This is a genomic window from Leptolyngbya sp. AS-A5 (assembly GCF_039962495.1).
In the GTDB taxonomy this organism is placed as follows: domain Bacteria; phylum Cyanobacteriota; class Cyanobacteriia; order Leptolyngbyales; family Leptolyngbyaceae; genus Leptolyngbya.
Genome location: NZ_JAMPLL010000001.1, coordinates 229,106 through 285,025 on the forward strand (window position 1 = coordinate 229,106; position 55,920 = coordinate 285,025).

Below are 55,920 nucleotides of genomic sequence, written 5' to 3' on the forward strand. Positions count from 1 at the left end.
CATACGATCGCGGTAACTGAGATCGGCTATGAAATTTTGACACTGTCTGACACTGTCTTAGAGCGTCAGGCAACGTTTGGTAAAACTTCAACGTGAGCTTTCATTCCCACATTTGCCAGCACTGCAATCAGTGGCTCGATGCGAAATTGCTCGATGTCGCCTTGAAGCAATGCCTCAACTTGGTCTTCGGTTGCTCCTAATTGCTGGACTGCTTGTCTGATGTCCATTGTTGCGCTTCAATCAAATTTCTTAAAGTTAACATCAGGTCTGCTCGAATTCTGAAAGTTTCAGAACAGAAAAAGCCCAAATCAGTAAAAATATTTCTATTCGCCTGATCAGCCCTTTGGTGATTGCCGAGCATCGTTTCTGTCTGTTTCAAACATTTTTCTAGTTTAGTACGCTGGTACTAAAATCGTGTTATCCTCTTTGTCGTTAGAGAGTATCAGAGGTGGCATGAGTATAGACGACACGACCCAATTGATTCAACTCATTCTCAATTCGGTGCTGATGCTGCTTGCCTGTGCGTTTGTTCTGGGTGGGCTACTGCTGCGACGAAGCGTGATTGAAAATCGCCTGCAAATTACCAATGTTGAATATTTCCAAATTCTTGGTCAACTCGATCGAGCCAATCGCTTATCGATGCTACAGAAGCAAATTCGCTATCTGCAACAGCGCGTCAAGTCAGCAAACAACGGCATTTTAGTCATGTATTATGCGTTGGCTTTGTTTGTGTCGAGTACGTTTGCGTTAGCGATGCGGACAGTTCTAGAAGCGGAATGGCTGATCACCGGATCAATGGCGCTGTTTGTGGTGGGAACTGCGATTTTATTGTTTAGTGTGGCGATCGTTCTGGTTGATCTGCATCATTCCGATCGTCCCTTCTGGCAAGAAATGCGGGATATTCTCGCATCGGATCTGCCAAGAAAACGCCGGATCAAAAAGATCCGGAGTCGTCGAAAAGTGGTTCTGCGCTAGGGTTCGGGGGCAATGACTCTGGCTTGTTTCCCGGAGGCATCGACCACGATCCAACCCGTAGCAGCATCGCTCGGTTCGGATTGCGTGACGTGAAAGGCAACTTTTTCGCCTTTGGTGGTCACGGCAAAATCGGCATTTTGGGCAGATTGCACCATGAAGCCACGATCGCGTAAACAAAACATCGCCCAACCTTTAAGCGTTTGATTTGCCGGATTAAAGGGCACAGGAGGACGATCGAATATACTTTGCATCACTTGAATTAACTGCGACATATTCCCCAATTGCAAATCGCTATTTTCAGCGTAAACGGTAATGGGCGCAGCGCCTGATCGTCGCTGAATTTGGTACATTGGTATTGGAATGTGAATCGGGGTGCGAATTTTCTTGACTCTATATCTGGGGACAATTGGGAATTTATTTCAAAAAATTTGTAGATATAGCGCTCAAGATCGGTTACTGTAAAACTCATTCCTTCGCGTGGGTTGAGTGATTATGTCTTTCGTCGGTCTGCACATTCACAGTGATTACAGTTTGCTTGACGGTGCGGGGCAGTTGTCGAAATTGGTCGATCGCGCCGTGGAACTTGGAATGCCCGCGATCGCGCTGACGGATCATGGAGTGATGTATGGTGCGATCGAACTGATTAAGACCTGTCAAGGAAAAGACATTAAGCCGATCATCGGCAACGAGATGTATATCATCAACGGCGACATTACGAAGCAAGAACGCCGCCCGAAATATCATCAAGTTGTTTTAGCGAAGAATACACAAGGCTATAAGAACCTCGTTAAGCTCACCACAATCTCGCACCTCAAAGGCGTTCAGGGTAAAGGAATTTTCTCGCGTCCCTGTGTCAACAAAGATTTACTCGCTGAGTATCATGAAGGCTTGATCGTGACGAGTGCTTGTCTCGGTGGAGAAGTGCCGCAAGCGATTCTGCAAGGAAAGCCCGAAATTGCTCGGAGAATTGCGACTTGGTATAAGGAGCTATTTGGGGATGATTACTATCTTGAGATTCAGGATCATGGATTGTTAGAGGAGCGCATTGTTAATCCTGAGATTGTCAAGATTGCTCAAGAACTAGACATTAAGCTGATTGCGACCAATGATTCGCACTATGTGTCTTGCTATGATGTCGAAGCTCACGATGCTTTGTTATGTATTCAAACCGGAAAGTTAATTTCTGAAGAGAAACGACTGCGCTACACCGGAACCGAGTATCTAAAATCAGCAGATGAAATGCGATCGCTCTTTCGAGATCATTTGCCGCAAGACATCATTGAAGCTGCGATCGCAAACACTGTAGAAGTCGCGGACAAGATTGAACAATACACCCTAATGGGTGGTGAACCTCGACTGCCAGACTATCCGATTCCACCCGGATTTACTGCGGATACTTACATCGAAAAGATTGCTTGGGAAGGATTGATTCAGCGTCAGAAACGGAACTCGCGAGATGAAATCAGTGATGAATACCGCGATCGTCTTATCTATGAGTTGAATATGCTCAAGCAGATGGGATTCTCAACTTACTTCCTGGTCGTTTGGGACTACATCAAGTATGCAAGAGACAATAAGATTCCGGTCGGGCCGGGACGCGGTTCTGCGGCGGGTTCATTGGTTGCTTATGCACTAGGAATCACAAACATTGATCCGGTACATCATGGCTTACTGTTTGAGCGATTCTTGAATCCAGAGCGTAAATCGATGCCAGATGTGGATACGGATTTTTGCATCGACAGGCGGGATGAAGTGATCAAATATGTGACCGAAAAGTATGGTATAGAGCGAGTCGCGCAGATCATCACCTACAACCGGATGAACTCGAAAGCCATTCTGCGAGATGTAGCGCGGGTGCTGAACATTCCATTGAGTGAAGCCGATCGCATGGCGAAACAAATCCCAGTGTTTCGCGGTAAATCCACTAAGCTCAAAATCATGGTGTCTCCAACTGAAACACCCTCGAAAGAGTTCAGCCAGAAATACCATCAAGATCAAGTCATTCCGAACACCAATCCGCCCATTACTTACCGTCGCTGGCTAGACATGGCAATGCGGATCGAAGGCACAAACAAAGCCACCGGAGTTCATGCGGCGGGTGTAGTGATTTCTTCAGAGCCATTGGATGAGATTGTGCCACTAGAAATGACCAAAGATGGCGGCATTGTGACTCAATATGCAATGGAAGACATTGAGCTACTAGGCTTGCTGAAGATGGACTTCTTAGGCTTGAAGAATCTCACCATGATCGAGAAAACGATCGAGCTAATCGAACAAAGCCAAAACATCAAACTCGATCTGGATAGTTTGCCGCTCAATGATCCAGAAGTCTACAAGCTGCTAGCGCGAGGCGAACTTGAAGGGATCTTCCAGCTTGAATCCTCTGGAATGCGTCAGATTGTGCGTGACCTGAAACCCGATGGAATTGATGATATTTCCTCGGTGCTTGCGCTTTATCGTCCAGGACCATTGGATGCAAAGCTGATTCCTAAATTCATCAATCGCAAACACGGTCGCGAAAAGATTGACTATGCTCATGAGATTCTTCAGCCGATTCTGAAAGAAACCTATGGAATCATGGTGTTCCAAGAGCAGATCATGAAGATTGCTCAGGATATGGCAGGCTATTCGCTCGGACAAGCGGATCTGTTGCGTCGAGCAATGGGTAAAAAGAAAAAGGCTGAAATGGAAAAGCACCAAGCCTTGTTTGTCAAAGGTGCAAAAGATCGGGGGGTTTCTGCCAAAATTGCCGAAGAACTGTTCGAGCAGATGGTGAAGTTCGCGGAATACTGCTTCAATAAATCGCACTCAATGGCGTATGGTTATGTCACTTTCCAAACGGCTTATCTGAAGGCGAACTATCCCGTCGAATATATGGCAGCAATCTTAACGATTAACAGTGGTGAACAAGACAAAGTTCAGCGCTACATCGCAACCTGTCATAGTTTAGGAATCAAAGTGCTGCCCCCGGATATCAATCGATCGGGCATCGACTTTACGCCCACCGGAGATGCGATCCTGTTTGGACTCTCTGCGGTGCGAAACGTGGGAATGAGCGCGATCGAAGCCATTCTCGAAGCCCGTGACGCAGGCGGACAGTTCAAATCACTGGCGGATTTATGCGACCGCGTCGATTCCCGCGCACTCAACAAACGCGCATTAGAAGCCTTGATTCACTGTGGAGCGTTTGACTCGATCGCACCGAATCGTCACCAACTCGCCAATGATCTAGAACTCGTGATGGACTGGGCACAATCAAGGGCACGCGATCGCGCTAGTGGACAAGGTAGCTTATTCGATCTACTCGGTGCAGTGACGCAGAAAAGCAGCTTTGAAGCGGCTCCAAAAAGTGCAACGGTTGCCGACTATCCTTCGCAAGAAAAGCTCCGGCTCGAAAAAGAAGTCCTCGGCTTCTACATTTCCGATCATCCCCTAAAGCAACTGCAAGACTCGGCAAAAGTGTTAGCACCGATTAGCCTAGGCAACTTACAGAACAGTCGAGAAGGTTCAACCGTCAGCGCGATCGTCATGATTACTGCAGTAAAACGAGTTACAACCAAGAAAGGAGATGCAATGGCAGTGATTCAAATCGAAGATTTGACCGGACGAGCAGAAGCGGTTGTGTTTCCCAAATCCTTCGATCGCATCGGTAGCCTGATTGAGCCGGATGCGCGTCTGATGGTCTGGGGCAAGATTGATAAACGCGATGAAGATCAGTTCCAGTTCATTGTTGACGACGCGGAACCGATCGATCAGGTGCGAATGGTGATGGTTGAACTTGAACCCAGGATTGCAGATGATGCAATGGAACGGCATCGGCTTAAAACGGTGTTGCAGGAGAATGGCGATCGGGACCATGCTAAAGTTTCAGTGATTGCGATCGTCGGGACTCCGACTCGAAGCCAGATTGTGCGCTTTGGCTCTCAATTCCGTGTTCAAGATGAAGAGGCAACCGTGAGCGCTTTGGAGCAAGCAGGCTTCAAAGCGAGAGTGTCATCATTGGTTTGAGAGGATATTTGCAGAGTCTTCGTTCGTTGCAGCACTCCGCTCTGAGCTGAAGTTCGGGCGGAAGCGCAACGAAACGAAGGGGCTACCTATACTTTTCTCAAACATCCTCTAAAGATCGTTAGGGGGCGTATCGATCAGTTGCTCGATCGTGTTCAACAAAATTTCTGAATCATACGGTTTTGGCAGATACACATCAAATCCTACCGACTCTGAATCCTGCCGAATCATCGCGATCACCTCTCCAGTCAGCGCGATCGCGACTGTTCGATGCGTCTCTTGCTGTCGAATGACATCTAAAACTCGTGCTCCATTACCGTCCGGTAGCCGAATGTTACTCACTAATAAATTTGGCTCAAACCCAAATCGAATGATTTCAATTCCCTCCTGAATCGAACCGGCTGACAGCACGATCGCGCCTTGATGCTCCAGAAGCACGGTTAGGGCCAGTCGTGTCACTGCTTCATCCTCAACAATCAAGACGCGTGATGAATGTAACCCAGAAGATTTAATCACAAAAATGCTAGAAGTCAGATTTTGATAAACAACATTAATTTACTATGGTATTAAAATGATGCACCATAAGATAGACTCGTTTCCCTAACTTCGGATGCGTTTTTCTAAAGATTTAACTAAGTTTATGGCAACCGTTCGACTCGATCGCATCACTCGACGTTTTAGTAAATCCGCAGCCGTTGAGGATATTAGCTTTGAGATTCCTGATGGCGAGTTCTGGGTGTTGGTGGGTCCCTCTGGCTGTGGTAAATCAACCGTCTTACGCACGATCGCAGGGCTAGAAACGGCGACTTCTGGGAATTTGTACATTGGCGATCGGCTGGTGAATCAAGTCCCGGCTCGCCAGCGCGATGTGGCAATGGTGTTTCAAAATTACGCACTTTACCCGCACATGACCGTGGCTGAGAACATTGCATTCGGGCTAAAAATGCGACAGGCAGAGCCGAAAACGATTCAAGAACGAGTCGAGTCAGTGGCAAGAATTTTAGAAATCGGTCATTTACTAGAGCGCAAACCGAGACAGTTATCGGGCGGACAGCAGCAGCGAGTCGCCTTGGGAAGAGCGATCGCTCGTCAGCCGCAAGTGTTTTTGCTGGATGAGCCGCTCTCGAATCTAGATGCCCAACTGCGCGACGGGACTCGAACTGAACTTAAACAATTACATCAACAGGTCGGCATTACTACGATCTACGTTACGCATGATCAAGTTGAAGCGATGACTTTAGCCGATCGCATTGTTGTATTGGAGCGCGGCAGAATTCAGCAGATTGGCACACCCCAGGAGATTTACGATCGACCGATTAATCGCATGGTTGCTACGTTTCTTGGTAGTCCACCGATGAACTTAATTTCAGCAACATTCACCGGGTCAAGCTTTCAGATTGGGGGGCAATCGTTTGCGATCGCGCTCGATGTCCCACCCGGACAATACGATCTCGGAATTCGTTCAGAGCATCTTTCTGTGAATGCGACAGATCCACACTGCGTTGCTCAAGTGAGTGTAATTGAACCGTTGGGACGAGAAGTGCTGGTTCGTGCGGCGTTGGAAGGTCGATCGATCAATTTGCAGACTGATCCGGCTTTGAATTTAAGAGTAGGAGATCGCTTGCCGTTGCGGTTGGATCTCGATCGATTGTTTCTGTTTGATTCGATTACTGGCGATCGAGTATGTCCTTAAACTGCTCTGTTAATGTCCTAGTATTTGTCATGTTTTATACAAAGCGTAGAGAGCGATAAAAATGAATACTATTATCCCCTCTACACAAAAGGCTCATTTCTGGTGTGTTTTTCGTAAAATCAATGATGTGACGTAGAAATTCTATTTATTGCGTTCTAGTATAGTAATGCCCCCAGTTCAGTATAAACACGTACGTAGTATTAGCGTCTGCGCTCTTCTCGATTATCTTTTAGGGGAAAACACAATGAAGTCAAAAGGAGTGCTGTCAGCATCGGTGCTGGCAGTTAGTTTATTAGCCTTACCATCTTTACCTACCAATGCCGCCAACCCGAACCGCCCTGGTGGTAACCCTTCTGGTGGTGGTGCTCCCACAGCAGTTTCGTGTTCGCTAGGTTCTGTCACGGCTGGAGGTTCAATCTTCTCAGCTTGCCAAGGCGCGTTCTCAGGCAACGATGATCAAAGTGGCTCAGGAGCGTTGCTGAACCTGTTAACGACAGGGGTGTTTAACGGCATCACAAATTGGACGTTTGTTGGTAAATCCGACTCTGGTACTGGAGCAGTAACTGCACCAAATGCAGGAATTTCTGGAAACTGGAGTGTTCAAACTGGATTGACTGAACCATTCGTCGTCAGTTTGAAAGCAGGTAATTTCTGGAGCGCTTATTTCTTTGACAATGCGACCAGTGCGGCGGTATTCGGGGGAACCTGGAACACCAACGGGATTGCGACTAATACGCCAGAACTCTCTCACCTTACGGTGTATCGTGCAAATGTTACACCCCCACCAGAGCGTGTTCCTGAACCCGGAACGCTTGCTGCATTGGGATTAGCAGCAGTCGGCGCGTTTGGACTTAAGCGTAAACGAACGACCTAAGCACCCAATAAGAAATCAGCACCAAGGTTGCTCAAAGAAGTGTCATTGGGAAAGGGTGCTCCCGAAGGAGCACTGTTGGAAGCACTGTTTTAATTTCAACAGTTGCTGGAGATCAAGCAGTACCAACTCGATTATTGATAGAGCGCTCGAATCCATTCCCATTCATATGTGAGTCCTTCTTTGAGTGCCACTTTGGGCTGATAGTTGAGAATCTGTTTGGCTTTAGAAACATCAGCCGAAGTGTGCCGCGCATCGCCGATCGCTGTCTCGATTTTTTCCTGGCGAATCGATCGACCAATAATCGCCTCCATCGTGGCAATCACATCGGTTAGTACTACGCGACTCCCACCGCCGATATTAAACACTTCTCCGACTGCCTCTGAAACCTCTGCTGCTGCGAGATTTGCCGCAATCACATCTGAAACAAAGGTAAAATCTCGCGTTTGCTGCCCATCGCCGTAAATCACGATCGCTTCATCCTGTAGAGCCGCTTTGAGAAACTTGTGAAACCCCATATCCGGGCGTTGTCGCTGACCGTACACCGTAAAATAGCGCAGCGCACAAGTCGGAACCCCAAAGTTTTGATAATACAGTCCGCAGAGTTGTTCTGCTGCAAGTTTAGTAATGCCGTAGGGTGAAACGGGCTGCGGACTGATCGTTTCGGCGGTGGGAAGGGTTTCCGCATTGCCATAGATCGAAGAACTCGAAGCGTAGATCAAGCGCCGGAGCCGTTTTGCAGATTTTGCCGCTTCTAAGAGAACTTGCGTGGCGTTGATGTTTTGCTCAGTGTAAGTGCGAAACCCTGCGCCCCAACTCGATCTCACTCCCGCCTGAGCCGCTTGATGATACACAACTTCTACATCGGTTAAAAGCGCCTTCCAGTCTAATTTCTGGATGTCCGCTTCGATTAGCTCAAAGTTGGGATGCGCTAAACTACGAGCAAGATTTTTCCACTTCAGCGCAGAATCGTAATAATCATTGAACTGATCGACTCCAATGACCCGATCTCCACGATCGAGCAATGCCTCGACTAAATGAGAGCCGATAAATCCTGCCGCTCCGGTCACTACGCTAAGGGTCATACTGGAAACCGATTCTTCACGCCTAAAGGGTTCATCTTACCCGATCGTGGGCTTCGGTTGAAAATGACGGTTTAACCGCGCAGTTTGTTCAGTTGATGTTTGAGTTTGCGGAATCGATGATTCAGGTTACTAATTTTCTGTTTACGGAATTTAGTGATCCGCGATCGAGCTTGGGTAAATGCGCTCGGAGATTTGAATTCTTGGGGTCGATCTTGTGAGAATTTGAGATAGCGATAGTGTAAAAATAAATCGCGATACGCAAGCGGAACATTTTCACCCTGACACAATCGTGTGAACACCGACGACGAAATACTCATGTAGTGGAGATACATCAGTCGTTTATCGTCGTCGTAAAGAATGTGGTTGCGATCGCTAAACTGAGACGACCAATGAGAACCTGTGGCGTTTTCTGGATCGTGATAGGCAAAGTTAAAGAACGAGATCTGATTACCCAATACGGTATAGTTCAACATCGGCTGATCCGAACCCCGCAGCGACATAAAATCAGCTTCACCTGCTTTCAAGCGCTCTAGAAACTGTTTCGCTTTCTCTTGGTTATAAACGCTCTTCTTTGAAGCAAAGAAGCCAGAACAAAAGATGTTTGCTCTCAGTTTTTCAAGGCTATATTGTTCCAGTAGTGCTTCTGAATCGGTGTTAAAAATTAAGCTTGCATCGGATAGATACTGATAGTCATTAACGATCCAATCATACTGATCCAGCTTTTCAAACACTGGATCAACTGATCCCATTAATAAGGTGTCTGCATCAATGTAGAGGAAGCGATCGAACTGTCCATCAAAGCAGCAGAATTTACGATGAAAGTTTGCCCGACGCATGGTAGGTCTACCTTGCTCTTTCCAGACTCGCTGTGCAGTCGGGTGAGATAACCAGGCTTGAGTGGCAAAGTCTTCCCAGAATGCGATCGATTCAGGCTGGTCAAACAGTGTGACGTTTTTGCGCCTTGCAATCTCAGCTTGAACTTTCTCTAGCTGATCATTAAACGGAATAATACAGACTGGAATGTCCCGTCCTGCATTGACTTCGATACTGTTCAACAGAGCGACAAGCTGATCGAACACCACATCGTTTGCAAAGGTATAGATTCCATCGACCATTGTTCGATCTCCTTTTAAGCTTTGAATGGTACGAGTCGCGCAAGTTTCCGCCAGAGCGCAGAACTCGGCTCATGTAAACATCGGTAGTGTTCCCATAAGTCCCAATACGGCGCACCCGGACGCATTGAAATTCCTGCCCAATGGAGATACTTCAGTCTTTGACCACGATCGTACAGAACATACTGTTGATTCTCAAAGTGCTTTGATCCTGCCCAACTTCCCGGAGCGTTTTCCGGTGGTTTGACTAAATTCATCCGCTTCTCAAAGCACTTCAGAATCAAATAATTCAGAATCGGCTGATCCGTGACACCTTGAGTAAAGTCAAAGTATTCGCGATGTTGGGCGCAATCTTTCAGCACATCATAGAGTTGATCCTCGGTGATCACTCCTTTGCGAGATCCCCAAAATCCACTGTTAAACACATCTTGTAGCTGTTCATCGGTAAAGATGCTGTCTTTAACTACAGGTGAAAAGATGTTTCTCAGGCCTTCACTAGAATAGTGATAGTCACAGCAGAAGAAATCACACTTTGATAGATGTTGCAGCGTTTCGGAGATCTGCTCAAACACAACAATATCTGTGTCAATGTAGAGAAATTCATCTAACACACCAAACCAGACTGCAAGCTTTCGCATTTTGTTTGGTAACTTGAGAAAGTCTCGATCGAAAATCTCTCCTACACGGCTGGTTAATCGCTCCAGTAGTTCTAAATCTGGAAACAATTGAACATTGTGCAATTGTTTCAGCGTTGAGAAAACATTCTCATACTCATCATTAAACGGAATCAAATAGATTAGAACATTTGGATCATACAGTCGAATACTATTGAGCAGTGCGATCGCGTTTTCGATCACTTTGTCATTTGCAACAATGTAAATTCCTCGTTTCATGCTCGTCTCAACTTTTGTAGAACTTTCTGAACAAAACTCGGCTGTGCCTTTGGCATCGGAGGTTCTGTGAAAACAGGTCGCTTTTCTGGCTCGTGCAGAAATCGATAGTGCAAAAACAAATCACGATATGGAAAAGCAACATTCTCACCGTGACAAGCTTTTTCCATGCGCTGTGGTTTTACCCCGATGTAGTGCAAGTATGTGAGGCGAAGTCCACGATCGTACAAAATATGTTCCTTGTCCTCAAAATGCTTTGAGGTGATTGAACAACCCGTCGATTTTCCAAACGGTAATAGATGCGCTAAATTACAGCTTTTGATGCCCGATTTCATCACTATGTAATTGATCACAGGTTGTTCACCTGCTCCACCGTAGAGAATCTCTCGATCGCCCTCTAACAACTGAGTAATCAGTGTTTCTCGCTGCTCTGCGTCAAAGAGTCCCCGTTTTGCAGCAAAGAAGCCTGAGCAAAAGATTTCTTTATCAACTCGCTCTTTCGGGAATACCTTGTACAGCTTTGGAGAATCAATGTTGTAGATCTTAGTGGGATCAAGAAATTGAAAGTCGTAAACGACCCAATCATGATCATTTAATTGCTCAAAGATACGATCCATTGAACTCATCGCCAATGTATCTGCATCCATGTAAATAAAGCGATCAAACGGTGCATCAAACGCACAAAACCGCCGATGTGCCCCATACAGTCGCATCTTCTGATCCAATCGCTCCGGTGCAATCCGTTGCATAAACTGATCCCAACGGTCGATCGAATCTTGGTCATCGTAAAGCATCACATTCGGACGGTTACGAATTTCAGCCCGAATTCGATCAAGCTGATCATCAAATGGATAAATGCAAACGGGAATATCGCAGCTAATATTGGCTTCAATGCTATTAAGCAAAGCGACTAACTGATCGAACACACGATCGTTTGCCAGAGTACAAATGCCATCCATAACTAAGAAACCCGCTCAACGTATTCAGAAAGCCAATTCATTAGATTAAGTTTGTGCAGAATGATTTGCCGAGCTTCCGCGATCGCGTCTTTTGCTTCATACCACGCATCCCGAGTCGCAGTCACTTCCTCAATGTATTTCCAGCCTTTTTCATCCATACTCGGCAATCGTAAAAAGCTCCCCGGAGGAAGTAATTTATCTGCGGCAGATCCACCGTAGTAAATTGGTAAGCACCACGCGAGCAGAGCATCCCAGAGCTTCTCAGTCACATACCAATCATTCTCGGCATAGTTCTCGATCGCTAAGTTGTAATAGTAAGGAGCCATACCGTACCATTTCCCATTAATTCGACCCGTTGTAACTGCCCAGTCCGGTAGATCTCGCCCATATAAGTCAAACTCCAGTCCGTTCTGCTGCAACAGTTTGAGAAATGCTAACCGCTTCAGATGATTCTCACTCCGACTAATGCCAGACGTAATCCAACTGCACTTACGAACCTTTTCAGGAGGCGGCATTTCATTTAGCTCCCGAAACGAATTGCCTAAGTACCAAATCGCAGGCATATAGTCGGGAACAGGTGCATAGTCATCAGGGCCAGAAACATAAGCACAGTATTGTTGTGCTTTCTCGTAGTTTGCTTTAGCAATATGTAAAATCTCATCGAGCGGGGGTTCTCGCAATAGATAAATCATTCGCTCTTTCGGAACACCTCGAAACTGTGGAGTCACATCCGGTAACGGAGCCGGACGTAATTGAGCGCGAACCTTTGATATTAATGTTTTTGGTGGTTTAGAACGAGGAAAATCGAACTGATACAACAACAAAAAATCTGGATTTGCAGCAGAGGCTTCAAGCTGAATGTTGCCCCAATGTCCAAACGGGTAAGGCGACTGTTGCCATAACCAATCGATCGGGCTAGGTTTCAACCCGACATAACTACTCACCATTCCAACTACTTTCTTCTTCATCGCCTTGTTCCTAAACAGTCTGAGCTTCTTCTGAAAACTGCATTGCATGAAGTTGGGCATACAATCCACCCTGCTTTAACAGTTCCGCATGGGTTCCCACTTCTACGACGCACCCTTTATCTAACACTGCAATCTGATCAGCTTTCTGCACGGTCGAGAGTCGGTGAGCAATCACCAAGGTTGTACGATCGCGGCTCAATTCATCGATGGCGCTCTGTACCAACCGCTCCGAGACTGTATCGAGTGCAGAAGTTGCTTCATCAAGAATGAGAATTTCTGGATCACGTAACAATGCTCTTGCGATCGCCAATCGTTGTCTTTGTCCGCCTGAAAGCATTACGCCGCGATCACCAATCAATGTATCAAACCCTTGAGGTAACTTAATGATGAACTCATAAGCATTGGCACGTTTTGCCGCTTCAATAATTTGCTCATCTGTAGCATCTTTGCGAGCATAAGCAAGATTGTTCCGAACGGAATCGTTAAACAAGAAAGTATCTTGACTGACAATGCCCATTGCTTGACGAAGAGAACGGATCTCGAAGTCTTTGAGGTCGCGATCGTCAATCAGAATCCGTCCAGCGGTTGGATCATAAAATCGCGGCAGCAAATCCGCTAAGGTTGATTTTCCCGCCCCCGATGATCCGACGAGCGCTAAAGTCGTTCCTTTAGGTAGCCAGAGATCAACTTGATTGAGCACTTGTCGATCGTGCCCCGGATAAGTGAATGCCAATTGCTCAAACCGAATTCCCGCAGTCATTCCCGTATAAGGAATGTGCCCTTTAGACATGAATGGCTTACCTTCGCGCCGCAAGAAGTCATTCACCACAGAAACACTCGGAGCCAGATTCGCAAATGAACTACGTGCATTATTCAGTTGCCCCACAAACGGCAACATCCGAAACAACACCAGCAGGTATGTCAACAACACCGCAGAAAGCGATTCTAGTTCGCCTCTAAAAAAGATTCGTCCTAGCAATAAAATCGCAATCACAATGGTTATTCCTGCCATCTCGTTGAGAGGTGGAATCAGCGCAGAATTGGCTTGAGAACTGAAATCAGCTTTTTCACGATAATCAATCAATCGTTCAATTTTTTGATACTCGTATGATTCGCTTCCGGTTGCTTTCACCAATCGAATTCCCGATAGCATTTCTAACACTGCGATCGAATAATCTCGCGACTGATCAGATAACTGTTGACCAAATCGTTTAGCACGTTTCACAAAAAAGCTATTGGAAAGAGAGACTGCTGCTAATAGAACAGTAGAGATTACAGTTAACTGCCAGGAAATCGATACAAGAATAATCAGGAACACAAAAATAGTAATCACCATAGACAGCATTTGAACCGCTGTCCGAATCGCTGTTGCAGTCGAACCAATCTCACCCCCTAACCGATTGATCAAGTCTCCAACTTTGGTTTTGATATAGAAATCAAAATCAACATCGAGCAATAACCGCAAGCCTTCCTTGCGAATGTCACTGACTAGCGATCGTGATAAATGCCCCGAAGACAAGGTGCTGACATAGCTCGTCACATTCTTGAGCAAAATCGCCAGCAGAATCAATCCCAACATCGACAGAAACTGCGACTCTCCGCCTGATGCAGCCATGCTCGAAAAGACCTTCTGCAAAATCGGTGGCGCACCTTTAAGGTTCACCTCCTCTCCTAATAACCCCAGCACAACCGGGATAATCAGCATCATACTCACGCCGTTAAACAACGCACCGGAAAATCCAAGCACGATCGTCAAGCCAATCCAGAGCGGACGACGGAGGGCAAATTGAAGCAGCAATCGATTTGGGGACATACGGAGCAGAGGATAACAATCTGAAGTTTTGGCAGGAAACTGCTTCTAGTTATCCCGATGCCTGCACTTAACTCACGCTTTGCAGAACATCCGCCAGAATTGGAGCCATCGCATCAACGCTATACTGCGCGATACAGCGCGATCGCAGCGCTTGACCTCGTTTTTCTGCTTCCTGCCAATCCTGAAAGATTTCGGCGATCGCATCCGCTAACTGATTCGGGGATTCTGGCTCAACAAGATAGCCTAAATTCCCCAAAATCTCTGGAATGTCTCCTACACGAGTTGCCAAGATCGGCTTTGCCATTGACATTCCTTCGGTGAGCTTGATCGGAAATTGCGCTTGAGCCGTGACCGTATCGCGCTGCGGGACAACCACCACATGAGCCGCCGCCACAATCTCCGGCATCTGCCAAAACGGAGCAGGTGGCAGTTTGACCACCCATTGTCCCCATCGATCGATTAACTGTCGATCGTAGTCATCATAGGGGCTTCCACCGACGATCACCAGTCTAAGATCCGGCTGGTTTAAGCGATCGAGTGCGATCAAAACCTCTTCTAATCCTTTATGCGGACGCGATGCCCCCGGAAACATCAGCACCCGGTACTGGGATAAGCCATATTTGCGCCGACTTTCCACTGGATCGAAGCGGGTTGGATCGAACATATCGGTATCTTTGCCATTGGGAAGATAGGTTCCACCAAACCGCTTTTGCAGAAAGTTCGTGTCGATCGTAATCGCATCCGCGTATCCGATCAGCCGTTCCATCCATTGCAGATAAAAGAAATGATCGGGCGATCGTAGCGCTCCATTCAGTTTCAAAATATCTCGCCCAAATTGCTTTAGGTTCGGTCGATAGCGCGTTTGGTCACCGCCTGTCCAACTCAATTCCCAGTCATCCACATCGAGCAACACAGGAACACGCGATTTTAACTTCTTTGAAAGTCCAACTCCAAAGCTTGAAGGCTTCGGCTTCACGGCATAAATCAAATCACCATCTATACGATCGAGCAATTGACCCACAGAACTAAAAAACTGCGGATAGTTACAGCCTGGTAAACAGACGATTGGCAAATCTGCGGGTGGTTCTGGATAGATTTTTTCACCAAATAGAAATCCGAGGATTTCGACTTCGTGATTTAGCTTTTTGAGAACTTGGGCGAGAAGATAGGCGCGATCGACTCCACCTTTAGAAAAGTTAGGCGTGAGAATAGAAACTTTCATACAAGAAAAAATGGGGAACGGAGGCGTATTCAACAGATGCAATTCCCCAATGCCCTGAGTATTCCCGCTTTAGTATTCCCGCTTTAAGTTTTGATAAAGCTTTAACATCCCGGCGGCGACCGCTTGCCGTGTTTTTACGGACTGAATACCTTGTCTCAGTTGAGCGATCGTTCCCGGATTTTCAGAAAGATAAGCGATCGCATTTGCCCAAGCCTTAACATCTTTTGCCGGAACTAACCAGCCATCTCTCCCATGCGTGACCAGTTCTGCAATTCCACCCAAATCTGAGCCGATTACAGGAGTTCCTACGGCAAACGATTCCAGTACGACGAGCGGGCCTGTTTCTAACCATTGTGAAGGAACTGCGAGCAGATCAAACCCTGCAATTGCGTCCATAATTTCCGATCGTGCTAACGGCGGCTTAATTTGAATGCGCGAATCTGATTGAGCGATCGCTAAAACTTTCTCGCGATTTGCTGCACCATGCTGGTCGGCGTGAGTTGCATAGATCACCAGTTCGACGGCTGTATTCGGGATTAGTTGAAGTGCTTGAGCAAGAATTTGAACTCCTTTCGTTTCTTGCCAACGACCGAGAAAGCCAATCCGAATTGGAGAATGGATCGATCGTTCTGTCGGTTTCCTTTCAACTAAAACCCCATGACGGCTCAAAACTAGCTTCGATTCCGGCACGCCATTCAGCACAAACGCATCATAAAGCCACTGGCAAACGACGACAATCCGATCGCTCGATTCTACCAATTGATCAAACTGTCGCTGATGCTGATGCACTTGGGCAGGAGTCGCGATCGTGGTTCCCAGTTGCCGCAATCGCACATCAGAGGAGTGACGCAAGCGATCGCGAAGGGAAAGCGTGAGCGAACTGGGGAGATGACTTAATGTTTTAGCTGCCCAAGTTGGAACTCGCTTAGATACCCCTAAACAAGCACTACACCGAGCGAGATCAATTTTTCCATTACAGGCAGAATGTCCCCCTTGCATCATCGTTCCTCGCAGGCAGGAAACATCGGGCATGTGAATTGTGACGATCGTTTTCATTCCCAATTCTTTTGCGCTCTGCAAATGAGGCAGACCACAGCCTGATCGCAAGGTGTGCTGATGATAGATTTCGCTTTTATTTTCAACAAGCCAAGCGCGAAACGCATCGAGATCCTGACTTGGATAGCGGTAGACCTCGATCGCGTTGTAATGCTCGATCGTCGGTTGATCCTGCGCTCTTGAGGCTGTCACTTTGCAATTCAAGCCGATCGCGCTCAAGTCCTCGACTAAGCCATTGAGATACACCTCAACGCCGCCAAACGAATCTGGCGGAAACCAAGCGCTCGCTTGAATCACATTCATAAAAGCGGCTTCCCTTCATCTACAAGCTTGATCTGACCCGATTGAATTTGATCAAAAATCTGATTGATTTGTCGGCGTTCTTCGGCAGTGAGGCGATGATTTGCAAGCAGCAGAGACGTAAGATGCAAATGCTCGTGACGATTTAGCTGGCGCTGTTCGAGAATCCGTTCAAGGATGCGCTGTGGCGGTTGGTTAAATCGATTTGGGGCTGCTTTCGCCATACGATCGTCATTGTTCAACAGAGAAATATCAAGCACAAGTGAGCCTAATAGCTAGATGAGGACTCGATCGACACCTGAGTAAAATCATCTACAGGTCTTAGTATTGACGACTTTAGAATCAAAATAGACATAAATTAGTCCTATGCAAATTTATCGAATTTCAGCACTCTCTGATAACTATATTTTCCTGTTGTACGATGAAGCGCGTCAGATTGCGGCAGTTATTGATCCAGCAGAAGCTCGCCCTGTCCTAAAAAAATTAGAAGAACTCAGTGCGACCTTAGTCACAATTTTCAACACGCATCATCATGGTGATCATGTCGGTGGCAATCGCGAACTGCTTGATCGCTTCCCTGATGCGATCGTTTATGCAGGAGTTCACGATCGCGGACGCATTCCCGGACAGCAAGTGGAATTAAACGCAGACGATCGAGTCAAGTTTGGCGATCGGACGGGTGAAGTGTTATTTGTTCCCGGACATACACGTGGACATATTGCTTACTATTTTCCCCCAATCGCAGATGAACCAGGAGAATTATTTTGCGGAGATACGTTATTTAGTGCGGGTTGTGGGCGATTGTTTGAAGGAACTCCGGCGCAAATGGTGGATTCGCTGAGCCAGATCAGATCGTTGCCTGACAATACACGGGTTTGGTGCGCTCATGAATACACATTGAGCAATTTGAAATTTGCGGTGACGGTCGATCGGCAAAATTCCGATTTACAAGCAAGATTTGCTCAGGTGCAAGCGGCTCGAAGTCGAAATGAAGCCACAATTCCAACACACCTCGGACTGGAGAAACGTACAAACCCATTTCTACGCTGGGATACGCCTGAGATTCAAAGGGAGATTGGTCATAGGACTGCGATCGAAACTTTCGCCGCGCTGCGTCAACAGAAGGAGCGATTCTAGAATGGAATCCATTCTAAATTTTGTGCAAATCAACGATCGACTCGCGACCGCAGGACAGCCGACCATCGAGCAATTCGCCGCAATTAAAAACGCAGGCTACAACGTGGTAATCAACCTTGCGCTTCCGACTTCGGAAGGTGCAATTCAGAACGAACGGGAAATTGTGGAATCGCTGGGAATGCAGTATTTCCACGTTCCGATAATTTGGGAAAACCCGACGCTCGACGATTTCAATCAGTTCTCGAATCTCATGCAAACACACTCTAGTCAATCGATCTTTGTGCATTGTGCAATGAATATGTGAGTGTCCGCCTTTGTCTATTTGTATCGTCGATCGCACGAAAATATCAGCGAGGAGCAAGCCAAGGCCGATCTAAACAAAATTTGGCAACCGAATTCAACTTGGCAGGCATTTCTTGACCAGTACAAACCGTCAGACAATCAAAATTAAAGATATCCGTGTTCTGCCAAAAATTCCACCGAAATTCGATCAGGCACTTCTGTCTCTGATCGACCCCCGCGCAGAAATTTCTCCACATACTTACCGAGAATATCGCCTTCTAAATTCACCCAATCTCCGGGTTTTAGCTCAGACAAATTCGTTTCAGCATAAGTATGAGGAATCACCGCTACCGTAAACCATGAGCCATCCGCCGCACAGTTTGCCATGGTGAGACTAATGCCATTCACCGAAATGCTTCCTTTCGGAAGAATGTATCGTGCGACCTGTTTGCTTTCCGTCTTAAACCGAACTTCCCAGGAAGTTGCAGTTGGAACCGCCGATTCAAACGCGCCAATACCATCCACATGACCGGTAACAAAATGCCCACCTACCTTGCTTCCAACCCGCAGCGAGGTCTCTAAATTTACCACTTTTGCCCCCCCTGCCGATCGTTCCAATGTGGTGCGGCTCACCGTCTCCGGAGACACATCCGCCACAAATCCATCGCTCAAAATCTCAGCCACGGTTAAACACACGCCATCCACCGCGACACTATCGCCGATCGCTAAATCCTGCAAAATCATGCCGACTCGCGCACCTGAGATCCTGACCTGTTCAGGACTCAAGATCGCCAAATGTCCCACCGTTTGAATCAGTCCTGTAAACACAAATACTATCCTTCTTGCAAAACAATAATAGTTCGGGAGCGATCGTCCCCGTGTGATTTTGCTTCTGTGACTAGGATTGCGGAATTGTTGAAATCTGCTCCTTTAGACAGGTTACAGTCTAAAATCACAATACAGTTTCGTGCTAATTTAATTTCCGCCTCAGAAAAATTGATGAAATTGGGAAGTCTTCTTTATTTTGTCAAATTTTGAAGTGGATGATTTAGGATCAAGTTCAAAGACTAGGGCATTGTAAAACGGCATTGCTCGACCCTTATTCCGCTCCCGGATGCGATCGGGTACGTTTTTTGACCTAATGTTTGTTTATTTTGTCTGTTCACTTCTCCACCCTATACTGTGCTTCCGGAGTTCTAGAGGCTACACCATGATTGAAATGAAGGTTGCGGGCATTGCGTTAGACGCGCAGACTCGAAGCCCGATCGTATTGCTCAAAGACGCAACCGATCGACGAGCGCTTCCAATTTACATCGGTCAAGATCAGGCTAAGGCAATTATTAGCGTTCTCGAAGGTCAAGTCCCGCCGCGACCCCTGACCCACGATCTGATCGTGAACTTCCTGGAAGCGTGGCAAATGACCGTGGAAAAAGTGATTATCCATTCCCTACAGGATAATACCTTTTATGCGGTGCTAATTGTGGCGCAGGGAGAAGCACGGCGCGAGGTTGATTCACGTCCGAGTGATGCGATCGCAATTGCTCTCCGCACGAATAGCCCCATCTGGGTGATGGAAGAAGTCGTGGCGGATGCGTCAATTCCAGTGGATCGCGATGCAGACGAAGCAGAACGACGCGCCTTCCGGGAGTTTTTGTCAAATCTTAGCCCGGATGAACTGATCCAGCGCGGACGGTTTAGCAGTGGGGAAGCCCAGTAAACATTCCGCTCATGCAGTATCGCCGCTTCGGTCAGACGAATTTGTTTTATTCGATGTTTTCGCTGGGGACGATGCGCTGTCTGTCGTCTCCCCAAGTGATGGAACAAACGGTTCAACGAGCGATCGAGTTTGGGATTAATCACATTGAGACGGCGCGGGGATACGGCAAAAGCGAGGAATTTTTGGGGATGGCGTTGCAGGCTGTCGCGCGTGACTCTCTTTTTCTAACGACAAAGCTTCCACCCAGTTTAGATGCCGCACAAACCGCTCGCCTGATCGATGAGTCTCTAGAGCGGCTTCAGGTAAGTTCTATCAATAGCATTGCGATTCACGGCTTAAATACCTGGGAACATCTCGACTGGGTTAAAGCTGAGACGGGCTGCATGAAAGCGATTCAAGAGGCGATCGCAGATGGGCGAGTGCGGCATATTGGCTTTTCGACACATGGCTCGCTCGATTTGATTTTGGCAACGATCGAAACCAGTTTATTTGAGTTCGTCAATTTGCATTATTCGTTTTTCTTTCAGCGAAATGCTCCTGCGATCGAGCTTGCTCATCAGAAAGATATGGGCGTTTTCATTATTTCGCCTGCGGATAAAGCTGGAATGCTACACACGCCGCCACAAACATTAATCGATCTCTGTGCGCCATTCTCACCGCTTGAGTTGAATTATCGATTTTTATTGAGCGATTCTCGAATTACCACTCTGAGTGTAGGAGCCGCGAAGCCTGAAGAATTAGATTTGCCGGACTTAGAGAAAGATTTGAGCATCGAGGAAGCAATCGATCGCCTGCAAGCGAGAACAGCGATCGACCTCAATCAGTGCAGCCAGTGTTATCAGTGTTTACCTTGTCCCGAATCGATCCATATTCCTGAAGTGCTGCGCTTGCGAAATCTAGCAACAGCCTACGATATGACCGGTTTTGGTGAGTACCGCTATCGAATGTTTGAGAATGCGGGGCACTGGTTTCCGGGAAACAAAGCAAATCGCTGTACGGATTGCGGCGATTGTTTACCGAGATGTCCGGAAGAGTTAGACATTCCGAAATTATTACGGGAGACGCACGATCGCTTAAATGGCAACCCTGGGCGGCGATTGTGGCAGGATTAGACTGAAGAGAGCGACAAACCGTGACATTGTGCAAGGCTGAGGTTTGTATAGAAGAGCCTAAAGCCTCAATTTGTCCATAAAAAACGGGCAGAGAACAACACTCTGCCCATTGACAAAAAAGAAGTCTTACAGATCCTTTTCGCCCAATTCCCGCGCCATATAGTCAAAGGGTTGATCCAGGAAGCGAGTATCTGCAATACCGGCTGCGGCAGCTTTCGATTTCACAATGTCCTTCATGATTTGAATACCGCGCACGGTCGGGCCACAAGGAACGCCTAACGAGTTGTAGGTCTCGCGCAATCCTTCTAAAACCCGCTCATCTAAAACATCCGTGTCGCCTGCAACCAGCGCATAAGTAGCATAGCGCAAGTAGTAGTCCATATCGCGCAGGCAAGCGGCATAGCGACGAGTCGTGTAAGCGTTTCCGCCCGGACGAATCAGTTCTGGATTTTCTTCAAACAACTGCGAGCCAGCTTGGCGCACAATTTCTGCGGCATCTGCATTAATCGTCGCAGCCGCTTGAACGCGAGCCATTCCGGTATCAAAATAAGTTTTCAGGCTGTCGATCGCATTGCGATCCAAATAACGCCCTGTAATGTCGTAGTTTCTAATCAGGCTTGTCACTGCGTCCCGCATGAAAGTCTTCTCCCAAAAATTGGCTCAATTTGAGTTTTGCCGAATTTCCCCGCTTTACAGCAAGCTTCGGGGATTCGTAAAAGATGTAAGCTCAGTTTACCACGCAGGCTTGAGCCTCCATGTTGAACCGTACCTTGGAGCTTGTCGCCAGATGAGATGATTGTTACAATTTTTAATTCTTGTAGAAGCGATCGCCAAGCCAGAATTCCTACTAGCCGTGCGCTTTGAGCCTTAATCAATACTTAATTCTGTAGAACGTAAATGATTTTGTATCTTCTGATACAAAACTGCGTTAAACCTGTTCCTACCATAATTCAGGACAGATTGCGGTGAGCGGACGGCATCCCTCTAAATGTCGATTCCTGATCCGATTCAATGCTCAGCGTAGAGCAAGTTACGCGATTTACTAGGAGTATTTCATGGCAACCCCACAAGAGATCTTGGCGAAGATCAATGACGAGAACATTGAGTTGATTGATCTCAAATTCATCGATACGCCAGGGATTTGGCAACACCTCACCCTGCACAGAAGCCAAATTGACGAAAGCAGCTTCACCGACGGCGTTCCGTTTGATGGATCGAGTATTCGGGGTTGGAAATCGATCAACGAGTCAGATATGTCGATGGTTCCTGATCCGGATACGGCATGGATCGATCCGTTTATGGAACACAAAACGCTGAGCATGATTTGCTCGATTCAAGAGCCGCGTACCGGACAGCCCTACAGCCGCGACCCGCGATCGATTGCCCAAAAAGCGATCGATTATCTGCAATCGACCGGACTGGGTGACACCGCTTTCTTTGGTCCTGAAGCAGAATTCTTCATTTTCGACGATGTTCGCTACGACCAAAACCAGCACGAAGGCTACTATCACGTCGATAGCGCTGAAGGCATTTGGAACTCTGGTCGCCAAGAACCCGGCGGAAACTTAGGATATAAGCCCCGCAACAAAGAAGGCTACTTCCCCGTGGCTCCGACCGATACTTCGCAAGATATGCGATCGGAAATGCTGTTGACGATGGCGAAGTGCGGCGTGCCGATCGAAAAGCATCACCATGAAGTGGCAACGGGCGGACAGTGCGAACTCGGCTTCCGTTTCGGAACACTGATTCAAGCCGCAGACTGGCTGATGACCTACAAGTATGTGATCAAGAATGTCGCTCGCAAATACGGCAAGTCTGTCACCTTCATGCCGAAGCCTGTGTTTGGCGATAACGGTTCGGGAATGCACTGTCACCAGTCGATCTGGAACAACGGTCAACCGACTTTTGCAGGCGATGGCTACGCAGGGTTGAGCCAAACTGCACTGTGGTACATCGGGGGTATCCTCAAGCACGCGCCGTCGCTGTTGGCATTTACAAACCCGACCACGAACTCCTACAAGCGCTTGGTTCCTGGCTTTGAAGCTCCAGTGAACTTGGCATACTCGCAAGGCAACCGCTCCGCATCGGTACGGATTCCGCTCTCTGGCACCAATCCGAAAGCGAAACGCCTAGAGTTCCGCTGCCCGGATGCGACCTCGAATCCCTACCTGGCATTTGCGGCAATGCTCTGTGCGGGTATCGACGGTATCAAGAACCAAATCGATCCGGGTTCACCGCTGGATGTAGATATCTACGAACTCAGCCCCGAAGAATTGGCAAAAGTGCCTTCAACTCCAGGATCGCTTGCTGAAGCGCTGAAGAGTTTGGAGACCGATCACGAGTATTTGACCACAAGTGGAGTCTTTACCGAAGACTTCATCGAAAGCTGGATCAGCTACAAGCTCGATCGCGAAGTGATTCCGATGAGCATTCGTCCGCATCCGTATGAGTTCATGCTCTACTACGACTGCTAAAGCGTTCTGATTTTGCATGAAAAAAGCGATCGGGCTAAGTGGCCCGATCGCTTTTTTCATGCAAAATCGTTCGCTCAAAGACGATTCTCACCGATTAGAATTCGTTACACTTATTCATAGTCGTAGATTGCTGCTTAATATCACCATGCCCGATACACTCACCAAGCTGGCATATCAAACTTTTCAGCAAGGCAAAAGCTACTTTGGTTTAGCGCATAAAGCTCTTAGCACTCAATTGCTTAACATCGTTGCGCCTGCTCCAGCCGAAACCAAGCCGAATCCAAAACCGCTCTCGTTTGAACTGATTCACACCATCCAAAAGCGCATGGATGCCATTCTTGAAACCGATTGGCAAGATGCCGAAAAAGGAGTTTATCCTGCAAGTCTCTTGTTCGATAATCCCTGGGACGATTTCTTCCGCTACTATCCTGCCGTTTGGCTGGATCTGCCGGAAATGTGGCAGCGCGTGAATCAAAAGCGCCATCAAGACTTTGATCCTGGAGTCGAGACACAAGGATTACCCAGCTACTATGTGCAAAATTTTCATCATCAAACCAATGGTTATCTGAGTGACGAGTCGGCGAATCTGTATGATTTGCAGGTTGAACTTTTGTTCAACGGAACTGCTGATCCAATGCGCCGTCGAATCCTCGCGCCCCTTAAAGACGGCTTGAGCGCATTTAGCGATGTGCTACCACATCAAATCAAAATTCTAGATGTCGCCTGCGGGACTGGACGCACTCTGAGAAACATTCGAGGAATGTTGCCGAAAGCTTCGCTGTATGGCGTGGATTTATCCGCTGCCTATTTGAGAAAAGCAAATCAATTACTGTCTCAAGTGCCCGGAACGCTGCCGCAATTAGTGCAAGGCAATGCAGAAGAGCTGCCTTACCTGGATAACTACTTCCACGCGGTGACGAGCGTATTTCTATTCCACGAACTGCCTCCCGCAGCTCGTCAAAATGTGATCAACGAAGCCTTTCGCGTGGTGAAACCAGGTGGAACTTTTATCATCTGTGACTCAATTCAGATGGCTGACTCACCGGACTTGTCGATCGCCATGGAAAACTTCCCGGAAATCTTTCATGAACCGTATTACCGCCATTACACGACTGATGATCTGACCAAGCGGTTGACCGATGCTGGCTTTACAGGAGTGTCTGAGCAGGTTCACTTTATGAGTAAGTATCTGATTGCGAAAAAGCCGATCGGAGTTCGTCTAGAACCTGAAGGCGCTGCGGTTGGTATTGCGATCGGTTAGGTATCAGATAGTCATTTGAGTTTTGCCCTTCTTTCGGATTGAAAGAGGGGCTTTTTGTGATTCATCGGTTGGTAAATTTATACGAGCTGGAAAAAAGTAGATTAACTCATCTCTTGAGTTTACAGATTTTGAAACAACTTGTTGAATGCTCGTAGTTCAAAAACCTTCAGATTAGTTTGTAAATCTTATTAAGTAATTCAAATTTTAAACAGTAGGAAGGCAGTTTGACAAAGCTGCCTTCAACTGTGATCCATAATTAAAATGGCAAAGCGTCTCCTAAAAAATACGCAGATTGTTCTTAAGACTGAAGCCTTTGCAATCTAAGTAAGGCTTGCCTTCCAATCCTAATGTTTACAACGGCAAACGCACTTCATCTAATCTGCACAATTGAGCGAAGCAGCCTTGTCAAATCTTGCTTAAATTATGCGTAAGTTTGCTGAGAGGCAGAGCGAGATGAATGTAGTATTTTAATTGCGACGGTCAACTTCAGCAAATTGGCGGGTTGACAAACTGGCTAATTTTGACAGGTCAAGTGGAGCAATTCTGCTTAAGCAAAATTCTTGATCAACGTGCTTAAAAATTGACTCCCCAAGCCCGCTCTACTGAAGTCCTGTTGTGCCAGTGTTCACGATCTTTCCCTGTAATTCGTTGCTGTTCAATCAGCGATCGAGTGCGTGGAAGATCTCCGATTCATCAGCGTCCATCTACTAATCACAACCATGTCTCTTAATCAAATCTCTCGTAACTTCTGTAGTCTCAGTATAGTGATGGGGTTATTCCTCAGCCTAGTATTCATTTCACCCGTTTGCGCTCAGATTAAGCCACCCCCCGGCCCAGGAACGCCGAGCGGGACAGCCGGGGGTGGTTCACGATCGTAGCCAGTTCAACTTTGTAATGGACAACTTTATCAACCCTGACCTACAGTCGTTACAGGATTGTAATCACCACACTTCAAGGTTAAGAAGCAGTTGAAACGAGTGCGGCAATGGGTAGGGGTTGGGCTGAGCGCAATGACTGTCGTCACGGCAGTGGTTGCGCTCCAGCTTGCAGGCGGATTTCAGCCACTCGAACTCATGACGCTCGACTATTGGTTTCGCCTGCGTCCCCCTGAAGCCACCGATCCACGCATTGTGGTGGTGACGATCGACGAATCTGACTTTAATGAGATCGGGCGATATCCGATTCCAGACCAGCAGCTTGCGGATGTATTAAGCAAAATTAAGCAGCAAAAGCCGCGTGTGATTGGGATAGATATCTATCGCAATCTGCCGATCGAGCCAGGGCATAAGGCTCTGCGGCAAGTCTACGCAACGACTCCCAATCTCATCGGCGTAGAGAAAACTTTGAGCGGCGCAAATCTGCCCTCGGTTGATCCGCCTCCAATCCTGAGAGATCGGGGGCAGATTGCCGCAAGCGATTTGGTGATTGATTTCGATGGGAAAGTCCGCCGGAACTTATTATCTCTACGGGTTAATCCGATTTGGGGTAAGCAGGAGCGAACGATCGAAACGTTGGGGACGCGGCTGGGTTTAGAGTATCTCAAACGGGAAGGGATTAAGCCAGTTCAGCGAGGGAACGGATTTGAGTTGGGTAAAACTCGTTTGGAGCCGCTACAGCCAAATTCAGGCGGCTATGTTCGCGGGGACACGGGTGGCTTTCAAGTTTTATCGAATTTTCGTAATTTGCAGGGGCAGTTCACGTCTGTCAGTTTTACCGATGTGTTAAACGATCGAGTGCCTGCACAGTTAATGCGCGACCGAATTGTTCTATTGGGTTCAATTGCAGAAAGCCTGAACGATCGCTTTTTCACGCCTTATTCCAGCGCCGCAAAGCTGACTGCAGCAGGCGTTGAAATCCATGCGGACTTTGCCAGCCAATTGATTAGTGCAGCTTTGGACAACAGACCGATTTTGCGGAGTGTATCAGACTGGATTGAGGCAATCTGGCTGCTGCTGTGGTTGGGTGTAGGGACAGTGTTGGGAGCACAACTGCGATCGGTGCAGCGAATGATCACCTACATGATCGGCATTGTTCTGGCGGGAGTGCTTTCGGTGTATGGGCTATTTTTGGGAGGATGGTGGATTCCGATTGTCACCCCGCTTGTAGGATTCGGCGCTATTGTGGTGGCAACGCGGGGGTATCTCATGTGGGAGTCACTGGCACGATCGCACGATACTTTACAGGATTATGCACGCACACTTGAGCAGAAAGTGCAAGAGCGTACCCAAGCATTAACAGAGCAAAATGTTGAATTGATGCGAGCAAAACAGGAGGCGGAAGCTGCCGATCGTGCAAAAACCGCGTTTCTAGCGAATGTAAATCATGAATTAAGGACTCCTTTGTCGATTATTTTAAGCAGTAGTGAGTTGATGAGTTACGACAAGGCACTGACTCCAAAACAGAAAGAGCGCTTAGGTTTAATTAATCAGAGTGTGGAACATTTGCTGGATCTAATTAATGGAGTGTTGGAGTTAGCCAAACTTGAAGCAAAAGCCGAAACGGTTGAGATTGAGGAGATAGCACTAAAACCATTGCTGTACAGCTTAATAGAAATGTTTGAGTCGCAAGCGATCGAGAAGTGTTTAAGTTTATCGATCTCCTGTACGAGCGACATTCCAGATTGGATTGAAACCGATGAGCGAAAAATACGACAAGTGCTAATTAATTTGCTGACGAATGCGTTGAAGTTTACTAATGAAGGAAGCATTGCTTTACGAGTATTTCCTGTGAAATCTTCTCTACTGCGGTTTGAGGTAGAAGACACCGGAATTGGCATTGCAGATTATGAGATTCAAACCTTGTTCAAACCGTTTACGCAAACAGAGTCAGGGCGTAAATCCGGTAAGGGAACAGGATTAGGTCTATCGATCAGTCAGCAGTTGCTGCAACTTCTTGGTACAAGGCTTCAGGTTCGGAGTATACCGAATGTTGGGACGCTGTTTTGGTTTGAGTTACCAATCGCGCCGACGATCGCTTCTGAAGCCGATTTGATTTATTAAATCTGAATCATCGACTTGCGGATCATGCGCTCAATACCTGGATCAAGTTGGAGCGCGTTGAGTTGATCGAGTGAAAACCATTCTGCTCGAACTGCATCTGTAGCAGGCTGCAAGGGTTGAGAATTGGTGAGGCAAAGATAACGAAAATCAAAGTGTAAATGGCTCGGATATTTTTTGGTGTCTGGAATCCGATGGACATCGATGTCGAGTAGACAGGTTTGAGCACGATCGAGCGTAATTCCAAGTTCTTCCTGGGCTTCTCTAAGCGAAACGGTGAGCAGATCGGGTTCTTCGGGTTCTGCGTGTCCGCCAGGTTGTAACCAACGATCGAGGGTTTTGTGATAAATCAGCGCAAATTGCTGCGTGTCTTTTGCAATTACCCAGGCGCTTCCGGTAGCGTGTCCGGGTTCAAAGCAGAATGAGTCTGTAGGATCGCTACTCTGACGGAAATGATCGAGAATTGCAACTTTGTGGGCGGCTTCGGTGGAGTCGATCGGGGTATGGGCTTCGACTGCGGTAAGGATGGCTTGAATTGAGTCGGGTTGCATCGTTAGAAAGGGGTTGTAGTGTGTAGGGCGATCGTTTTGCCTAAGATCGGGTGTGTAAATTGTAAGTCGCGGGCGTGTAGGTGGAGGCGATCGGATGGAGTTGTGCCGTAAAGGCGATCGCCGACGATCGCGGCTCCTAATCCTTCAGCGGCATGAACTCGTAATTGATGCGTTCTTCCGGTGATGGGGTGAAATTCAATCCGGGTCGTTTCTTGCAGGTCTAATACTTGGAAGTCTGTGATGCAAGGTTTTCCAAATTGGTAATCGACTTTTTGCCTGGGTCGATCGTTCGGATCGCTCCAAAGCGGTAAATCAATTCTGCCTTGGTTTTGTATTACCTTTCCCAATAAAATTGCTTCGTAAACTTTGTGTATTTTGCGTTGCTGAAACTGTTGGCTCATCAGTTTATAAGCTTGTGCATCACGAGCAAAAATGATTAAACCAGATGTGTCTTGATCTAATCGATGCACTGGGATTAACGGCTCAGAGAAGCGATCGAGCAAACAATCCTGTCCATATCGTCCGCGCACTGAAAGCAATCCAGTAGGTTTATTCACCACCATAAGCCAGTCGTCTTGGTACACGATGTCGATCGATCGGTCGATCGACTCTAATCCTGAGAGTAAGAATCCCATCATAGGTTGGCATCGCTCCGCACAGGCACCGTAAAACTCGCCCTGAACTTTATCTCCAACAGATTCACCCCACCAAAACTCTGCCATTGCTAGCGGCTTGAGCTGATGGGTTGCGGCATAGTGGAGTAGTTTTGGAGCGCAGCATTCTCCGGTTCCAGTCGGCATTGAGGTAAGGAGACTAGAGAGCGATCGTGTTTCTCCAGCAAAATTTGTGACGCGGTAGCTCTCATACATTTGAGACTGAAGCTGTTGTGATAGCTGTTTGCGTTGCTGTTTCAGTTGTCGAATTTGCTCATCGGCTTGATCAATGATTTGCTTTAGGGAATTTAAGATTGCGGTACGATCGCGTTTCAGATTACGTCGCTCAATTCCATCCCGCTTACTTTGCTCATCTAGGTCAGAATTATGCTCAGCATTTTTTCGCTTATCTTGCCGCTCTAGTTTTCGCTGACGGTGTTGTTCAGATAGGTCCTTAAGTCTTCGATCGTATTCTTCAATTAATTGCTGATATTGTTGACGTTCAGGAATCTCGCATTGTTGAATAATTTGTTTTTTCAGCGATTCCAATAGTGTTAATGTAATTGATTCTTGATGCAGAATACGATCGCGCCCCGGAATCGGTGAAACCCAGCTATCGACAACACTTTGTCCATTCAACAACCCCGAAAATGCCTTTAAAGTCTGCTGTTCTCCTTCAGCAGTTTCGGTGAGCAAAACACCGTACATCTTACCCTCTTGTGAATACTGCTCATCAGCGGCAAGTTCTTGCATTAATTGATGCGCGATCGCTTCAATAAATTTCGTGCGCGGTAAGCGGAGAGGCTTGTGCGATCGAGGACAAATTCCCTCATACCAATAAGTTGCCTCGATGACGTTTCTACCCATTTATCAAACTACGACAAAATATCTATGTCAGGATTGAGGAGTGATTTATCTTTCCAACCAAGCACAAGCTATTACCTGTCTAATTCTTTGTCAATGGTGATCGAACGGCTATCAAGATATTCATCTTTTTCGTTATAACGATCAGCGAGGATATGTCTATATTCCTGCTGAGAGGCGCTGGATGCCCTACATGAGCGGCGCCCCGATGCAGAAGCAGTATGGTTTAATGCACCTACATCGGTTGATGAAGTTCAACAGCAGTTTGAAAGATTCCAGCAGATGCAAAACCAAAGGGAGAATTACGATAAAAGCCCATAAAAAAAGGGGCGATTGCCCCCATTTTGCCTTACTGTAGGTTCGACTAAATTACTCGTCCATATCCATTGCCTTTGCGGTTTTCTTCGCTTGCTTTTCAGCTTCCTTTGCGGTTTTCTTCGCTTGCTTTTCAGCTTGCTTTTGCGCTTTCTTAGCTTCTTTCGTCAGCTTTTCTGAACCTTCGCTTGCCTTGCCAGTTGCCTTCTCTAAGCCTTGCTCGATTTTCTCCTCGATCGAGTCTGCACTGGTGTTTGAGGGGCGCTTCATGTTGTAGAAGCCAGCCGTCCCTTGCACTTCATTCAGTCCGCCACCCTTTGTACGATCGCGCACTTCTTCTAAAGATTGCAACCCACCTTTGTCGATCGTTTCTCTTGCAGCACCCTCATATTCTTTTGCCGCTTTGGTCGTCGATGCACTGGGTTCATTCGCCATCGGTTTGTCTTTTACAACCGCTTGAGCAGACGCGCTCGGCACAAACGACGAGAACAATAACACCGCACATAAGCAGATGGTTAACACATAACGGAGTCCAGATAACAGAGATTTCATACAAATACCCTCCAAAGGTACAGCAATTTTTCTTAGGATTCTGCAAAAGTGAAATTCAGCAGCATCGCATTAATCTGCCCTTATCTACTCAAAATTCTGCCTTCACGAACATCTGTAACCAGGGAGAGTTTCATTAAACACCAACCCTGCCGAAAGGCGGATGAGCCTGCTTGTCTATTATCCCTTTGAGAGAAATTCAATCGTCGGAATCAAAGGATCTTTCACCATGCCAAATCCCTTGTAGCCCCAGCGATCGAGCAAGGGTCTCAGTTGTGACCCGGAGATCAGTTCCGTGACAAAACGATCGCTCATCTCGCCTGCAAATTTATTCAGGTATCCGAGTGCATCATATTGCTCCTGAAACAAAAGAACATATCCATGTTCAGGCGATCGCACCTGGTCATCACTCAGCTTGGGGTAAGCCGCGAGATAACTGCCGTCGGTTCTCGATCGAATTAAATAATAGGATTGCGAAAACATTAATTCAGGTCTTCCAGACTAATCCGGGGATCAACTGCCTTTAATAGTAGATCAGCCAGCAAGTTTCCCAGAATTAACATCACGGCTCCCATCATTAGGCTCGACATAATTAAATACAAATCTTGTGCTTGTACCGCTTGTAGAATCAGCCTTCCCAGCCCCGGTAAATTGAAAAAGTTCTCTGTAATAAATGCGCCACCCAGCAGGCTGGCAAATTCAAATCCTAGCAAGGTGATCAACGGGTTGATGGCATTTCTCAACGCATGAACATAAATAACGCGATTCTCTGGAAGCCCTTTCGCACGAGCCGTCTGAACATAATCTTGGCGCAACACATCGAGCAACTGTCCTCGCATAATGCGCTGCAATCCAGCGAAACCCGCGATCGCTAGCGCCAAAGTCGGTAAAACTAGATGCCACGCTACATCAAGAACTTTACCTAACGGAGTTAAGTCGGCAAAATCAATACTGGTTAAGTCTCCCACTGGAAACAGGGGGGAAGTATTCTGCGCGAAAATTAACAGTAACAACGCCGTAATAAAGCTTGGAAATCCCTGTCCGGTGTAGCTCAGAACTTGCAGCGCTCGATCGACCCATCTTTGCTGCTTAATCGCCGCCAGCACACCCAGCGGAATCGCCACACCCCAAGTCACAATCAGCGAAGTAATGGCGAGTAACAAGGTCGGCGGCACTCGTTCCCAGAGGAGCGAAACCACCGAGCGATTGTAAACGAAACTTGTGCCAAAATCGCCTTTAGTGATAATGTTCCACACCCATAAGAAAAACTGTTCGATCCAGGATTTATCTAAGCCATATTGCCGCCGCAGTTGATCAATTCGCTCTGGCGAAATTTTTGGATTTTCGCGCAAGGTATCGAGATAATCTCCGGGGGCAAGCTGAATAATGAAAAAGCTCAACGCTGCGGCAAGAAAAAGCGTAAATAATGCCTGCAACAATCGCTTGAACACATAGATCGAAGTGTCGCTCGTTAAAAGCTCAACAACTCGATCCAATCCAGATCGAAATCTTCTCGGTGTAGAGGTCGTCATAAGGGATTTTTGCGATCGGTTTTGTGATTATAGCGCTAGTATTCGACGAGTGTAATGATGGGAACTTGAGGCAGTCGATCGCGCCCCTTCAGGTCTTTCAGTTCGATCACAAAAGCGCATCCAACCAGTTCGCAGCCAATTTGTTGAATCAATTTTGCGGTCGCGCCTGCGGTGCCACCTGTTGCGATTAAATCATCGACCATCAGGATTCGGCTTCCAGGGTGTACAGCATCTTGGTGCATTTCCAAACAGTCGGTGCCGTACTCTAAGTCGTATTCGATCGCGTGAACGGCTGCGGGTAGTTTTCCAGGCTTCCGCACCGGAATAAAACCGATATCCATTTTGTAAGCTAACGGCGCACCGAAGATAAATCCTCTTGACTCCATTCCGACAATAAACTCTGGATTGAGATCCGAACATTTCTCGGCAAATAGATCGATCGTAGCTTTGAGTCCGGTGGGATCTTGCAAGAGCGTTGTGATGTCTTTAAACGAAATCCCGGGTTTGGGAAAATCTGGAATTTCGCGAATAAAAGGTTTGAGATCCATAGTGATTTAGGGCAAACGGAACTGAGATATCTCACAAGTTATCATTCAAACTGATCAAGTTGAGATACGCTTGAACATAACGAATCGCGCAGTATCAATGTCTCTCCAGCAACAATGTCTCTTCAGCAACAGATCCAACAACAGCGAATCAAACACATTATTAGTAGCTATCAATTAGATGGCGAAGATCATGAGTTGTGCGATGCTTGCTTGACGGCAATGTTGCAACTGTATCCGACTGGACTAATTGAGTTGGCATTGGTGGAAACAATTTTGCAAAATTGGGCACGGGTTCCAATGGTGCGCGGGATTGATTTTTTTCGTCAAGTTCAAGAATTGCTAGACCGATGGCAGACCGATTCGATTGCCGTTTCATTTGATGCCGCAGAATTTCAACTGGTGACGGGACTCGATGCCAGCCCGATTTTTGGCTCACCCAGTTCTCCGGCTTCGATCGCGCAGCGCTAATCTACGCTACTCTAAGGTGAAGTTTTATAAAGGTAAGGTTGTGCTGGCTGCCATTCTCTACGACTTAGACGGAACGATCGCGGATACTGATCCGGTTCATTTCATCGCTTGGCAAGACTGCCTCAGTGAATTTGGAATCTCGATTAATGAAACGATTTACAAACAGCGAATGAGCGGTCGAACCAATCCACCGATCATCGCAGAATTTTTACCTCAATTGACCCCGCCTGAAAGTGAAGCGCTCGCCGATCGCAAAGAAGCCCGATTTCGAGAATTAGCCACTCAACTGCAACCGATGGCAGGCTTACTGGAGCTAATCGATTGGGCAAAGCAGCATTCTCTCAAGCAAGCGGTGGTGACGAATGCGCCTCGCGAAAACGCTCACTTTATGCTGCAAGTGCTGAAGTTAGATCAGGTGTTCGATCGCTTAATTTTGGCGGACGATCTCGGCATTGGTAAACCCGATCCTGCGCCTTACAACTATGCGCTGAAAGAGTTTGGCTTAGAGGCGCATCAGGCACTCGCCTTTGAGGATTCACCATCAGGAGTGCGATCGGCAGTTGCAGCAGGAATTCCAACGATCGGCATTACCTCCACTCAAATGCCGGAAACCTTAAACGGACTAGGCGTGAAATTTGCGATCGCTGATTTTACTACTCCTGAGCTTTGGGCGCTGCTGAAGTAGCGTTATAAGGAATTCCCCAGCTATCTGCGATCGTTTCCATCCAGTCAAGGTCAGGCGAAATTTCTTCTAGACTGACAAACGCATCCAGCATTCCTCCAACTTCGTCGGTTGCTTGCGCTTTCGGAGTCGTTTCTGAATCACGAAAAGATGAAGGCTGCATGATGACTATCCTCAATGGGGCTTGAATTCTTTACAGAAACTTTTTAAAGATGAAGTCTCCATCGGCAAGAATACTGAGCAGATCCCGCTTGCGTCAACCTTCTAAACTGTGATTTCACGCGGGTCGATCGCCGCCCTATTGACCTAAATACGCTTCTAACACTTTGGCATTCGATTGAATTTCAGTGGGGCTACCTTCTGCGAGATTGGTTCCTTCTGCTAAAACCCAGACGCGATCGCACAACGACATAATCACGTCCATGTTGTGTTCAATAATCAAAAAAGTGAGTCCTTGGCTGTTCCAATACTGAATGTATTCACAGATTTGATTGATCAACGTAGGATTGACACCGGCTGCGGGTTCATCGAGTAAAACGAGCTTTGGACGAGTCATCAAAGCGCGGGCAATCTCTAACAGTTTGCGCTGACCGCCGGAGAGTGCGCCCGCGTAATCGTTTGCTTTTGCTGCGAGTCCGACCGATTGTAGAATTTCCACTGCTCGATCGCGGTTCTCCCGTTCCTCCTGTCGAATGCGGTTCGAGAACAACCAAGTATTAATAAAATTCTCTCCGGTCTGCTTTTGAGCCGCTAACAGCATATTGTCCATGACCGACAAGCGCGATAGCACTCGTGCGACCTGAAAAGTGCGAATCATGCCGCGTTGAGCGATCTCGTGGGGTTGGAGCGATTCGATCGCTTCTCCATCAAATAACACTTTGCCCTGATCAGGTGGAATAAAGTTTGACAACAGATTGAATAGCGTCGTTTTCCCGGCTCCGTTAGGCCCGATCAATCCCGTAATGCTGCCCGGAAGCACTTCGATCGCAGCATTATTCACGGCTTTGATGCCACCAAAACTCTTCATCAGTCCCGTGGCAGCGAGAACGGCGGTGTTTGAAGTCTGCATCGTTATTTCCCCAGCGTCAGTTCGTCTTTATTGCCTAAAATGCCTTGCGGTCTGAACAGCATTAACACCATCAAAATCAGTCCGATCAACATAATTCGCAGTGCACCGATTTGGTCTGCACCGAGCGGCAGGATGCGCTCTAAGTCGCGGGTAAATGCTGTGTAAGCCCAATAGATTCCTGCGCCTAAGAGTGTTCCAGCGTTATTACCTGCACCGCCGAGAATCATAATAATCCAGGCTTGGAAGGTAACGATCGGTTCAAAGTTTGTTGGATACACGGTGCTAAGTTGCCATGCGAAGAATGCACCCGCAATTCCGGCAATAAATCCGCCTAGCATCAAGGATTGCAGTTTGTAGAGAAAGACATTCTTACCGAGCGCTTTCGCCACTTGTTCATCTTCTCGAATCGCTTTCAGAACACGCCCCCAAGGGGAATGAACTAATCGCTCTAACGCCCAATACACCAGTGCTACGGTGAGCAAAGATAGAAACAATAAGCCGTTGCGGGCTTGATTGCTCGAATAGTCATAAAGCGCGATCGCGCTGACTAGCGCCAATCGCAGAATTAGGAAAATCAACACCCCCGAAGCGATCGCCCCCAATGTTCGCCGCTTTTTAACACGCACGATCAACTGCTGCGCTAATTTCCACGCGACAAATCCAAAGATGGGCAGCACGATCGCGATCATGCCAATGCGCGTCCCGATCGTGGGACGAAACTCTCCCAATGGAAGCGGAAAACTCTGAACTCCGAAGGCTCCCTTAGTGAGCCAGTCTTCATTTAGCGCCACGAGTCGGACTAATTCGGAAACCCCGATCGTCACGATCGAGAGATAATCCTCGCGCAGTCGCAGCGTCGAAAATCCCATCAGCAACCCCAAAAACGCTGCCAAAAATCCTCCAATCAGCACCGCAATTAAAATTGGAGTTCCTGAAAGTGTTAACAGGGACGTTGTATATGCTCCGATCGTCATAAATGCCACATGACCGAAATTAATCAATCCGGTGTAGCCCCATTGCAGATTTAGTCCCAAGCTAAAAATTCCGTAAATCGCAACAGACACAATCAGAAACACCAAATAACCGATCAATCCGGGATCGAATGAGAAGAGATAATCCAGCATAGGGATGAGACGTGCACTTTTGTAATGAAATCGTATCCTAAGCGGGGACACAATCTGTGGCAATTCCTACCAGAAGGCGACTTTGCTCATCAGTATGGCCATCCTCAGTTGAATAGCGATCGAGGAAGCTCAACCCCCTCACAAACCTGGTGACCCTCTTCGCCAGAACAAATTCCTTAAATCTTCCCTACTCCCTACTCCTCCGCTCCCCCACCGCTTATAAACTAGCATCAGAGCTACACAATAGAGGCGACGTATGACTGCTTCAACACTTTGGCAACGATATCAAGACTGGCTGTATTATCACGACGGACTATCCCTGTATTTGGATGTCAGTCGAATGCGATTTGACGATCGCTTTGTCGAATCGATGCTGCCGAAATTTGAACAAGCGTTTGCCCAGATGAAAGACCTCGAAGCAGGCGCGATCGCAAATCCAGACGAAAATCGCATGGTCGGTCATTACTGGCTGAGAGACCCGAATCTCGCGCCAAACGATGAGCTGAAAGCCGATATTATTGAAACGATCAAGGCGATTGAAAATTTTGCGCGTGATGTGCATTCGGGTGCAATTCATCCACCGATCGCTGAGAAATTTACGGATGTTTTGTCGATCGGGATTGGCGGTTCTGCATTAGGCCCGCAATTCGTTGCGGAGGCATTGGGTGGAGGGTCTGCTTTAGCGATTCATTTCATCGACAACACTGATCCGGCCGGGATCGATCGCACGTTAGCAAAATTGGGCGATCGCTTAAACACAACGTTAGTGATTGTGATTTCTAAATCGGGCAGTACGCCAGAGCCGCGCAATGGAATGCTGGAAGTTCAGAATACTTTCAAGCAGAAAGGATTGGATTTTAGCAAGAACGCGATCGCTATCACGGGTAGAGGCAGTGAACTCGATCGTTTAGCCAAATCACAGGGCTGGTTGACGACTTTCCCAATGCACGATTGGGTGGGCGGTCGGACTTCGGAACTGTCAGCAGTGGGGTTAGTTCCGGCTGCACTGCAAGGAATTCCCATTCAACAAATGCTGGAAGGAGCGCGAGAAATGGACATTGCAACTCGCGTTCCCAACTTGAAAACGAATCCTGCGGCGTTGCTTGCTCTGAGTTGGTACTATTCTGGCAACGGCAAAGGCGAAAAAGATATGGTCGTTCTGCCGTACAAAGATAGCTTGCTGTTGTTTAGTCGGTATCTGCAACAGTTAGTCATGGAATCGCTCGGCAAGGAAAAAGATCTTGATGGAAACACTGTGTATCAAGGGATTGCGGTTTACGGCAACAAAGGTAGTACCGACCAACACGCTTATGTGCAGCAATTACGCGAAGGTGTGCCGAATTTCTTTCTAACGTTCATTGAAGTGTTGCACGATCGTGCTAAATCCTCGATCGAAGTTGAACCTGGTGTGACTTCCGGTGATTATCTCTCTGGCTTACTCCAAGGCACTCGCAAAGCATTGTATGAGAACGATCGCGATTCTATTACCGTGACGATTCCCGAAGTGACTCCCCGTCACATTGGCGCTTTGATTGCACTGTACGATCGTGCTGTCGGTTTCTACGGTTTCTTAGTCAATGTCAATGCGTATCACCAACCGGGTGTAGAAGCGGGCAAGAAAGCCGCTGCCGCGATTCTCGATCTACAGCGCAAAGTGGTAGAAGTCTTGCAGCAGGAAAAAACGCCGCTCCCCCTGCAAACCTTGGCAATTAATGTTGGAAAACCGGATGAAGTGGAATCGATTTACAAAATCGTGCGGCATCTAGCAGCAAACGATCGCGGCGTTAAGCTTCATGGAGATTTATCTAACCCGGGAAGCTTAACGGTGAGCGCGTTCTAACGCTTGCTCTAGCACCATTTGATGAAACAGAGCGCGATCGACTAATCCATAAATCTGATCGTCTGAGAGCGCGTCTCCGTTCGCGTACAACTCGATCCACATCCGACTCAACTCATTCGCATCTGTAGGTAGATCCGCGATCGCGCATCCCGGCATTTCCAGATCGCTCATGAGTTGAGTTACTTTCGGATCGTAGCTCAACCCAAAACAGCGACAGCCTTCCGCCGCCGCCATGATCAATCCGTGAAGCCGCATTGCGATCGTCATTTCCACACCCCGGAACACGCCTTTTAATTCCTGTGGATGATGAATTTGCAGAATGTGACTGACTTCGGGTAGCTGTTCGTAGAGCGATTGCGCGATCGCAAAATCTTGACTGGCTTGGAATGGCAGTAACAGTAAGCAAGTTTGTGTGGCTTTCTGAAAGTCAATCAAAGCACGAGTGAAAACGGCTAAGCGTTCCGGAGTGAGATGCCGATGCGCTCGCAAATTTACCGCAACTCTGGGCGCAGGTAGATTCCATAAGCCTGTCACGGGTGTCGATTCCATCGCCCAAACCGGATCAGGTGCCAGCGTAAACGGAATTTGCCATTCGTGTAATAGCGCCGCAGAAGCCCGATCGCGCACACTTACCCCGGTACAGTGCTTAAAGGTCGATCGCGTTAACTGCTTCACCCACGATCGCTTGAGCGGCCCGATTCCTTGCGCCCATGCGATCGTTTTCAATCCCATGATTTGCGCCAATCGCATCAGTCCACCGTAATAAATCGGATTCATTGCACTGGTCGCATCCTGCATCAAACTGCCACCGCCCCAGATAAACGCCTCGGAGCGGCGTAAGGCACTCAGCACCGCAGGGAAAGATTTACGATCGACCGCCTCCACTCGATAGCGATCGCGAGTTTGGGCAGGATCACCGGATAGCACGATCGGTTCGACATCATCCGGCAACAATTGCAGCAACGAAGCTAATAACGCCTCATCGCCTCCGTTTCCCATGCCATAGTAGCCACACAGAACTGCACGCATAAGCGATGCTCGGAACTTCTAGAATTGAACAGGTGACATTAACTCTACTATGACGGCTCTCCCTAGACTCAAGATTGTGCGCCAAAATTAAAATAAGGTAAGATACTGGGTTTCGATCGCTGCTCAATCTGGATTTCCTCAAAAACGATTGTCTGAGGAAATAGGCGACAGCAGCAGACCAAACTCAGTAGGGCAATGATTTAATGTCGTCTCTCTTTTGATGCTTACCTAAAGTCAATTCAGAAAAACTTGCAGAAAGGCAGTGAGCGTAGTCATTATCCGGCGCTGAAAGAATTGCTGGATGATTCAGACAAGGCGAAAAATTAGTAGTCCTGCATCTAATGAAATCAAAGAAGCTCAACAAACTAATCACAAAACTAATCGCAAAAATGAGCGGTGATGGAGAGAATACTGTTACCGAAGTGACCTACAAATCTACAGAACAGCGAGTTTATATTAACCGCGATCGCTATTTTGAAGGCATCTCATCCCAAATGTAGAAATTCAAAATTGGCGGCTATCAAGTGCTAGATAAATGGCTAAAAGACCGCAAAAAAGCGAATCGCACCTTATCATTTGATGATGTATTGCACCATCAAAAAATCGTCGTTGCTCTCAAAGAAGCCGCACATATTATGAACGAGATCGATCAACTGATGCCCGGTTTCCCGATCAAGTAGACCCTCTTATCATGAAGTATGAAGGAGAAAGCAAAATGAAATGGCGAGTTATCCTAGAAATTGATCCCGAAACAAAAGATTGGTCAGCTTGGTGTCCAGAATTGCCGGGTTGTGTTTCGGCTGGAGAAACCGAAGGAGAAGCGTTAGAAAATATTCGTGAGGCGATCGGACTATATCTTGAACCAGATCCAATCGAATTAAAGTCAGGTGCGATTTTGAGAGAGGTTTTAGTTGAATGAGCCGCACTCGACGTATGAATGCGGATGAAGTAGAGCGCATTCTGGAGAGCAATGGCTTTGAGCTTATTTCCCAAAAGGGCAGTCATCGCAAATGGCGAAATCTCGATCGTCAGCTTCAAGTGATTGTGCCTTACCACAAGAAACGCGATTTGCCGATCGGGACACTCCGCAACATTATGATTAGTGCGGATATTCCAGAAAGTGAATGGAAAACTGAGTAGAGTAACTAATAGTTAAAATCTATCACGCTGATCTCTGTTGCTCTCAAAGAAACAATGCAATTAATGGAAGAAATCGATCAACTCATTCCAGGATTTCCGATCGAGTAGACATCGCCGCAGTCTTACAGCAGTTAGTAAGCTAAGGTAATACATTGCTTTTTGGAGTTCTCATCATGAACACAAAACGAGTTGCTGACATGACGATCGACGATCTCAAAGCATTTGTAACACAGGTAGTGGAAGAGAAATTGCAGCCAGCACCGAGAGATCCATGATCGCTGCAAGAAATTCTAGAATCGATTGATCGTCATATGTGGACTCCTCCGCCTGGGCCAAAATCTACCCTTGAGCTACTGTGCGAGGATCGCGATTGATGACAACACGCTATGTCGTGGACACCAGTATCGTGGTTCAACGCTTTATTGTCGATCGCTTTACTCCACAAGTCAAAATTCTTTTCTCTCAACTACAAATAGAGGTTGCTCTTGTTATTCCAGAGTTCTGCCTACTTGAATGTACAAATGTATTTTGGAAATAGGTACGGTTCCAAGGAATGCCCCTGTCAGAAATCGAGTAAAAGAGATAATTATCGGAATCAAACATCCCAAATCAGCAGCAAGTTGAGGCATTGACAATGGTGCAAAATTCTGAAAAAACACTAACGTTAGCAGGGTTTTTGCAACTTCCAGAAACCAAGCCTGCAACCGAATACATTGAAGGTCAACTGGTGCAAAAGCCGATGCCGCAAGGAAAACATAGCAAGCTACAGGGGAAACTCGGCACCGAGATTAACAACATCGCTGAACCCCAACAGATTGCCTTAGCATTTCCAGAATTACGCTGCACCTTTGGCGATCGATCGATCGTGCCTGATATTGCAGTCTTTACTTGGGATCGAATTCCTTTAGATCAAGACGGAGATATTGCAAATGTGTTCAATGCACCGCCGGATTGGACGATCGAGATTCTTTCTCCAGATCAAAACCAGTCAAACGTCACAGCCAACATCTTGCACTGTCTCAAGTTTGGCTGTCAAATGGGCTGGCTGATTGATCCCAAAATCAAATCAGTTTTTGCCTATCCATCCGGGCAACAACCCGACTTTATTCAGGAGCCAGAGCAGCTACTTCCGGTTCCTGCTTTTATGTCAACCTTACAGCTAACCGTCGGTGAGTTGTTTGGCTGGCTGAAACTCGCAAATTCTTAAATCAGCAATGCTGAGACCCTTTAGAATTGAACGAGTACCTTTCGCTCTACGGTATGACGGCTCTTTCAATTCCCACTTGGATTATCCACGTTTCCAGCGTAATCGAATGGATTGCGGCAATTTGGTTAATTTGGCGCTATGCCGAAATTAGCGGCGACTTGGTGTGGCGATCGCTCTCGTTCGGAATGCTTCCGGCGCTGGTGAGTGCAATGTGTGCTTGTACCTGGCATTTCTTCGATAATGTGCCTGCCCTCGATTGGTTAGTCACCCTGCAAGCCGCGATGACGGTCGTGGGAAATTGTACCTGCTGTGCCGCAGGCTGGTGGATTTGGCGTTCTACTCAAAAAACAGAATCATGATTTCTAAAGAAACATTATTTGCACTGTCATTGTTTCCCTATTTAGGATTCTTGTGGTTCTTGACGCGATCGCAAAAAACACCTCGTCTTGCATTAATTGGCTTCTACATGACCCTAGTATTTGTTGCAATTACCATTCCTGCGGCAATTTATGCCCAGGTGTATTACGGTAAGCAATTGGCAGATGTCGATTGGCTACATGGCAGCGCGGAATCTTTTCTTACTTTGTCGAATATTCTGATTGTGTTGGGATTTCGGCAAGCCGCGATCGAGAAGCTTTCGCAGAATTAACGCGCTTCAGCAGGCATTAATCCCAAAGTCGAAAGCAGGCGATCGCTATCAAAATAAGTCTCAATCATCTGACAAATACATTGAAATTTGATCGGTTCTTGCAGTCGCACTTCGCCAAAGGCACGTTCGATAATTTCAACCGTTGTCAGCGTATCCAAATCGACTGAGAGAATCGGAATTTCTAGATCTTCTGCGCGTGAAATGATCTCTTTTGTGGGTGGGATATGTCCGGTCAGAATAATACACTGAGTCGAAGTTTCCAGCGCGGCAAGCTGCAAGTCAGTCCGATCGCCCCCTGTCACCACTGCCATATTTTGGCGAGCGCGGAAGTATTTCAAAGCAGAGTTCACGTTCATTGCCCCGATCGTCAAACTCTCGACCATGTGATCCAAGCGATCGCCGCGACACAGAACCTCAGCATGGAGTTGATGCACTAATTCCGCAACACTCACGCTTCTCAGCAGCGTATTGCTCGGCAACACACCAAAAACAGCAATTCCCTGCTTTTCTAAATACGGACGGAACGAAGTGTTAATCGAATCAATTTGATCCTTGGGCACATCATTGATCAGAACACCGATTAAACGATCGCCCAACTGTTCTTTAGCAGTCAGAATCGGATCTAACAACAACACCGAATGAAACCGCGCCACCAACATCACGGGCGCTTGGATCGCATCCGCAACTTGCAGCAGCGACAGATTAAATAATTTACCTTCGCTCAGGGTTCCAGGGCCTTCGAGAATGACCAAATCGCCGCCCTGGGTTTGCGATCGCTGAGCCAACCGTTGACCATAATCCTGGGGATCAGAACCGTTGAGACGCTTTTCTACGGTATCGGCATTCAGCACCAGCACCGGAGTTTGGAGCCGATCGTCACTCAGCCCGATCGTTTCCGCAACAAACTGAATATCGCCATCGTTGTCTGCCATTTGGGTTTGCCCCCATCCCCCCCCTAGCGCCTTACCGTAAGCCAGATCTAGCCCTCGCGCTTTCAGTTGGTGAGCCAGTCCTAGAATCGCAGCAGATTTGCCACTATACGCTTCTAGCGAACCGATTAATAAATACTTAGCGGACTTTGGCACACTCCTACTCCGGTTAATTAATAAATCTAAAGAGCTGTCTCAGACTAAGAATTCTACCTTACTTATGTAGATGGGTTTTAACGCACATTAGCATTACAGAACATTATTATAGGAAACGCAAAATAAAGCGGCAAAAAAATAAGGGGGACGATCGTGTGCGATCGTCCCCCTCAAATCAGATTAATTCTAATCGTCGATGCGGAGTAGCTTGCGATAAAACGCTTGCGAAAAATCAGAAAGGCGGCTGCGCTTAAAGTTAAGAATGACTTCGATGAGGAAGTCGACAAACTCAAAGTTTGCCATCATCACTTCATAGCTAAGATCTGCATTCCCCTCAAACTGAATGCGGCAGCGGCACAAATCCGCTGGCAGGGTCGAAACATTCCAAGTCGCAATAAACGGAATACTAGAACCGCCTTCGATTTTGCGCTCTCCTTCTAACGCGCCTTTTTGATAAAGACTGATCGCAAAGGGTAGAAGCTGCTTTTTGTTGACCTGCGGATAGTATGGCGTGTAAACACCGACTTGCTGTGCTGGTGCGGGCTGAAGTTTCTCGATGGACATAATCATCCTGTTTCGTCAATCCAAGTGAGCGGAGTCGCTTGAGTATCTTGCGGGCTTGCCTAGTGTTCCCCGGACTGACAGGAACTCCACAAAGCGCAAAATTTCTTCCACGTTGAAAAGCAACGCACACCGCTTTCGCGGCAGAAACTTTGGGGAAGACGATCGCCATTCAGCGCGAATGTGTTTGTCGATCGTGCCGGTAATGGTTATAACGGTTGATATTTCCCGACCTCCTATCCTCGATACTAATCAGGAGAATCTCATGCGCTACAAACTTTTAGGACACAGCGGACTGCGGGTTTCTGAACTTTGCTTAGGCACGATGACATTTGGCGATGATTGGGGCTGGGGAGGGACGTATGAAGAAAGCCGCAAGATGTTCGATACGTTTGCGGCAGCAGGCGGAAATTTTATTGATACCGCGAATCTATATACGAATGGCACCAGCGAGAAGTTTGTTGGAGAGTTTGTCAAGCCCGATCGCGAGAAATGGGTCGTTGCAACAAAATATTCGCTGAATGTGGGAAACGGGGGCGTGAATGCCGTCGGCAATCACCGGAAGAACATGGTGCAAGCTGTTGAAGCAAGCCTAAAGCGATTGAATCTGGAATACATTGATCTGCTTTGGTTACACGCTTGGGATCATACAACTCCGGTCGAAGAAGTGATGCGATCGTTTGATGATTTGGTACGTCAAGGGAAGATTCTTTACATCGGTATTTCTGATACACCTGCCTGGATTATTTCGCAAGCCAATACGATCGCGCAGTTGCGCGGTTGGACACCATTTATCGGCTTACAAATCGAATATTCACTGGCTGAACGGACACCGGAACGTGATTTACTGCCAATGGCGCGGGCGTTTGAGATTGGAGTCACTGCCTGGAGTCCCCTCGGCGCGGGAATTTTGACCGGAAAATACAACAAGCCCGACCCCGTGGATGGACGCTTAAGCAATCCGAATAGCTCAAGACCTGTGACCAAGAAACAGCTTGCGATCGCGCAAACTGTGGTAGATATTGCCAGCGAAATCGATCGACTCCCAGCGCAAGTCGCGCTCAACTGGATACGACAGCAACCGGGGGGAATCATTCCGATCGTTGGCTCACGTAAACTGGAGCAACTTCAGGAGAATCTCGCTTGTTTGGAATTTGAGCTAACGCCAGAACAGCTTCAGCGACTCAACGAAGCTAGCGCGATCGAGCTGGGATTCCCGCATGATTTTCTGCAATCTGAAATGGTACAGAATTCTGCCTTTGGTGGCGTGATTGCTCAACTCGATCGCACTCGTTAATTTTATATAACTTGAGATTGGCACGATCGGTGTATGTGTCGATCGTGCAATGTGCTGCGATCGCGTAAAAGTGAATTTACGCTCAGGCGAACTGTCACACTCACGCTGGGATTTGCACAGTAATAACAAGAGCGGCACTTGATTTCGCTCTGTTGTCCGTTTCTTGTGCCCCTTAAAAGCCCTACAGGAACTCGAAGAGTTCATTGTTTCTCGTGCCTTCTTCCGATGGTTCAAGTGTCGCTTCTGTGCAGTGGTGTGATGGCTTCGCCCTGTTCTCATCTACAAATTAAGGGACTACCGACTATGACAAGCCCCCCTTTGAATAGCCCAATGCACGACCCGCAGCCCTCAGACAACTCTGTATTAGTCAGTTCATCCGATCGTCAGCGCCACCGTCTCGATCTCATAGTTGCTGAGGTGCTAAACGGTGAGACAGACGATCTGCATCAGATTCTTCCATTCATTGCTTGGAAGCTGCGACAGTTTCATTTAGAGCATCAGTACGACCCCCGCGACATCTTTCTCGATGCCTATAACCGAGCGGTGAAAGCGATCGAGAAGGGCGAAGACATTCGCTCTGTTCCAGCTTAGCTTAAATCCACTGCGTTCAATATCATTCGAGAGTACAGCCGCAAAGCTGGAAAACTAAGGACTGAACCGCTACAGGATCAAAAGCTTCCGAATGCGCCCGATTGTTGTGATGCGGATGAGCTTTTGGAAATGCGATTAGCCTGGTTGCTGACGGCATTAGCAAAGTTAAAGACAGCCGACCAAGAAATCCTGCACCTCAGAATGCAAGGACGGTCGTATGAAGAAATTGCACAGCAGCGGGGTGGAACGGTTGTAGCCCTGCGTCAAAAGGTGAGTCGCTTACTCAAACAACTGCGTCAGTCTGCTAGTGAGATTGATGAGTAGAGATGCTAGACGTTTTTTACTTGGGAACAGAAACTATGTTGAACACAGAAAATCTTCTACATCGGGTGGAGCTATTACATCGGGTAAAGCTATCGCCTGACTCAGTTAGGTTAGCGATCGAGTATGCAAAGTTATCCGCTGTGCCCGACATGACCGCGCAGATCAGCGATCGCCTCGCTCAGATCCTTGAGCTTGCAACACAGCACGAAGGATTGGACTTTGTGCTGAACGAGATTGACGATTGGTATCTTCGTGCCCCTGATCTCGATCCGATTTCTTCAAGCGATCAGAGTGCAGCACAAGCAAGCATGAGTGGCTCTATGCTTGATGTGCTGCGACGATATGCGTTGCTTTCTAGTCAGCCTGTATTGTCTGAGGATGATGTGGACCAAATCAGTGAAATTTTAGAACTAGCAGAAACAAATGATGGTTTGGCATTGTTACTCAGTCAAGTCGATCAGGCATTACTTGAGTCTACAAACCTATTGAGCGACGATGCCCAGAGTTTTTATGCAGATCAAACTTCACGTATTCTGGAATTTCTCACACCACTATCCGAAACAAGTTGCTCTAAGGAGTTACTGAATTTATTGTTAGACCAATGTGCCCGGTCTGATTCGTCGTTTGTTTTATCAATAGAAGATCCGCCTCTTCCGTGGGTGATTACGCCACCGATGTCTTACTCAAAGTCTCGGCCAACCATGCGGCAGAGAGCGGGATTTCTGATTGCTGCCCTTACTACAGGTGCAGCATTAATGACAGGACTGGCTATCGTCAGTAGACAATGCTTTGCTTCAATCTTACAGATTTCGAGTTTGCCGTGGGAGACTGTAAAAACATCAACAATCAAGCTTTCACCTCCGGTCTATCCGAGTGCAAGCGCTAGATTGCAGCCATCAAGCAGCACAGAACGTCAGGCAACTGTAAGCAAAACTGCACTCCTCAATCGACAGCAATCCGAAGAAGACCAACAGTTCTCGATCGAGCAGGCACAACTTCAGGCAGAGCAACGCCAGCGAGAAGCAGAGCTAAAGCAAATTGTTGCGGAGAAGCAGAATCAATATCAAGAGGCACAATACTGGTATCATCAGGCGCAACATTGGTATCAGCAAGCTCAACACCACCTGAGTCAGTCCCGAATGCTATAGGAGAGAGCGCAGACTGAGCTAATCAAGTCCCAACAATCCCTCCCTCAGCTTAAAATTACCTGAGTTCGACAAGGGAAATCGCTACGATCCTGAATTCGGGTTGCCCCCTAAATCCCCCACGAGTGCAGGGCTGTTTCATTGTAGGAGAGGAAATATGAGGGGCAGTTGGTTGGCGAAGCGCTGTTTGGCAGTCGCCATCGAAGTAAAGCCTAGCTGTCGTGCCAAGGTGATGAAGATGCAATTGTATACTCTCACCAATACTCCATTGCAATCAACAATTGGTCTTCCACACTGAATTTACCTTGCCCACCCCGTTTTCCTTGACGAGTCAGTTTCGGCTTCAACACCTCGACCATTTTCTCGAGGGTTTCACGTCGTACACCGCATTTGCGCTTGAACGACTTGGGCGGAAGCTGTTGAATATGCTCGTACATATCCATTGCCTGAGTTGAGTTCTACTGCTCCTTTCAGCGGCAAAATTGCTCGCTCAGGATTCGTGCAGGAGTTCTATTATATAGCGCCGTCAATGGATTCAGAGTTTTTCCACCGGCACAACAAATAGCGGAAGATCACCGAGCAAAAGCAAAGAACGTAGAAGAGACGAGCGATTCTCCGATTTTCTGGTCAACAACGCAAGCAGGGGCAACAGGGTTTGTCACTGGACTTGGTGGAATTGCTCTTCTACCAGTTTCAATTCCTGCGAATCTGCTCTCACGTTACGCGCTAGGCGCAAGTAAGCCGCCGCAATTGCTTATCTTCGTGGATACGATATCAACTCGCAGCAAGTCCAAACAATGATTTTGTTGTGTCTGCTTGGGGAATCAGCAAAAAGCGTTCTCCGAACTGCTGGAGTTCAGATCGGTAACAAAGCTTTCAAGAGCGTGATTAGTCAGATTCCTGGCAAAGTCTTGATTGAGATTAACAAAAAGATTGGATTCCGACCCATTACAAAAGCAGGCGAGAAAGGAGTCATTAATTTGATGAAGCTTGTTCCAATTGCTGGGGGTGTCGTCGGTGCAGGATTTGATGGATGGTTTGTAAACACTTGTGGGCAAACTGCAAAAGATATTTTCAAGCCTTGAGTCCTTGGCTTCTCAGCAACCAAAATCCGGTGTAAGTCATTCCTGAATCGTCAGGTTGAATTAACAGAAAATGTAATCGATCGCTCTCTTTTTTGCGCTGTTCAAATAATTGGGCAGCGCTTCTAACTTCCGGATCTTCAAATGTTGCTACGATCCAACGATCGACCTCTCCCGCATTTAAAATCAATCCATCCGGCGCACCTGCGATCGCGTCAAGCGACACGGGCTGACTTGCCTTTAACCATCGGGCTAACTGCATCGATCGTCGTCCCCCATCAATTACGACTCCCGGAATCTGAACTGTTGATGCAATGCCTAAATTAACGGGATACAGCGCTTCGGGCATTTCGACGATCGGGATGGTGCGATTGGCGATCATATCAACTAAATCACCCGATCGTAGCGATGCAAATCGCCATTGTTCTCCCCACAAATTTTCGGGCAACGGCTGAGGAGGATTTCGCATAAACCAGCAAAATGTAGAACAAAATACATTTTATCGCTGTGCGATCGCCACCGAGCGGAGATGAGATCGGCATTACTCAAGAATTATTGGAATTAGTCGTTTCTCAACTTCCTGAAGATATGCGGTCAGTCCTGTATGTATTCCTCTTGCTTGCAAAATTTCTAAACTGGTTTCTTCCCAGCATTGCTGTTCACGCAAATAATTACCACTCGTTAGGCTTTCAAGCACAAATTTGGGATTTCTTTGTCGATCGAGTTCTTCCCATGAGTTAGAGCGTAATTTGTGTGGCTCTTCACAAGGATCAAAATTCAATCGAGCTTTGATTTCTTCTAAAAGTCGTGTTTCTTCGTGAGATGCAACGAATCCATTTAAGACCCAGGCTTCTCGCATTCGATTTGCCGCGCCAAGGATGATTTCAAGTTTTGGTTGTCGATCGAAATGTTCAGACCGTGCTTGTTCAATTCCTTCTCTTCGTTCCGGTTGGTTATCTAAATCACGAATAAAGAGAACGGCTCTAATTGGTCGGGTCTTTTGCAAAACTCTGACTAAATTCAGAATTTTCATTGCTGCTGCACCGTCAGCTTTTAGTGCTCCGGTCTTGGTATGTCCTAAAAACTTCGGAATCCGAAGACCTGCTTGTTTTGCGCGATCGACTATGGCACTAATATCTTTCCAACACGAATGCTCAGTTCCTGCTTCTAATCCACTCCACTGAAATAAGTTTTGTAGAAGCTCAGTTTCTAACCAATCTATTCGTTCAACTAACACACGCTCAGCTAACTTAGTCGCAGTTCGAGCATCTGCGCTACTCTCAACAATCACAACAAACTCAAGCATTCACCTCTCCAGCCGTCACCCAATCTTCTCCCTCAGCATCCCAAAATTCTCCGGTCGTTAGAGTCTGCTTTGCCCATTCGACATCGGGATGCTCATCTAATCGTTTACAACGAGTAAATCCTGAGTTTGTGTTACTCAAGACATGAACTTGTGAAGGCGTTAACTCATCTACAATGTAGGGAGAGTGAGTAGAAAAAATAATTTGCAAATTTGGATTGGCTTGAATAATTTGCTTGAAAACTGTCATTAATTCTCGTTGAGCTTTCGGATGAAGTCCTTGTTCAACATCATCTAGCAATACTAAATTTAGTCGCCTGGGACTCATTAAGACAGTCAGCAATCCTAGCGCTAATATTGTGCCTTCGCTAACTGCATGGGCAGGAATGCGATCACCCGTATTCATATCTAATACTACTTCTTGTCCTACTACTTCCTGACTTTCCTCATACGGAATAGTTTTTCCACCAACTTCAATCAAACGCTGACGATCAACAGTTACCTTAGCGCGTCTTACTCCTATCTTATGAACTCCCGGAATGACTTGTTTCAACAGTTCCTGTAAGGCTTGAAATCGATCTGGTGCCTCGTTGCGAAGATAATCTAATGTTGGTGCTAATCCTGAACCATCAAATCCAACTTGTGGAGTAACAGCCTCGCTGTAGGATGCTTTCGCGAGATTGGCTGCAACTGGTTTAAGGCTAATTGTGTGCTCTAAATCTTCAACTATTGGATGTGGAGCATTGCTAAGAGAACTGCTCCATGAGGTATGTTCTGGATTTTCGCACCTATATTCTGCTATTGCTTCAGCATCCCAGAATAATAAGGTTGGCGACCAGGAATTATCACTTCTTTTTTCAAATTTGAAATAAGCTTCCCATGATCTTTGAACATCATCATCTTCATCTTCCCAGGAACCGCGTCCAGTTACAGAAAATTCATTCTTCCCGCTTGTTACGATGAACTCAGGTGATCTTTCATGTGCAAAAACAGCTCTAAAGTCAGAGTTAGCAAGCTGACTAAGATAATATACTGCTTGTAAAATAGAGGTTTTACCAGAACTATTCTGTCCTACTAATGCATATAGGCGTGAGCCATCAAAGTTAAGTTGTGTCGATCTATGACTCTTGAAGTTAATCAGTTCTACGTTTGTCAGCATTGGAGCGTCTGCACTCTTTTGTCAAATGTTACCACTTGACTTAATGCGATCGCTTCTATTTCCTTCGTCCGCTTACAACGTAAATCCGCCCAACTCCTAAAAATTTGGAATTGAGCGGATTAAAATTTAGAGACGATCAACTAACTTTGCGGCACTTTCGCCAACGTGAGCGGCACATTCGCTTGAATGCCCGGAGCATACACCTGTGCTACATAATCTGCGATCATGCGGTGGGTATTAAACGCTGGGCAGTTCGTCTTAATCGATCCCTTCATCATCTGAATCCAACCGTGTGGAATGCCGTTCTCATCCTGGTCATAATAGAGCGGCACGATCTGGTTTTCCAGCAGGTCGTACAGCGAATCGGAATCGATCTTGTCTTGAAGGGTTTGATCGCTTGTATGAGCATCTTCACCGATCGCCCAACCATTCAGCGCTTTGCCATTCGCATCGGTTTTGTAGCCTTCACACCACCAGCCATCGAGAACGCTGCAATTGAGACCGCCATTAAAGCAGACCTTTTGACCACTGGTTCCCGAAGCCTCAAGAGGACGACGGGGATTATTCAGCCACACATCGACCCCTTGAACGAGCTTACGAGCGGTGTGCATATCGTAGTCTTCAATAAAGGCAACACGATCGCCCACATGCGGATTGGTTTTACACCATTCCATAATGCGCTGAATAATCCGCTTACCTTCTTCGTCGGCCGGGTGAGCCTTGCCAGAGAAGATGATTTGGACAGGACGCTCATCATTGCTGAAGATTTTCAGTGCTTTTTCAGCATTTCTTAATAGCAGATCGCCACGCTTGTAGGGGCTGAATCGACGGGCAAAGCCGATCGTCAGAATTTTTGGATCAAGTAGATGATCGGTCGCTTCGATCAAGCTCCAATCTTCCCCGCGATTTTGTCGTGCAGTCTTCACCTTTTGGCGGGTGTGAGCCACTAAGCGTTCTTTGAGAATTTGATGCCGCCACCAAATTTCCTCATCCGGTGCATTGTCGATCTTCGCCCAAGTTTGGGGGTCAAGCACTTTGGTTGTCCAGTCTTCACCCAGATACTTGCGGTACAGATCTGCCATCATCGCAGAAGTCCAGGTGCCAGCATGAACACCATTGGTGATATAGCCGATCGGTACATTGTCTTCGCTCTTTTCGGGATAGAGAACTGTCCACATTTTGCGCGAGACTTCTCCGTGGAGTTCGCTGACCCCATTTGCTGATCGACACAGCCGCAACGCTAAAACTGTCATTCCAAACGGTTCCCAGGGATCACCCAATCGACGTGCGCCCAGTGCAAGAAACTGTTCGCGAGACAATCCCAATTGTCCCCAGTATGTTGCAAAGAACGAATCCATCAAGTCGGCTGAGAACACATCATGTCCGGCAGGAACTGGGGTATGAGTGGTAAACACACAGCGATCGCGCACTGATTTCTCAATGTCGTAGAATGATTTGCCTGTTTTCTCGATTTCTTGCCGACAGACTTCGAGCAGACAGAATGCGGCGTGTCCTTCGTTCAGGTGATAAACAGAGGGTTCAATTCCGACGGTTTTGAGTGCCCGAACGCCACCAATTCCCAAAATCACTTCTTGAGCAATCCGGGTTTCCTGGTTGCCGCCGTATAAGTGACCCGTGAGCCAGCGATCGATCGGATCATTGTCTTCGCGATCGGTATCCATCAGGAATAAGCTGACTCGTCCGACTTGAGCCTTCCAGACTTGCACTTTGACATTCCGATGCCGCACCAGCACTTCAAACACTAAAGGCTGCCCGGTTGCATCGGTCAACAATTGCAGCGGCAAACGCTCGAACGGATTGTTAATGTAATAGTCTTCTTGCCAGCCACTTTGATTTAGGCGCTGACGGAAGTAGCCTTGGCGGTAGAGCAAACCCACCGCGACCAAAGGAACACCCAAATCTGAAGCAGATTTCAAGTGATCTCCAGCCAAAATTCCTAGACCACCCGAATAGATTTGCAGCGATTCGTGCAGACCGAACTCCGCACAGAAATACGCGATCGGATGCTCTGGTGTAATCTGAGGCGCAACGCGGCTCGACCAAGTATCGGTTGAATTGACGTACTGAGTGAACTGTTCTGACAATGCCTTGAGCCGACTCATGTAGCTCGGTTCAGAAGCCAGTTGGGTCAAACGATCGTAGCTAATAGTTTCAAGTAGTGCGACCGGATTATGTCCGCAGCGTTCCCATTCATCGGGATTGATCGACTGAAACAGCGAAATCATATCCGGTGTCCAACACCACCAGTAGTTATGTGCAATCTCAGCCAGCGGCTTCAAGGCTTGGGGTAAACGTGCACTCAGTCTGTCAGCCGGATTGACAGTCGAAATATAGGTCATAGGTTGGAGATCTCTTTGCTTTCTTAAACGATGGAACTCTGAATCGTTGGAAATGTGTCTTGCAGCTTGTCTGATTTCCAAAAATTCCGAATCCGCAAATGGACAGAGCGTAGCCGAACGTTTAAACCGCGATCGATAGATTCGGATTTTAACTCGTTTCACTTTAGTCCTGTTCTATCGATTTCTAGCACTGTTTAACGATCGACAAGGCAGAATTACAGATTGTCTTCAGGCTCGGCTGAAGGTTGCGGGGGTTGACGTTCTAGGTACAAATCGATAAAGTCTTCGGCTGCGGTGCTGTTAATCTGCCGCAAGGCTTTGATCATTTGTGTGACGGCTTCGGCAAGGGGATCGCTAATCTCATTTACCCATTGATGCACGGTCGATCGATTGATTCCCATTGTCACAGCCAGACGATTTTGGCTGATCCCATAGGTGGAGAGTACCTGTTTGAGTGCCTTTCCTGCTTTTCCCATGTCGAAATTTTGGCAAAGCTAATAAGGTTCGTAAAGGGTCGTAGATCGCAACATGCGTGATTCACTTAGCTTAGCTGATGGGATTGTTACAACGCTCTATTCCATGATCGCTGTAATTAATCGTTGCAAGTTAAAGACAAAGCCCAGCGATCGCGGCAATTCTACTCCTTCTAACTTCAATGTTAGAAAGGTTGCCAATGCGATTTGTTAACTTTTCAAACGACTAATTTACTCCGATTTGCGGAAAGTCGCTCGATAAATCGGGTCGCCAAATGACGTGACCATTAGCTCACGCTCGGTTGGGATCGGGAGTGGATTGTCGGGCAGCCAGTCTGAATCTTCCCGCACAAATCGAGGCGATTCGGCAAAGCGATCGACCATCTTCTTCGCCACATCCAGAATGTCGGATTGCAGAAAGACGATCGCCCCCGGATTCATAAACTCTGCCAGCGTTGCTACTATTTCTGGCTGCACAACCCGCCGCTTTTGGTGTTTGCGCTTAAACCAAGGATCAGGAAACTGAATGCTCACTCGCGCTAGAGTGCCCGGTTGCAACGAGGCCAAAATTGGCTGTAGCGAGTTGCTGACATTGCAGAAAATGTAATGCAAATTCTTTAAGCCTGCTTCGTTCCGCCATTCCAGCGCCTGATCGACAATCGGCTCTCGAATCTCTAAGCCCAAATAATTCCACTTTGGATCGGCTTGCGCCATCTTCAACAAAAAGATCCCCCGACCGCAACCAATATCTAAGTGCAACGGGAGGGATGGATCAGCAAATACCTGATTCCAGTCCGGCGGAGTCGTGGGAGTTTGATATTTTCGGCTCAGCGGATTAACGTGTTCTCGAACTCGAACGATCGCCACAAAACTTATTCCTTCTCTCGACAAATTCCAAAAACGGAGGTGTAGCCGTGCAGAAACGTACTGCCACCCACAGGCCCAATTTCACCATTGCAGAAAAAGCCCGCGATCGGCAAATCTTCCAAATATTCATTCACCAATTGCGAATCAAAATTTGGCTCTCCATACAGTCCTTCGCCCCGCCCCAGGCAAGAAAACATCAGCGCCCCGATCGGAGACGGATTCGCTTGACTCGCCTGCACATATCGCCGTAGCAACAGATCTAAATCTTCCGCAGAAGTTTCTGCATCTCTGAGGTGAAATTGAATGCGCTGTCCCGGACGAATCAAATCGCCGATCGCGATTGCCCCGACTCGCGGATCAACCCCCAACAAATTCCGAATTAAGAAATCGCCTGGCTCCAAAGTCTGCTTAAATCCGTTCTGCGCCACCCCAATGAAGATGTGATTCTGCTGTGCTAAGAGTCGATCGTCTTCGCTCAAGCCTTGAACCAGCTCTTGTAGCTGCTCTAAGGGAGAGAGCTTCACGGCACAGCTATCGGAGGGTAAACCGGAGCCATCATCTTCCTGCATCGCCAGCAAGATATTTCGCTCTCCCTCCATAACCCAGTACGGCTGACCAATGGGACGACAGCCTTGAGCCACGATCGTATCGAGAACGATATTCCCGCTCAGCGCCACTCCCACCGCGCCTTCTCGGTAGAAGCGATCGTCACAAAATAGCCCAGTCGCGCCGCCGCCTAGCATCCCAGAGCTTGCCAGTCCTCCAACTTTCGCCGCTCCTGGATAGGCAAAATCTAAGCCTTGTAGCAAATCATTAATTCGAGGCAGATCGGCTAATAAAACAAAATTTGGCGAGTCTGAGGGCGCAACTCCGATTAAATCTGTCCAGGTATTCGGCGCACTGTCTAAATCGGGCAGGTCGCTTGCAGAGACGTAAAACGGAGCGACTTTCACATCTGGCAAATGCGCCAACACTAGACTTAGTGCAGGTTCCTCTTCGACTTCTCGCACCTTGCCTCGTGGGGTCATGCCCACAATTCCGCCACCGCTACACCCGACGATCGATACCCCCGGAAGCTTGTCCCGCAGCAACGGCAACAATCGAGAATACTCGCTCGCAAACGCCGATGAGATGAACACAAACCCCAGATCCGGCGAAGCTTGCAGCGTCGTTTGCGCCTGCGTCACCACTTCCTCGACCGCTGCTTCTAGAAATGGACGAGTTGAAAGCGCACTTGCCCACCGCATTGAATTTAAGGGTTCTGTCATGTGCGATCGCTCCTGTGTATAGACTCGAAAGAAACTTCGCAGTAGATCCAGTGTAGAACACGGTTGTAGATCCGAAGAAAGAGGGATCGGAAGACCGCACCTGCGGTAGAGTCGCCAGAATCGTTCGTCACCGATTAATATAGATATACAAAAACTGAGTCAGCACTCTCTGGACTGTCTTCCAGCTAGCAGAATTAAATAGGATTAATGTCCTAAGCTGATATGTTGGTAGTTCTGTCGGTCTTCGTGTTTAGCCC

General features: G+C 47.4%; 59 protein-coding genes and 2 pseudogenes (1 of these 61 running past the window's edge). 27 read left to right on the plus strand and 34 right to left on the minus strand.

What is annotated here, in order from left to right:
* Positions 1–96, plus strand: partial view of a type I methionyl aminopeptidase gene (gene map, locus NC980_RS01170; RefSeq protein ID WP_190378650.1) — the 3' portion only. Its footprint begins 765 nt before the window's first position; only the last 96 of its 861 coding nucleotides appear in the window; its start codon lies beyond the left edge, outside the window; the stop codon is at positions 94–96.
* Here the strand turns inward: map and NC980_RS01175 are convergent.
* A complete protein-coding gene (locus NC980_RS01175) occupies positions 66–227 on the minus strand; it encodes an XRE family transcriptional regulator (protein ID WP_190378651.1) in 162 nt (53 codons plus the stop codon). The two genes, map and NC980_RS01175, sit on opposite strands and share 31 nt — an antisense overlap.
* A gap of 226 nt (positions 228–453) precedes the next feature.
* Here NC980_RS01175 and NC980_RS01180 point away from each other — a divergent pair, with 226 nt between their 5' ends.
* Entirely contained in the window at positions 454–975 is a 522-nt protein-coding gene (locus tag NC980_RS01180; protein ID WP_190378652.1) for a DUF2721 domain-containing protein, read from the plus strand.
* Here the strand turns inward: NC980_RS01180 and NC980_RS01185 are convergent.
* Complete coding sequence (locus tag NC980_RS01185) at positions 972–1,325, minus strand: hypothetical protein (RefSeq protein ID WP_199298670.1); 354 nt, start codon at positions 1,323–1,325, stop codon at positions 972–974. The two genes, NC980_RS01180 and NC980_RS01185, sit on opposite strands and share 4 nt — an antisense overlap.
* Before the next feature lie 142 nt (positions 1,326–1,467).
* Here NC980_RS01185 and NC980_RS01190 point away from each other — a divergent pair, with 142 nt between their 5' ends.
* A complete protein-coding gene (locus NC980_RS01190) occupies positions 1,468–4,983 on the plus strand; it encodes a DNA polymerase III subunit alpha (protein WP_190378653.1) in 3,516 nt (1,171 codons plus the stop codon).
* Between the two features lie 108 nt (positions 4,984–5,091).
* Here NC980_RS01190 and NC980_RS01195 read toward each other — a convergent pair whose 3' ends face one another.
* Positions 5,092–5,496 carry a response regulator gene (locus NC980_RS01195; RefSeq protein WP_347272900.1) on the minus strand — a complete coding sequence of 135 codons (405 nt, stop codon included), beginning with the start codon at positions 5,494–5,496 and terminating at the stop codon, positions 5,092–5,094.
* 124 nt (positions 5,497–5,620) lie between these two features.
* On the opposite strand from NC980_RS01195, the gene NC980_RS01200 reads away from it, so the two are divergent.
* Both NC980_RS01200 and NC980_RS01205 read left to right on the plus strand, forming a co-directional pair.
* Entirely contained in the window at positions 5,621–6,673 is a 1,053-nt protein-coding gene (locus tag NC980_RS01200; RefSeq protein WP_190378655.1) for an ABC transporter ATP-binding protein, read from the plus strand.
* A gap of 244 nt (positions 6,674–6,917) precedes the next feature.
* Positions 6,918–7,547, plus strand: a complete 630-nt coding sequence (locus NC980_RS01205) for a PEP-CTERM sorting domain-containing protein (protein WP_190378656.1) — start codon at positions 6,918–6,920, stop codon at positions 7,545–7,547.
* Between the two features lie 131 nt (positions 7,548–7,678).
* Here NC980_RS01205 and NC980_RS01210 read toward each other — a convergent pair whose 3' ends face one another.
* The 9 genes from NC980_RS01210 to NC980_RS01250 all read right to left on the minus strand — a co-directional run bounded on the left by NC980_RS01210 (position 7,679) and on the right by NC980_RS01250 (position 17,209).
* Positions 7,679–8,629 (minus strand): NAD-dependent epimerase/dehydratase family protein, encoded by a 951-nt coding sequence (locus NC980_RS01210; protein WP_190378657.1) that lies wholly within the window; start codon positions 8,627–8,629, stop codon positions 7,679–7,681.
* 71 nt (positions 8,630–8,700) lie between these two features.
* On the minus strand, positions 8,701–9,744 hold the full coding sequence (locus NC980_RS01215; RefSeq protein WP_190378658.1) for an Npun_R2821/Npun_R2822 family protein: 1,044 nt from the start codon (positions 9,742–9,744) through the stop codon (positions 8,701–8,703).
* Positions 9,745–9,758: 14 nt separating this feature from the next.
* Positions 9,759–10,634, minus strand: a complete 876-nt coding sequence (locus NC980_RS01220) for an Npun_R2821/Npun_R2822 family protein (RefSeq protein ID WP_190378659.1) — start codon at positions 10,632–10,634, stop codon at positions 9,759–9,761.
* Positions 10,631–11,590 carry an Npun_R2821/Npun_R2822 family protein gene (locus NC980_RS01225; protein WP_190378660.1) on the minus strand — a complete coding sequence of 320 codons (960 nt, stop codon included), beginning with the start codon at positions 11,588–11,590 and terminating at the stop codon, positions 10,631–10,633. Before NC980_RS01225 ends, NC980_RS01220 begins: the two co-directional genes overlap by 4 nt.
* A 2-nt stretch (positions 11,591–11,592) precedes the next feature.
* The gene (locus tag NC980_RS01230; RefSeq protein WP_190378661.1) at positions 11,593–12,558 is read right to left on the minus strand and encodes a glycosyltransferase family 10; all 966 of its coding nucleotides are present in this window, start codon (positions 12,556–12,558) and stop codon (positions 11,593–11,595) included.
* A gap of 10 nt (positions 12,559–12,568) precedes the next feature.
* Positions 12,569–14,371 (minus strand): ABC transporter ATP-binding protein, encoded by a 1,803-nt coding sequence (locus NC980_RS01235; RefSeq protein WP_190378662.1) that lies wholly within the window; start codon positions 14,369–14,371, stop codon positions 12,569–12,571.
* Positions 14,372–14,438: 67 nt separating this feature from the next.
* Positions 14,439–15,593 (minus strand): glycosyltransferase family 4 protein, encoded by a 1,155-nt coding sequence (locus NC980_RS01240; RefSeq protein WP_190378663.1) that lies wholly within the window; start codon positions 15,591–15,593, stop codon positions 14,439–14,441.
* A 69-nt stretch (positions 15,594–15,662) separates the two neighbouring features.
* Positions 15,663–16,952, minus strand: coding sequence for a glycosyltransferase (locus tag NC980_RS01245; RefSeq protein WP_190378664.1), 1,290 nt, complete (start codon positions 16,950–16,952; stop codon positions 15,663–15,665).
* Positions 16,949–17,209 (minus strand): hypothetical protein, encoded by a 261-nt coding sequence (locus NC980_RS01250; protein WP_347272906.1) that lies wholly within the window; start codon positions 17,207–17,209, stop codon positions 16,949–16,951. Before NC980_RS01250 ends, NC980_RS01245 begins: the two co-directional genes overlap by 4 nt.
* Before the next feature lie 106 nt (positions 17,210–17,315).
* Between NC980_RS01250 and gloB the strand changes: the two genes are divergently transcribed.
* Both gloB and NC980_RS01260 read left to right on the plus strand, forming a co-directional pair.
* Positions 17,316–18,086, plus strand: coding sequence for a hydroxyacylglutathione hydrolase (gene gloB, locus NC980_RS01255; RefSeq protein ID WP_190378665.1), 771 nt, complete (start codon positions 17,316–17,318; stop codon positions 18,084–18,086).
* Between the two features lies 1 nt (position 18,087).
* Positions 18,088–18,390: a protein tyrosine phosphatase family protein gene (locus tag NC980_RS01260; protein ID WP_242027125.1), complete on the plus strand. Its 303-nt coding sequence runs from the start codon at positions 18,088–18,090 to the stop codon at positions 18,388–18,390.
* Positions 18,391–18,533: 143 nt separating this feature from the next.
* Here NC980_RS01260 and ribE read toward each other — a convergent pair whose 3' ends face one another.
* Positions 18,534–19,196, minus strand: a complete 663-nt coding sequence (ribE, locus tag NC980_RS01265; protein ID WP_190378666.1) for a riboflavin synthase — start codon at positions 19,194–19,196, stop codon at positions 18,534–18,536.
* 382 nt (positions 19,197–19,578) lie between these two features.
* On the opposite strand from ribE, the gene NC980_RS01270 reads away from it, so the two are divergent.
* Together NC980_RS01270 and NC980_RS01275 are read left to right on the plus strand one after the other, a co-directional pair.
* Positions 19,579–20,085, plus strand: a complete 507-nt coding sequence (locus tag NC980_RS01270; RefSeq protein WP_190378667.1) for a bifunctional nuclease family protein — start codon at positions 19,579–19,581, stop codon at positions 20,083–20,085.
* An 11-nt stretch (positions 20,086–20,096) separates the two neighbouring features.
* Positions 20,097–21,197: an aldo/keto reductase gene (locus NC980_RS01275; protein WP_190378668.1), complete on the plus strand. Its 1,101-nt coding sequence runs from the start codon at positions 20,097–20,099 to the stop codon at positions 21,195–21,197.
* Between the two features lie 126 nt (positions 21,198–21,323).
* Here NC980_RS01275 and apcB read toward each other — a convergent pair whose 3' ends face one another.
* Entirely contained in the window at positions 21,324–21,833 is a 510-nt protein-coding gene (apcB, locus tag NC980_RS01280) for an allophycocyanin subunit beta (protein WP_190378669.1), read from the minus strand.
* Between the two features lie 419 nt (positions 21,834–22,252).
* Here apcB and glnA point away from each other — a divergent pair, with 419 nt between their 5' ends.
* From glnA to NC980_RS01295, 3 genes are all read left to right on the plus strand, one after another.
* A complete protein-coding gene (gene glnA, locus NC980_RS01285) occupies positions 22,253–23,671 on the plus strand; it encodes a type I glutamate--ammonia ligase (protein ID WP_190378670.1) in 1,419 nt (472 codons plus the stop codon).
* Between the two features lie 145 nt (positions 23,672–23,816).
* On the plus strand, positions 23,817–24,932 hold the full coding sequence (locus NC980_RS01290; RefSeq protein WP_190378671.1) for a class I SAM-dependent methyltransferase: 1,116 nt from the start codon (positions 23,817–23,819) through the stop codon (positions 24,930–24,932).
* Positions 24,933–25,942: 1,010 nt separating this feature from the next.
* Positions 25,943–27,931, plus strand: coding sequence for a CHASE2 domain-containing protein (locus NC980_RS01295; protein WP_190378672.1), 1,989 nt, complete (start codon positions 25,943–25,945; stop codon positions 27,929–27,931).
* Here the strand turns inward: NC980_RS01295 and NC980_RS01300 are convergent.
* The 6 genes from NC980_RS01300 to NC980_RS01325 form a co-directional block, all read right to left on the minus strand.
* Positions 27,928–28,479, minus strand: coding sequence for an NUDIX hydrolase (locus NC980_RS01300; RefSeq protein WP_190378673.1), 552 nt, complete (start codon positions 28,477–28,479; stop codon positions 27,928–27,930). The genes NC980_RS01295 and NC980_RS01300 overlap by 4 nt on opposite strands.
* 2 nt (positions 28,480–28,481) lie before the next feature.
* Entirely contained in the window at positions 28,482–29,999 is a 1,518-nt protein-coding gene (locus tag NC980_RS01305) for an RluA family pseudouridine synthase (RefSeq protein ID WP_190378674.1), read from the minus strand.
* Between the two features lie 366 nt (positions 30,000–30,365).
* Complete coding sequence (locus NC980_RS01310) at positions 30,366–30,863, minus strand: hypothetical protein (protein WP_190378675.1); 498 nt, start codon at positions 30,861–30,863, stop codon at positions 30,366–30,368.
* Positions 30,864–31,040: 177 nt separating this feature from the next.
* Entirely contained in the window at positions 31,041–31,343 is a 303-nt protein-coding gene (locus NC980_RS01315) for a hypothetical protein (RefSeq protein WP_190378676.1), read from the minus strand.
* Complete coding sequence (locus tag NC980_RS01320; protein WP_190378677.1) at positions 31,343–32,392, minus strand: ABC transporter permease; 1,050 nt, start codon at positions 32,390–32,392, stop codon at positions 31,343–31,345. The genes NC980_RS01315 and NC980_RS01320 overlap by 1 nt, the downstream gene beginning before the upstream one ends.
* Before the next feature lie 35 nt (positions 32,393–32,427).
* Entirely contained in the window at positions 32,428–32,940 is a 513-nt protein-coding gene (locus NC980_RS01325; protein ID WP_190378678.1) for an adenine phosphoribosyltransferase, read from the minus strand.
* Positions 32,941–33,054: 114 nt separating this feature from the next.
* On the opposite strand from NC980_RS01325, the gene NC980_RS01330 reads away from it, so the two are divergent.
* Entirely contained in the window at positions 33,055–33,408 is a 354-nt protein-coding gene (locus tag NC980_RS01330; RefSeq protein ID WP_190378679.1) for a hypothetical protein, read from the plus strand.
* Positions 33,353–34,093: an HAD-IA family hydrolase gene (locus NC980_RS01335; RefSeq protein ID WP_199298671.1), complete on the plus strand. Its 741-nt coding sequence runs from the start codon at positions 33,353–33,355 to the stop codon at positions 34,091–34,093. The genes NC980_RS01330 and NC980_RS01335 overlap by 56 nt, the downstream gene beginning before the upstream one ends.
* On the opposite strand, the gene NC980_RS01340 is transcribed toward NC980_RS01335, so the two are convergent.
* The 3 genes from NC980_RS01340 to NC980_RS01350 all read right to left on the minus strand — a co-directional run bounded on the left by NC980_RS01340 (position 34,062) and on the right by NC980_RS01350 (position 36,283).
* The gene (locus NC980_RS01340) at positions 34,062–34,253 is read right to left on the minus strand and encodes a hypothetical protein (protein ID WP_190378680.1); all 192 of its coding nucleotides are present in this window, start codon (positions 34,251–34,253) and stop codon (positions 34,062–34,064) included. The two genes, NC980_RS01335 and NC980_RS01340, sit on opposite strands and share 32 nt — an antisense overlap.
* Positions 34,254–34,388: 135 nt before the next feature.
* Positions 34,389–35,159 (minus strand): ABC transporter ATP-binding protein, encoded by a 771-nt coding sequence (locus tag NC980_RS01345; protein ID WP_190378681.1) that lies wholly within the window; start codon positions 35,157–35,159, stop codon positions 34,389–34,391.
* Positions 35,160–35,161: 2 nt separating this feature from the next.
* Positions 35,162–36,283 (minus strand): branched-chain amino acid ABC transporter permease, encoded by a 1,122-nt coding sequence (locus tag NC980_RS01350; RefSeq protein ID WP_199298672.1) that lies wholly within the window; start codon positions 36,281–36,283, stop codon positions 35,162–35,164.
* 256 nt (positions 36,284–36,539) lie between these two features.
* Here NC980_RS01350 and NC980_RS01355 point away from each other — a divergent pair, with 256 nt between their 5' ends.
* Positions 36,540–38,123, plus strand: coding sequence for a glucose-6-phosphate isomerase (locus NC980_RS01355; protein ID WP_190378682.1), 1,584 nt, complete (start codon positions 36,540–36,542; stop codon positions 38,121–38,123).
* Here NC980_RS01355 and csaB read toward each other — a convergent pair.
* A complete protein-coding gene (gene csaB / locus NC980_RS01360) occupies positions 38,103–39,152 on the minus strand; it encodes a polysaccharide pyruvyl transferase CsaB (RefSeq protein WP_190378683.1) in 1,050 nt (349 codons plus the stop codon). The genes NC980_RS01355 and csaB overlap by 21 nt on opposite strands.
* A gap of 323 nt (positions 39,153–39,475) precedes the next feature.
* Here csaB and NC980_RS01365 point away from each other — a divergent pair.
* The 7 genes and pseudogenes from NC980_RS01365 to NC980_RS01395 all read left to right on the plus strand — a co-directional run.
* Positions 39,476–39,652, plus strand: a pseudogene (locus NC980_RS01365) (type ISP restriction/modification enzyme); the annotation flags it as partial.
* A 24-nt stretch (positions 39,653–39,676) separates the two neighbouring features.
* Positions 39,677–39,832, plus strand: a complete 156-nt coding sequence (locus NC980_RS01370) for a hypothetical protein (protein WP_199298674.1) — start codon at positions 39,677–39,679, stop codon at positions 39,830–39,832.
* A 35-nt stretch (positions 39,833–39,867) separates the two neighbouring features.
* Positions 39,868–40,071 (plus strand): type II toxin-antitoxin system HicB family antitoxin, encoded by a 204-nt coding sequence (locus NC980_RS01375; RefSeq protein ID WP_190378684.1) that lies wholly within the window; start codon positions 39,868–39,870, stop codon positions 40,069–40,071.
* Positions 40,068–40,292 carry a type II toxin-antitoxin system HicA family toxin gene (locus NC980_RS01380; protein ID WP_190378685.1) on the plus strand — a complete coding sequence of 75 codons (225 nt, stop codon included), beginning with the start codon at positions 40,068–40,070 and terminating at the stop codon, positions 40,290–40,292. The genes NC980_RS01375 and NC980_RS01380 overlap by 4 nt, the downstream gene beginning before the upstream one ends.
* 634 nt (positions 40,293–40,926) lie before the next feature.
* Positions 40,927–41,499, plus strand: coding sequence for a Uma2 family endonuclease (locus NC980_RS01385; RefSeq protein ID WP_190378686.1), 573 nt, complete (start codon positions 40,927–40,929; stop codon positions 41,497–41,499).
* A 53-nt stretch (positions 41,500–41,552) separates the two neighbouring features.
* Positions 41,553–41,858: a DUF2499 domain-containing protein gene (locus NC980_RS01390; RefSeq protein ID WP_190378687.1), complete on the plus strand. Its 306-nt coding sequence runs from the start codon at positions 41,553–41,555 to the stop codon at positions 41,856–41,858.
* Positions 41,855–42,148 carry a DUF3593 domain-containing protein gene (locus tag NC980_RS01395; protein WP_190378688.1) on the plus strand — a complete coding sequence of 98 codons (294 nt, stop codon included), beginning with the start codon at positions 41,855–41,857 and terminating at the stop codon, positions 42,146–42,148. The genes NC980_RS01390 and NC980_RS01395 overlap by 4 nt, the downstream gene beginning before the upstream one ends.
* Here the strand turns inward: NC980_RS01395 and NC980_RS01400 are convergent.
* Both NC980_RS01400 and ebsA read right to left on the minus strand, forming a co-directional pair.
* Positions 42,145–43,233: a DRTGG domain-containing protein gene (locus NC980_RS01400; RefSeq protein ID WP_190378689.1), complete on the minus strand. Its 1,089-nt coding sequence runs from the start codon at positions 43,231–43,233 to the stop codon at positions 42,145–42,147. The genes NC980_RS01395 and NC980_RS01400 overlap by 4 nt on opposite strands.
* 186 nt (positions 43,234–43,419) lie before the next feature.
* Complete coding sequence (gene ebsA, locus NC980_RS01405) at positions 43,420–43,797, minus strand: type IV pilus biogenesis protein EbsA (protein WP_190378902.1); 378 nt, start codon at positions 43,795–43,797, stop codon at positions 43,420–43,422.
* A 262-nt stretch (positions 43,798–44,059) separates the two neighbouring features.
* Here ebsA and NC980_RS01410 point away from each other — a divergent pair, with 262 nt between their 5' ends.
* The 4 genes from NC980_RS01410 (at position 44,060) to NC980_RS01425 (ending at position 47,154) form a co-directional block, all read left to right on the plus strand.
* A complete protein-coding gene (locus tag NC980_RS01410; RefSeq protein ID WP_190378903.1) occupies positions 44,060–45,091 on the plus strand; it encodes an aldo/keto reductase in 1,032 nt (343 codons plus the stop codon).
* A gap of 303 nt (positions 45,092–45,394) precedes the next feature.
* Positions 45,395–45,682, plus strand: coding sequence for a hypothetical protein (locus NC980_RS01415; RefSeq protein WP_190378690.1), 288 nt, complete (start codon positions 45,395–45,397; stop codon positions 45,680–45,682).
* Between the two features lie 129 nt (positions 45,683–45,811).
* The gene (locus tag NC980_RS01420) at positions 45,812–46,006 is read left to right on the plus strand and encodes a sigma-70 family RNA polymerase sigma factor (RefSeq protein ID WP_190378691.1); all 195 of its coding nucleotides are present in this window, start codon (positions 45,812–45,814) and stop codon (positions 46,004–46,006) included.
* Between the two features lie 35 nt (positions 46,007–46,041).
* The gene (locus tag NC980_RS01425) at positions 46,042–47,154 is read left to right on the plus strand and encodes a hypothetical protein (RefSeq protein ID WP_190378692.1); all 1,113 of its coding nucleotides are present in this window, start codon (positions 46,042–46,044) and stop codon (positions 47,152–47,154) included.
* A 251-nt stretch (positions 47,155–47,405) separates the two neighbouring features.
* On the opposite strand, the gene NC980_RS01430 is transcribed toward NC980_RS01425, so the two are convergent.
* Positions 47,406–47,588, minus strand: coding sequence for a hypothetical protein (locus tag NC980_RS01430; protein WP_190378919.1), 183 nt, complete (start codon positions 47,586–47,588; stop codon positions 47,406–47,408).
* Positions 47,589–47,948: 360 nt separating this feature from the next.
* On the opposite strand from NC980_RS01430, the gene NC980_RS01435 reads away from it, so the two are divergent.
* Positions 47,949–48,236, plus strand: a complete 288-nt coding sequence (locus tag NC980_RS01435) for an EcsC family protein (protein ID WP_242027127.1) — start codon at positions 47,949–47,951, stop codon at positions 48,234–48,236.
* On the opposite strand, the pseudogene NC980_RS01440 reads toward NC980_RS01435, so the two are convergent.
* The 7 genes and pseudogenes from NC980_RS01440 to NC980_RS01470 all read right to left on the minus strand — a co-directional run.
* Positions 48,226–48,699 (minus strand): annotated as a pseudogene (locus tag NC980_RS01440) (Tab2 family RNA-binding protein); the annotation flags it as partial. The gene NC980_RS01435 and the pseudogene NC980_RS01440 sit on opposite strands and share 11 nt — an antisense overlap.
* 75 nt (positions 48,700–48,774) lie before the next feature.
* Positions 48,775–49,539: a hypothetical protein gene (locus tag NC980_RS01445; RefSeq protein WP_190378694.1), complete on the minus strand. Its 765-nt coding sequence runs from the start codon at positions 49,537–49,539 to the stop codon at positions 48,775–48,777.
* The gene (locus NC980_RS01450; protein WP_190378695.1) at positions 49,532–50,695 is read right to left on the minus strand and encodes an ATP-binding protein; all 1,164 of its coding nucleotides are present in this window, start codon (positions 50,693–50,695) and stop codon (positions 49,532–49,534) included. The genes NC980_RS01445 and NC980_RS01450 overlap by 8 nt, the downstream gene beginning before the upstream one ends.
* A gap of 140 nt (positions 50,696–50,835) precedes the next feature.
* The gene (glgP, locus tag NC980_RS01455; protein ID WP_190378696.1) at positions 50,836–53,055 is read right to left on the minus strand and encodes an alpha-glucan family phosphorylase; all 2,220 of its coding nucleotides are present in this window, start codon (positions 53,053–53,055) and stop codon (positions 50,836–50,838) included.
* A gap of 215 nt (positions 53,056–53,270) precedes the next feature.
* A complete protein-coding gene (locus tag NC980_RS01460) occupies positions 53,271–53,531 on the minus strand; it encodes a helix-turn-helix transcriptional regulator (RefSeq protein ID WP_190378697.1) in 261 nt (86 codons plus the stop codon).
* A gap of 228 nt (positions 53,532–53,759) precedes the next feature.
* Complete coding sequence (gene trmB, locus NC980_RS01465; RefSeq protein ID WP_190378698.1) at positions 53,760–54,395, minus strand: tRNA (guanosine(46)-N7)-methyltransferase TrmB; 636 nt, start codon at positions 54,393–54,395, stop codon at positions 53,760–53,762.
* A 5-nt stretch (positions 54,396–54,400) separates the two neighbouring features.
* Positions 54,401–55,663 (minus strand): FIST N-terminal domain-containing protein, encoded by a 1,263-nt coding sequence (locus NC980_RS01470; RefSeq protein ID WP_190378699.1) that lies wholly within the window; start codon positions 55,661–55,663, stop codon positions 54,401–54,403.
* Between the last annotated feature and the right edge of the window lie 257 nt (positions 55,664–55,920).

Coding starts and splice junctions, on each gene's coding strand:
- NC980_RS01175 (WP_190378651.1), bottom strand. CDS start 227: ATGGACATCAGACAAGCAGTCCAGCAATTAGGAGCAACCGAAGACCAA.
- NC980_RS01180 (WP_190378652.1), top strand. CDS start 454: ATGAGTATAGACGACACGACCCAATTGATTCAACTCATTCTCAATTCG.
- NC980_RS01185 (WP_199298670.1), bottom strand. CDS start 1,325: ATGTACCAAATTCAGCGACGATCAGGCGCTGCGCCCATTACCGTTTAC.
- NC980_RS01190 (WP_190378653.1), top strand. CDS start 1,468: ATGTCTTTCGTCGGTCTGCACATTCACAGTGATTACAGTTTGCTTGAC.
- NC980_RS01200 (WP_190378655.1), top strand. CDS start 5,621: ATGGCAACCGTTCGACTCGATCGCATCACTCGACGTTTTAGTAAATCC.
- NC980_RS01205 (WP_190378656.1), top strand. CDS start 6,918: ATGAAGTCAAAAGGAGTGCTGTCAGCATCGGTGCTGGCAGTTAGTTTA.
- NC980_RS01210 (WP_190378657.1), bottom strand. CDS start 8,629: ATGACCCTTAGCGTAGTGACCGGAGCGGCAGGATTTATCGGCTCTCAT.
- NC980_RS01215 (WP_190378658.1), bottom strand. CDS start 9,744: ATGGTCGATGGAATCTATACCTTTGCAAACGATGTGGTGTTCGATCAG.
- NC980_RS01220 (WP_190378659.1), bottom strand. CDS start 10,634: ATGAAACGAGGAATTTACATTGTTGCAAATGACAAAGTGATCGAAAAC.
- NC980_RS01225 (WP_190378660.1), bottom strand. CDS start 11,590: ATGGATGGCATTTGTACTCTGGCAAACGATCGTGTGTTCGATCAGTTA.
- NC980_RS01230 (WP_190378661.1), bottom strand. CDS start 12,558: ATGAAGAAGAAAGTAGTTGGAATGGTGAGTAGTTATGTCGGGTTGAAA.
- NC980_RS01235 (WP_190378662.1), bottom strand. CDS start 14,371: ATGTCCCCAAATCGATTGCTGCTTCAATTTGCCCTCCGTCGTCCGCTC.
- NC980_RS01240 (WP_190378663.1), bottom strand. CDS start 15,593: ATGAAAGTTTCTATTCTCACGCCTAACTTTTCTAAAGGTGGAGTCGAT.
- NC980_RS01245 (WP_190378664.1), bottom strand. CDS start 16,952: ATGAATGTGATTCAAGCGAGCGCTTGGTTTCCGCCAGATTCGTTTGGC.
- gloB (WP_190378665.1), top strand. CDS start 17,316: ATGCAAATTTATCGAATTTCAGCACTCTCTGATAACTATATTTTCCTG.
- NC980_RS01260 (WP_242027125.1), top strand. CDS start 18,088: ATGGAATCCATTCTAAATTTTGTGCAAATCAACGATCGACTCGCGACC.
- NC980_RS01270 (WP_190378667.1), top strand. CDS start 19,579: ATGATTGAAATGAAGGTTGCGGGCATTGCGTTAGACGCGCAGACTCGA.
- NC980_RS01275 (WP_190378668.1), top strand. CDS start 20,097: ATGCAGTATCGCCGCTTCGGTCAGACGAATTTGTTTTATTCGATGTTT.
- apcB (WP_190378669.1), bottom strand. CDS start 21,833: ATGCGGGACGCAGTGACAAGCCTGATTAGAAACTACGACATTACAGGG.
- glnA (WP_190378670.1), top strand. CDS start 22,253: ATGGCAACCCCACAAGAGATCTTGGCGAAGATCAATGACGAGAACATT.
- NC980_RS01290 (WP_190378671.1), top strand. CDS start 23,817: ATGCCCGATACACTCACCAAGCTGGCATATCAAACTTTTCAGCAAGGC.
- NC980_RS01295 (WP_190378672.1), top strand. CDS start 25,943: ATGACTGTCGTCACGGCAGTGGTTGCGCTCCAGCTTGCAGGCGGATTT.
- NC980_RS01300 (WP_190378673.1), bottom strand. CDS start 28,479: ATGCAACCCGACTCAATTCAAGCCATCCTTACCGCAGTCGAAGCCCAT.
- NC980_RS01305 (WP_190378674.1), bottom strand. CDS start 29,999: ATGGGTAGAAACGTCATCGAGGCAACTTATTGGTATGAGGGAATTTGT.
- NC980_RS01310 (WP_190378675.1), bottom strand. CDS start 30,863: ATGAAATCTCTGTTATCTGGACTCCGTTATGTGTTAACCATCTGCTTA.
- NC980_RS01315 (WP_190378676.1), bottom strand. CDS start 31,343: ATGTTTTCGCAATCCTATTATTTAATTCGATCGAGAACCGACGGCAGT.
- NC980_RS01320 (WP_190378677.1), bottom strand. CDS start 32,392: ATGACGACCTCTACACCGAGAAGATTTCGATCTGGATTGGATCGAGTT.
- NC980_RS01325 (WP_190378678.1), bottom strand. CDS start 32,940: ATGGATCTCAAACCTTTTATTCGCGAAATTCCAGATTTTCCCAAACCC.
- NC980_RS01330 (WP_190378679.1), top strand. CDS start 33,055: ATGTCTCTTCAGCAACAGATCCAACAACAGCGAATCAAACACATTATT.
- NC980_RS01335 (WP_199298671.1), top strand. CDS start 33,353: ATGCCAGCCCGATTTTTGGCTCACCCAGTTCTCCGGCTTCGATCGCGC.
- NC980_RS01340 (WP_190378680.1), bottom strand. CDS start 34,253: ATGCAGCCTTCATCTTTTCGTGATTCAGAAACGACTCCGAAAGCGCAA.
- NC980_RS01345 (WP_190378681.1), bottom strand. CDS start 35,159: ATGCAGACTTCAAACACCGCCGTTCTCGCTGCCACGGGACTGATGAAG.
- NC980_RS01350 (WP_199298672.1), bottom strand. CDS start 36,283: ATGCTGGATTATCTCTTCTCATTCGATCCCGGATTGATCGGTTATTTG.
- NC980_RS01355 (WP_190378682.1), top strand. CDS start 36,540: ATGACTGCTTCAACACTTTGGCAACGATATCAAGACTGGCTGTATTAT.
- csaB (WP_190378683.1), bottom strand. CDS start 39,152: ATGCGTGCAGTTCTGTGTGGCTACTATGGCATGGGAAACGGAGGCGAT.
- NC980_RS01375 (WP_190378684.1), top strand. CDS start 39,868: ATGAAATGGCGAGTTATCCTAGAAATTGATCCCGAAACAAAAGATTGG.
- NC980_RS01380 (WP_190378685.1), top strand. CDS start 40,068: ATGAGCCGCACTCGACGTATGAATGCGGATGAAGTAGAGCGCATTCTG.
- NC980_RS01385 (WP_190378686.1), top strand. CDS start 40,927: ATGGTGCAAAATTCTGAAAAAACACTAACGTTAGCAGGGTTTTTGCAA.
- NC980_RS01390 (WP_190378687.1), top strand. CDS start 41,553: ATGACGGCTCTTTCAATTCCCACTTGGATTATCCACGTTTCCAGCGTA.
- NC980_RS01395 (WP_190378688.1), top strand. CDS start 41,855: ATGATTTCTAAAGAAACATTATTTGCACTGTCATTGTTTCCCTATTTA.
- ebsA (WP_190378902.1), bottom strand. CDS start 43,797: ATGTCCATCGAGAAACTTCAGCCCGCACCAGCACAGCAAGTCGGTGTT.
- NC980_RS01410 (WP_190378903.1), top strand. CDS start 44,060: ATGCGCTACAAACTTTTAGGACACAGCGGACTGCGGGTTTCTGAACTT.
- NC980_RS01415 (WP_190378690.1), top strand. CDS start 45,395: ATGACAAGCCCCCCTTTGAATAGCCCAATGCACGACCCGCAGCCCTCA.
- NC980_RS01420 (WP_190378691.1), top strand. CDS start 45,812: ATGCGATTAGCCTGGTTGCTGACGGCATTAGCAAAGTTAAAGACAGCC.
- NC980_RS01425 (WP_190378692.1), top strand. CDS start 46,042: ATGTTGAACACAGAAAATCTTCTACATCGGGTGGAGCTATTACATCGG.
- NC980_RS01430 (WP_190378919.1), bottom strand. CDS start 47,588: ATGTACGAGCATATTCAACAGCTTCCGCCCAAGTCGTTCAAGCGCAAA.
- NC980_RS01435 (WP_242027127.1), top strand. CDS start 47,949: ATGATTTTGTTGTGTCTGCTTGGGGAATCAGCAAAAAGCGTTCTCCGA.
- NC980_RS01445 (WP_190378694.1), bottom strand. CDS start 49,539: ATGCTTGAGTTTGTTGTGATTGTTGAGAGTAGCGCAGATGCTCGAACT.
- NC980_RS01450 (WP_190378695.1), bottom strand. CDS start 50,695: ATGCTGACAAACGTAGAACTGATTAACTTCAAGAGTCATAGATCGACA.
- glgP (WP_190378696.1), bottom strand. CDS start 53,055: ATGACCTATATTTCGACTGTCAATCCGGCTGACAGACTGAGTGCACGT.
- NC980_RS01460 (WP_190378697.1), bottom strand. CDS start 53,531: ATGGGAAAAGCAGGAAAGGCACTCAAACAGGTACTCTCCACCTATGGG.
- NC980_RS01470 (WP_190378699.1), bottom strand. CDS start 55,663: ATGACAGAACCCTTAAATTCAATGCGGTGGGCAAGTGCGCTTTCAACT.